This window comes from Streptomyces sp. NPDC006476, from assembly GCF_040612015.1.
GTDB lineage: Bacteria > Actinomycetota > Actinomycetes > Streptomycetales > Streptomycetaceae > Streptomyces > Streptomyces griseorubiginosus_B.
This window is the reverse complement of the sequence record NZ_JBEXPK010000056.1, coordinates 1-49,399: the sequence shown is the minus strand read 5'-3', so window position 1 is coordinate 49,399 and position 49,399 is coordinate 1. Positions and strand designations below refer to the sequence as shown.

Genomic DNA, 49,399 nt, shown 5'->3' with positions numbered 1-49,399 from the left:
GGGCCGGTCAGTCAGACGCTGCGCTTCCTCTACTACATCCCCGGGGCCCTGGCCGGTGCCGCGAGCGTCCTGGTGTGGCTGTTCATGCTCGACCCGACGGTCAGCCCCGTCAGCTCCCTGCTGGAGACGCTGGGCTTCCACACCTTCGGCGAGGTCATCGCCCCCGGCAACCTCGCGCTGCTGTTCACGATCATCGCGTTCTGGACCGGTGCGGGCGGCTGGATCGTCGTCATGTACGGCGCGCTGAACAACATCCCCAAGGACGTCATGGAGGCCGCGCGCATCGACGGCGCGAACGGCTGGCAGACCGCCTGGCGCGTGCAGATCCCCATGCTCCGCAAGTGGATCGTGTACATGGTGATCCTGGCCTTCGCGGGCGGCGCGCAGCTCTTCGTCGAGCCGCAGCTGCTCTCCCTCGCCAGCAACGGCGTGGCCGGCCGCGACTACTCGCTCAACCAGCTCACCTACGACTTCGCCTTCCAGATGAACAACATCAACGGCGCCGCCGCGGTCTCGGTGGAGCTCCTGGTCGTCAGCGTGTCGGTCGCCGGTGTCTTCGTCGCACGATCGGGGTTCTTCGATGCCGACTGACACACGACCCACTCCCCTTGCCAACGCACCACGCACGGAACGGGATCGGAGTGTCATGATCCGCACCCGACACGGAGAACGACGGCAGCGCCGACGAGCACCGCAGCACATGACCTCCCGGCTGCTGGCGGGCACCGTGCTCACCGTGTTCGTGGTGTTCTTCGTGCTGCCGGTGCTGTGGCTGCTGCTCGCGGCGACCAAGACCGACCAGCAACTGGTCCACGACAACCCGCTGTCCTTCGGATCCTGGCACGCGCTGTCGGCCAACTGGCACGCGCTCACCGCCTTCCAGGACGACGCCATCCTGCTGTGGCTGCGCAACTCCGCCGTCTACGCCGCCATCTCGCTGGTCATCACGCTCTGCCTGGCCATTCCGGCCGGGTACGCCCTGGCGATGACCGAGTTCCGCGGCCGGCACGCGCTGCTGATCGCGACCCTCGTCGTGATGCTGATGCCGAACGCCACGCTGGTGGTACCGCTGTTCCTGGAGATCAACGCGGTGCACCTGATCGGCACCATGTGGTCGATCATCCTGCCGTACTCGTTCTACCCGTTCGGGGTGTACCTGACGTACATCTACTTCACCACTGCCGTGCCCAGGGACCTCCTGGCAGCGGCCCGGATCGACGGCTGCTCCGAGTTCGGCGTCTTCCGCCATGTGGCCCTGCCACTGGCGACGCCCGTCATCGCGCTGGTCGGGTTCTTCAGCTTCGTCGCCAACTGGACGAACTTCTTCCTGCCGTACGTGATGCTGCCCGAGAGCGACCAGATGCCGATCCAGGTGGGCGTCGGCAGTCTCCTCAGCAATGTGCCCTCGTTCAACCCGACCGTCGGCAACCTCGCGATCCAACGCCCGCAACTGGCACTGGCGACGCTGGTTGCCATCACCCCCGTCCTCGTCGTGTTCCTGTTCGCCCAGCGCTTCCTGGTCAGCGGAATGCTCGCCGGCGCCACCAAGGAGTAACCGCTCTCATGCCCTTCAGCCCGCACCCCGACGCCTCCGGCGACTCGATACCCGATGTCCAGGCCACGGTCCCCTTGCTCGAAGCCCCCGGCTGGGCCGTGGCACAGCGCGCCCTGTTCGATCTGCTCGACCACGCCTGGCGCCGCTTCGAGGACGCCTTCACCGGCCCCGACGGCCGATTGAACTACAACAACCAGCTGACCACCCGCGACGGCGTGGACGACTTCTACGAGGTCTTCTTCAACTGGCCCCAGCTCTACCTCCTCGGCGGCGCCGACGACCTCCTGCCCGCCAGCGAGAAGCACTGGGAGGGCGTCACCAAGCAGCTGACCGAACTGAACATGCTGCGCGACGAGTACGAGCGCGGCTACGACTGGTTCCACCAGGGCGAGAGCCTGCTGCTGCTCTACTTCCTGTGCATGGCCGCCCCCGACCGCTGGCGTGAGCGCGCCCTGCGCTTCGCCGAGTTGTACGTCGACCCCGCCAAGGGCAACTACGACCCCGAACACCGCATCATCACCCGTCCCCACAACGGCAGCGACCCCGACCGCACCGGCCTGTTCGACGGCGACGTCTACCCCTGGCTGCTCAAGGAAGCGGAGACCTACGGCTACCCGCTCGAATGGCTCCCCGAGGCCCAGGACGGCCCGTACCCGCTCTCGGCGGACCCCCGGCTGGGCGACCAGATGCGGGACCGTATGGGCGTCGGCGACACCGCGCTCAACCTCGCCGCGGCCGGACTGGTCCTCAACGCCTGGATCCTGTCCGGCGAGGAGCGCTACCGGGACTGGATCGTCGAGTACGTGGGCGCCTGGCGCGAGCGCACCCGGCAGCACGACGGCCTGATCCCGGACAACGTCGGCCCGGACGGAGTCGTCGGCAGCCTCCTGGAAGGCCGCTGGTACGGCGGCCACTACGGCTGGTCCTGGCCGCACGGCTGGCACAGCCTCGGTCACGCGGCCTGTGTGGCCGCGCTCGCGGCGGCGACCGTCAGCGGGGACGACGACTACCTCTCCATGGTCGCGACCTCGCTCGACACCCTCATCGACCACGCCAAGGTCATGCCCCACACGGAGGCCGACTCCAGCCTGCCCTCCAAGTGGGCAGTCGAACTCGGTCCGGACCGTGACACGCCCACCCTCCATCTGCCGTTCCGGCACAACGACTCAGGCTGGTTCGACTACAACCCCGCCACACCCCCCGTGCCGGTGGCCCTGTGGCACCACACCTTCTCCGAGTCCGACCGCGCCCGGCTGGAGCGGCTGCGCGAGGCCGACGGCATCGACTGGCGTACCGTGCGGCCCTTCCGCGCCAAGGAGGAGTCCGGCCATGAGAAGGCGTGGTTCGCCTTCCTGGCCGGCGACGACCCCGACTACCCGGAGCGAATCCTCGCCGCCGCCCAGGCCCAGATCAGGCACCGGCTACGGCGTATCGACCGCTACCGCGACCTGGACGTGCCCGAGGCCGACATCCACGTCTGGCAGCAGTGCAACCCGGTGGCCACCGAGGCCCTGGTGCAGCTGACCTGGGGCGGCCCGCAGGTGGTGTACCAGGGCGGTCTGCAGCAGGCGCGGCTGCGCTACCACGACGCCGACGCCCGCCGCGCGGGTCTGCCCGCCGATGTCGCCGCCCTCGTCACCTCCATCGACCCCGAGGCGACCACGGTCGAACTGGTCAACCTCTCCCCCGGCACCGACCGCACGGTCATCGTCCAGGCGGGCGCGTTCGCCGAGCACACCATCACCGGCGTCCGGTACACGACCTGCACGGACGACGCCTGGATCGGGAACATGTACGACTACGGCCACACCGAGCCGGACGTCACCGAGACCGAAATCCCCTGCGACAGCGAGTTTCTGACGGTCCGTCTGCCCGCGTCCACGCGCATCCGGCTCACCCTGCGGCTGGGGCTGCGTACCCGGGTTCCCAGCTACCGCACGCCGTTCGACACCACGGCCGACGGGACCAACACCATCGACGCAACAGGGGAATCGGCTTGACTTCCTCCCCCGTCTAAAGGCGGGGGATTCCAGCGGTCGCCCGCTGGGTTTCCTGCTTCACCGACGACCGCCCCGTCCGGGAGGACTCCCGTTGAGGTCTTACACCGTCTCCACAGGCTGCTGCCGCCAGCCCGGCGGCCAGGATGTTGCGTGCCGCATTCACGTCGCGGTCATGCACCGCGCCGCACTCGCACGTCCACTTACGGACGTTCAGCGGCAGCTTCGCCGCGACCATGCCACAGGCCCCGCACAGCTTCGAGCTGGGGAAGAAGCGGTCGATCACGACGAGGTCGCGCCCGTACCAGGCGCACTTGTACTCCAGCATCATGCGCAGGTCCGTCCAGGCCGCATCCGAAATGGCGCGCGCCAGGCGCCCGTTCTTCAGCAGGTTGCGGACGGTCAGGTCCTCGATCACGACCACTTGGTTCTCGCGGACGAGTCGAGTCGACAGCTTGTGCAGGAAGTCCCGGCGCCGGTCAGCGATCCGCGCATGGACCTTGGCGACACGACGCCGTGCCTTCTCCCGGTTCGCCGAGCCCCTCGCCTTGCGCGACAACTCGCGCTGCGCGCGGGCCAGACGGGCGCGATCCCGCCGCTCGTGCCGCGGGTTGGCGATCTTCTCCCCCGTGGACAGGGTCACCAGCGAGGTGATCCCGGCGTCGACGTCGACCGCCGCATGCGTGGCGGGGGCCGGGGCGACAGCGTCCTCGCACAGCAGGGACACAAACCAGCGGCCCGCCGCGTCGCGGGACACGGTCACCGTGGTCGGTTCCGCGCCCTCAAGCAGGGGGCGAGACCAGCGGATGTCCAGGGGCTGCGCCATCTTCGCCAGCGTCAGCTGCCCGTCGCGCCACGTGAAGGCGCTGCGGGTGTACTCGGCCGACGCCCGGGACTTCTTCCGGCTCTTGTACCGCGGGTACTTCGCCCGCTTGGCGAAGAAGTTGGCGAACGCCGTCTGCAGATGACGCAGTGCCTGCTGCAGCGGGACCGAGGACACCTCGGTCAGGAAGGCCAGCTCCTCGCTCTTCTTCCACTGCGTCAGCGCGGCGGAGGACTGCACGTAGGAGATCCGGCGCTGCTCGCCGTACCAGGCCCGGGTCCGCTCCTCCAGCGCCCTGTTGTACACCAGGCGGACACAGCCGAACGTGCGCGACAGCTCCGCCGCCTGCTCGCCCGTGGGGTAGAAGCGGTACTTGAACGCCCGCTTAACCTGCGCCGCCATATCTCACACGCTATCAGCTCCCGTGTGAGCGCTGGGTGTCGGCCGGTGTGCGGTGGCCGTCGGCCCGGGCGACGAACCAACTTCTCCTGCCCTGCTCCACAGGAGCTTCGTTTCCTCCCCGGCCTGAAGGCCGGGGTATCCACGAAGGAAGGCCCCGATGAAGCGCATCGCCCAGACCATCAGACTCCGCCCCGAACACCGAGAGGAGTACCTCCGGCTGCACTCCGCCGTCTGGCCGGGCGTCGAAGCCGCCCTGCACCGGGCGAACATCCGCAACTACAGCATCTTCCTCCACGGTGACGTGCTGTTCGCCTACATGGAGTACCACGGCGAGGACTTCGAGGCGGACATGGCGTCCATCGAGGCCGACCCCGAGACCCAGCGCTGGTGGAAGCTCACCGACCCGTGCCAGGAACCCTTCCCCGACCGGGGCGAGGGCCGCCAGTGGAGCGAGCTCCCCGAGATCTGGCACCTGAGTCCGCCCGGCGAAGACACCACCGCCTGACCCGGCCCGCACCAACCCGACCCGACTTGGATCACCCCGTGAACACATCCGTGCTCGTCGACGCCCACCACCACCTGTGGGACCTCGCCCAGCGCCCGCAACCCTGGCTCGACGACCCCGACGTGGCATCGATCCGCCGCACCTTCACCCCGGACGACCTGCACTCCACCGCCACCCACCCCATCGCGGGCCGGTGGCTGCGCGGCTCGGTGGTCGTACAGTGCGTCGCGGAGGTCGCCGAGACCGAGGACCTGCTCGCGCTCGCCGAACGGGAGCCGCTGATCCAGGCCGTGGTCGGCTGGGCGGACCTCACCACCCCGGCGATCGGTGACGTGCTCGACCAGCTGCTCGCCCGGCCGGGCGGCGGGTACCTGCGCTCCCTGCGCCACCTCGTCCAGGGCGAGACGGACCCGAACTGGCTCCAACGCCCCGACGTGGAACGCGGGTTGCGCGCCGTCCGGGACCGCGGACTGCGCTACGACGTACTCGTGCGCGCCCACCAGCTCGACCAGGCGATCCGGCTCGCGGAACGCTTCCCCGACCTGCCCCAGGTCCTCAACCACGCGGGCAAGCCGGACATCGCCCGGCAGGACATCGCGGACTGGGAACACCGGACGCGGCAGCTGGCAGCGCACCCTCAGGTGGTGTGCAAGGTCTCGGGGCTGATCACCGAGGCCGACCACACCCACTGGACCACCGCCGACATCCGCCCCGTCTGGGACGTGCTGCTTTCCGCCTTCGGCCCCGAGCGGCTGATGTTCGGCTCGGACTGGCCGGTCGCCAACCTGGCCGGAGGCTGGAACCGGTGGGCCGCCACCGTGGACGAGCTGCTCACCGGCTGGAGCGAGAGCGACATCGACGCGCTCCTCGCCGGAACCGCCACCGCGTTCTACGGCCTTGCGCCCGTCGCCGGAGAGGGAGACACGACGGCCCGAACGAGCTGAACACCCCCCACCGAACATCGCGCCGAACCCGCGCAGAACACATCACCACGGATGCCGAGCCTCGGCATCCGCCGCCGGTCTGCGCCGAAGGGACTCTGCCCCGTGACACTCGCAACCCGCTATCTGGCCGCCCGCACCCTCGACACCGCACCGGTCCTCAGCACACCCCCCGGCCCCGGCGAGGTGGAGCTGGCCCCCGCCTACGTCGGTATCTGCGGCACCGACCTGCACATCTTCCACGGCGACATGGACGCCCGGGTCACCGTGCCCGCCGTACTCGGCCACGAGACGGCCGGCCGTGTCGTCCGAGTGGGCCCCGACGTCGAGGACTGGGCACCCGGTGACGCGGTCACCGTGATGCCGCTGCGCTGGGACGACACCTGCCCGGCCTGCCGCGCGGGTCACCAGCACATCTGCCAGCACCTCGACTTCATCGGCATCGACTCCCCCGGCGCCATGCAGCAGCGCTGGACCGTGCCCGCCTCCACTCTCATACGGCTGCCCGACTCCCTCCCACTGGACCGGGCCGCCCTCGTCGAACCCACCGCGGTCGCGGTGCACGACGTCGGCCGGGCCGGGGTGCGCGCCGGCGAGCGGGTCGTCGTGGTCGGCGGCGGTCCGGTCGGCGTCCTGATCGCGCTGGTGGCCCGGGCCGCCGGGGCGGACGTCCGCGTGGTGGAGCTGAGCGCCCACCGGCGGCTGCTCGCCGAGGAGTTGGGGCTGACCGTGTGGGACCCGGCCGCCGAGGACCTGGCCGAGCTGGTCCGGCAGTGGACCGGCGACGCGGGAGCGGACGTCGCCTTCGAGGTGTCCGGCGCCGCGGGAGGCGTGGACACCGCGGTCGACGTGCTCGGCGTGCGCGGCCGGCTGTGCCTGGTCGCGATCCACTCCCGGCCCCGCGAGGTGAACCTGCACCGCTTCTTCTGGCGCGAACTCACCCTCGTCGGAGCCCGGTTGTACGACCGCTCCGACTTCGAGAAGGCGGTGGCGCTGGTGGCCGACGGCACCATTCCCGCCGACCGGCTGATCAGCAAGGTCGTGCCGCTCACGCAGGCACCGGCCGCGTTCGAGGCGCTGGAGGGCGGCGGTGACGTGATGAAGATCCTGGTGGACTGCACCGACGAGGCCCAGGAGACCGCCGTATGAACGCCTTCGACCTCACCGGAAGACTCGCCGTCGTCACCGGAGCCCGGCGCGGTATCGGCCGGGCCATGGCCCGCGCGCTGGCCGAGGCCGGCGCGGACGTCATCGGGGTGAGCGCCTCGCTGGAGGAGTCCGGCAGCGCGGTGGAGAAGGACGTGACTGCCGCCGGGCGCAGCTTCGCGGCGATCCGCGCCGACTTCGCCGACCCCGAGGCCGTCCGGGCGCTGGGCGCTGATCTCGCGGGCCGGGAGCGTCCGGTGGACATCCTCGTGAACAACGCAGGTACGATCCGTCGGGCCCCCGCGGCTGAACATACGGACGAGGACTGGGACTTGGTCCTCCAGGTCAATCTGAGCGCCCAGTTCGCGCTGGCCCGGGCGGTCGGTGCGTCGATGGTCGCACGGGGCCGGGGGAAGGTCATCTTCACCGCCTCCCTGCTGAGTTTCCAGGGCGGGATCACCGTCCCCGGCTACACCGCCGCCAAGCACGGTGTCGCCGGTCTCACCAAGGCGCTGGCGAACGAGTGGGCGCCCCACGGCGTCAACGTCAACGCCATCGCGCCGGGCTACATCGCCACCGACAACACCCAGGCCCTCCAGGACGACCCGCTTCGCAGCAAGGCGATCCTGGACCGCATCCCGGCCGCCCGCTGGGGCAGCGCCGACGACCTCGCGGGCGCCACCGTATTCCTGGCCTCGGACGCCGCCGCCTACGTCCACGGCACCGTCCTTCCGGTCGACGGCGGCTGGCTGGGCCGATGAGCGCCGACCTCTCCGCCAAAGTCGCCGACGCGCGGATCGTGCCGGTCCTGACCGTGCCCGATCCCGCTTCGGCCGCCCCGGCGGCCGCGCCCTGTCCGTGGGCGGCGCCCGCTGCGCCGCCACGGCGTCACCGTCTCCGACGACCCCAACTACCGCCCCAGCCTGTGGGCCGGCCGCGGCAGACCGGAGCGGGCCCGCGAGACCGAACTGCGCCTGGCCCGCCACGCCGACGTGATCGTGGGCGCACTCGGTCTGGCGGGCAGGCATCCGGGGCCGTGCGGTTCACGGCCGACGAGGTGCCGGACGCCCTCGCCGCCCTGGCCGATCTGCTGCCCGCTGCCCAGGTATTCGCGACGACCCTGCGCGAGGTGCCCTCGGCGGGCGTCAACGACTGTACCTCGGCGGCCTGGTCCGCCGGCACCGGCTACGTCGCCGGCCCTGTCATGCCCGGCCTGCACGTCCTGGACCGCATCGGCTCCGGCGACGGCTTCGCCGCCGGGCTGATCCACGGCCTGCTCGCCGGCCACTCCCTGGAACGCGCCCTCGCCTACGGCACGGCCCACGGCGCCCTGGTGATGACGACTCCCGGCGATGTCTCCATGGCCACCCTCACCGAGGTCGAAGCGCTCATCGCAGGCGCGACGGCCCACGTCCGACGCTGAACGACCCTCTCAGGAGCACCTCTTGCGCCGCCGGAAGATCCCTCACACCCCCGTCGAGGTCACCGAACTGGGCTTCGGCGCCTCGGTGATCGGCAACCTCTACCGGGTGACCGACGCCCATGGTGCCTCGGCCGCCCTCGACGCCGCCTGGGGCGCGGGCATCCGCTACTTCGACACCGCGCCGCACTACGGCCTCGGCCTCTCCGAACGCCGGCTCGGCGCCGCCCTGCGCGACCGACCCCGCGATCAGTACGTCGTCTCGTCCAAGGTGGGCCGCCTTCTCGTCCCCAACGAACACCCGCGGGGCGTCGACGACCAGGGGTTCGTCGTCCGCGACGACCTGCGCCGGCAGTGGGACTTCAGCCGCGACGGCGTGTTGCGCTCCCTCGAGGAAACGCTGGTGCGCACGGGCCTGGACCGCCTCGACGTCGTCTACCTCCACGACCCCGACGACCACTGGCAACAGGCCGCCGACGAGGCGATGCCCGCCCTCGCGGAACTCCGCGACCAAGGCGTGATCGGGGCGATCGGCGCGGGCATGAACCAGTCCGCCATGCTCGCCCGCTTCCTGCGCGAGACCGCCGCCGACGTGGTGATGCTGGCCGGCCGCTACACGCTCCTCGACCAGTCCGCCCTCGACGACGTCCTGCCCGCCGCGCAGGCCCACGGCAAAAGTGTCGTCGCGGTCGGCGTCTTCAACTCCGGCCTGCTCTCCAAGGACCGGCCCGCCGAGGGCATGAAGTACGACTACCAGGACGCCCCGACCGACCTGGTGCGGCGCTCCCTGGCCATCGCCGAGATCTGCGAGCGGTACGGCACCACTCTGCCGGCCGCCGCCATCGCCTTCCCCCATACGCACCCCGCGGTCGTCAACGTCACCCTGGGCATGCGCACGGCCGACCAGGTCCGGCGCAACGTCGCACTCCACGCCCGGGCTGTCCCCGACGGCCTCTGGGCCGAACTGCGCGCGCAGGGCCTCATCAGGGCCGACGTGCCCACCGCAGACGAGGAGCGGCACCCCCGCCGTTCCTGATCGGCACGGCGGCACCGCAGCCGTCGTCCGAGCACACCTTCTGGAGCCGCCGATGTTCACGTCCCCGAACACCCGCACCCCGAAGAGGGGCAGACACCCAGCCGCCCGCGGCCCGCGCCTCCTCCCGGCAGCGCTCACGATGGCGCTCTCGGCCACCGTGCTGACCTCCCTCACCACATCGACACCCGCCTCGGCCGCGACCCAGGCCACCTACTACGTCTCCCCCAGCGGTGACGACTCCAACGCGGGCACGATCACAGCGCCGTTCAAGACCCTGCAACACGCACGTGACGTGGTGCGCACGGTCGACAGCGACATGACCGGGGACATCAACGTCTTTCTCCGGGGCGGTACCTACCCGGTGAGCGGCACCATCGACTTCACGTCGGCCGATTCCGGAACGAACGGCCACCATGTCGTGTACGCCGCCTACCAGAACGAGAAGCCGGTGCTGGACGGCGGCGTTCAGGTGACCGGCTGGACCCAGCACAGCGGGAACATCTGGAAGGCCACCCTCAACCGGAACGACAAGCTCCGCGCGCTCTACGTCAACGACAAGCGCGCTCAGATGGCGTCGAAGACGATCAACTCGGCCGGATGCTACGGGACCTACAGCGTCACGGCAGGCCAGGCTCCCTGGGCCTGGGAGTCGGGTTCGCAGTGCGACGGAGCCAAGTACAGCCTCTCCGATCTGCCCGCCATCGCCTCCAACTAGGACGACGTCGAGATCAAGTCGGAGAGCACCTGGAACACGGCCATCGTCGGAGTCCGCCAGATCACCACGAGCTCGGACGGCGCCAATCGCGTGGCCTTGTTCCAGGAACCTGGCGCGGCCATGGCCCAGGGATCGGCGTACGCCGGCTTCGTCGCCGGCAGCGGCAGCGGCAGCGGCAGCGGCAGCGGCAGCGGCAGCGGCAGCGGCAGCGGCAGCGGCAGCGGCAGCGGCAGCGGCAGCGGCAGCGGCAGCCACACGATCATGAACGCGTTCGAGTTCCTGGATCGGCCGGGCGAGTTCTACTTCGACAAGAGCACCCACACGCTGTACTACTACAAGTCCAGCTCCGATGACATGACGACGGCGCAGGTCTTCGCGCCGAACAACCTCTCCACCCTCATCCACGTCGCCGGCACGTCCACGACCGACCACGCGCGGAACATCACGTTCTCCGGGCTCACGATCGAGCACTCCGACTGGAACCTGGTCAACGTCGCGGGCTCCGTCTTCCGCCAGGGCCAGCAGGGCAACGCCAGCACCAACGTGTACGCCAGGAAGAACTTCCACGCGTACACCTACCGCAACGTCGACCTGCCGCCCGCGGCCATCCAGATCGAGAACGCCGACGGGATCGTCCTACAGGGCAACACGGTGCAGCACACCGGCGCCGACGGAATCACCCTGGCCAACGACGTGACGGACACGCAGTTGACCGGCAACGTCACGAATGACCTCGCCGGGTCCGCCATCACAGTGGGACACCCCCAGCACGTGTACATCGGTGACTACACCTCGACGAACAACGAGAAGTACCCGGTGAACGTCGAAGGCCTCTGCAAGAACATCACCGTCACGGACAACTACCTTTACGACAGCGCGGTGCTGTTCGAGGGGTCCAGCCCGGTGTCCGCGTACTTCGTCGATTCCCTTTCCGTGCAGCACAACCGGATCGAGAAGTCCCCGTGGGCGGGCATCACGCTCGGCTGGGGGTGGTGGAACTTCGACGGTTCGACGAACTCCGTCAATCCCGGGAACCCGACCACCACGGCAAAGAACAACACCATCAAATACAACGAGATCTTCGACACGATGCAGGTGCTCGGCGACTCCGCTCCCATCTACACGCTGGGCAGCCAGCCGGGAACGGAGATCAGCAGCAACTACATCAAGGGCGTTCCGGCCGGCCACAAGTACGGCCTGCACCCCGATGAAGGCTCCGCCTTCATCAACGAGCACGACAACGTGCTCGACGTCGATCCGGGCGTGTACTTCGCCATCAACTCCGGCACCTGGGGCCGGCAGCACGACCTGAGCCTCACCAACAACTACGGCACCGTCAACAAGATCGCCGGCAGGAACATCCCGAACAGCACGATCACGGACGTGCGGGGCTACGGGGACAACGTATGGCCGTCGCAGGCGTACAGCATCGCCCTGAACGCAGGTCTGGAGGACGCCTACAAGAACCTCGTCCCCCAGAGCAGAGTGGCTCTCCAGGACTACACCCTGCCCGCGAGCACGTTCGCCGGTACGGGCGTGATGACCGTTCCGGTGCACAGCCCCAAGGACGCGGCGAAGACGTTGTGGCTGGCTCCCGCCGGTACGACGACGTTCGCCGCCGGTCCCACCATGACCAGCGCGAGCGGCACCTCGACGAGCATCAGCGTCCCGCAGACGGCGGGTGACTACCGGCTCTACGTCGTGGACGCCCAGGGGAACGCGTCCCCCGCGTCGAAGGCGATCGTGCGGCAGCGCTGGAACCACGTCGACGACAAGGCCGCGGGCGTGACCTACTCCGGGACCTGGTCGAACTGGAACGACACGAAGGACATGAACGGGTCCGAGAAGTACACGGGCACCGCGGGCAACTACGCCGAGTTCTCGTTCACCGGCACGGGCGTGCGGTACTTGAGCATGACGCAGCCCAACATGGGCAAGGTGGACGTCTACATCGACGGCACCCTGACCCAGGCGGGCATCGACGCCTACGCCCCGACGGTGACGAAGCAGGTGCCGCTGTTCGAGAAGACGAACCTGGCCGCGGGCCCGCACACGATCAGGGTGGTGTGCACCGGGACGAAGAACACCGCCGCCTCCTCCGCCGTCTGCGCGTTGGACGCGTTCGCCTCCATTCAGTTCCCCGCGACGAACGCCAACTACAAGGTGGTCAACAAGGGCAGCAACAAGGCGGTCGATGTGTCAGGCGGATCGCTGACCGCCGGAGCCAACATCATTCAGTGGAGCGACTCCGGAGCCGGGAACCAGAACTGGCGCTTCGTCCCGGTGGGTGACGGCAGTTACAAGGTCGTCAGCCGCAACAGTGCCCTGGTCATGGACGTCAGCGGTGTTTCCACCGCGGATGGCGCGTCCATCGTCCAGTCGTCCGACACCAACGCCGCGGACCAGCGCTGGACACTGGTCGCCACCGGAAACGGCTACTACAAGATCAAGAACGTGAACAGCGACAAGGTGCTCGACGTGTCCTCGGGAGGCACTCAGCTCGTCCAGAACACGGACACGAACGCCGACAGCCAGTTGTGGAAGGTGGTGAACGTGGACTGACGAGCTCCGCGCCAGGGCGAAGGAGCGAGGGACGGTGCCGGCGAAACACGGGCCGGCACCGTCCCTGCGTACCTCAACCACCGCGCATTCGAGTCCACCGGCATCAACACACTCGGCATGGTGTGATCGGTACACGCTTCTGCGGGGGAGGCCGGGCCGCCCCGAAATCAACTTGGCCGCCGGTCCAGACGGTGAAACGATGCCGGTCCAGGTCAGGGGGAGGCGGGGCGGTATGGGGCTGGACTACAGCTACGAGATCTTCATGCGCCCTCGGAACGTCGCAAGGGCACTGACCCGGCTGGCCGAGCTCGCTCCCCCAGGCCGCGCCACGCCAGGGCTCCCGGTGACCTTGCCGGGCGGAGAACACCTCATCCTGCCGTTCACCTCGGCGTTCAAGACCGAACCGGTCGACTGTTCAGCAGGCGGCCCGCTCGAACTGGACACCTCGATCCTCTTCGTCGTCGACGACGCCATGCTCGAGTTCGCCCGCGACGGTATCGATGAGGAGGGGCGCGTGGCCGTCGGGTACATCTATCTGACGGTCAGATTCTCACCCGCATGGCACCCGAACTTCGCATCGCTGCAGTTCACGGCAGCTACGTCGAGCATGAGCCGGATGTTCGTGCAGTCCGCGAGCGTAAGAAAGACGTTCACCGACCTCACCGCCACCACCGGTGGTGTGTGCTGCCTCCTCGACACCGAGACCGACGTTTTCGACGTCTGCTGGCTCAACGGCACAACGCTCACCGGTGAGACCGTACCCGGCCCCCGTTTCTCACGCTTCCATGATCTCGTCGCCGCCTGGCACGACCCGGCGGCGTAGAACGCCTTGATCATCTGCCGGATCAGGCTCCAGCCGCAGCCAGGGCTTGCAAGGGCAGTAACGCGGAGTGGATTCGGCGGCAGCGCCGCGGGCATTGTGAGCGCTGTGGACTACGGCCGTGTCGCCCGCGCGGAGCTCACGCGCTCACCAACGACAGATCTCCCCTCCCGGAGCCGCAGGTCAGCGGGAGGGGCCAGGCAGGCCGCCTGTCCTGACGGTGCCGCCGGTACGGCCGAAAGATCTGAACCCATGCCGGGAATCAGGCGGCGACGAGCTCCCGCTCGCGGTCCGGCGTCTTGACCTCGGGCTCCTTGTGCTGCTTGTTCGGCAGCGAGAGCCGGAAGACCTTGCGCCACGCGGAGAACACCTGTTTGGGCAGGGGCCCGGTGACGTACTCCAGCTCGTACTTCTCGAACAGCGCGCGCACCTTTACCGCGACCTCGGCGTACCGGTTGCTCGGCAGGTCCGGGAACAGGTGGTGCTCGATCTGGTGGGAGAGGTTGCCGGTCATGAAGTGCATGGCCTTGCTGCCGCTGATGTTCGCCGAGCCCATCATCTGGCGCAGGTACCACTGGCCGCGCGTCTCGCCGCTGATCGACCGGCGCTCGAAGACCTGTACGCCCTCGGGGAAGTGCCCGCACATGATCACCGAGTGGGACCAGAGGTTGCGGACCAGGTTCGCGGTGAACGTGGCGGCGAGCGTGGGGAGGAACGACGGGCCCGACAGCAGCGGGTGGATCACATAGTCCTTGAGCACCTGCTTGCGGATCTTGCGGCCCACGGCCTTGGCCCGCGCGCGGAACTCCGGGTTCTTGCGGCGGCGCTTGTGGAGGTTCTTGCCGAGCTCGAGGTCGTAGGCGGCGATGCCGTACTCGAAGAAGCAGGCGTTGATGAAGTTCCACAGCGGCTGGCCGAGGTGGAAGGGGTGCCACTTCTGGTCCTCGTCGACGCGCATGATGCCGTAGCCGAGGTCGTTGTCCTTGCCGATCACGTTGGTGTACGTGTGGTGCAGCTCGTTGTGCGAGTGCTTCCACTGGTCGGCCGGCGAGACGTGGTCCCACTCCCAGGTGGTGGAGTGGATCTTCGGGTCTCGCATCCAGTCCCACTGACCGTGCAGGATGTTGTGGCCGATCTCCATGTTGTCCATGATCTTCGCCACGGACAGGCCGGCGGTGCCGAGCAGCCACGCGGGCGGGAAGATCGAGAACAGCAGTACGCCCCTGCTGACCAGCTCGAGCGTGCGCTGTGCCGAGATGACCTTGCGGATGTAGGCGGCGTCCTTCTCGCCGCGGCCGGCGATCACCTCGTCGCGGATCGCGTCCAGCTCGCGGCCGAGCTCCTCGATCTGCTCCTCGGTCAGGTGGGCGGTGGGGTCGATGGCGGTCAAGGTGCTCCTACCGTTCGATGTCGCAGGGGCCCGCCGCGGCGGACACGCAGGTCTGGATGAGGACGCCCGGCTCGGCCTCGGTGATCTCGCCGGTGCGCAGGTCGCGGACGGCGCCCGCCTTGAGCGGCGTGACGCAGCCGAAGCAGATGCCCATGCGGCAGCCGGACGGCATGAGCACGCCGGCCTCCTCGCCGATGTCCAGCAACGGGGTGGCGCCGTCCGCGTCGACGGTCTTGCCGGTGGTACGGAAGGTGACCTCGCCACCGTCGCCCGTGGCGATGACGCTGGGGCGGAAGCGTTCGGTGTGCAGGCGCTCTGGGACGCCGTGCTCGCTCCAGTGCTTCTCAGCGGCGTCGAGCAGACCCGCGGGCCCGCAGGCCCAGGTCTCGCGCTCGGTCCAGTCGGGCACGAGTTCATCGAGACGGGCGATGTCGAGCATGCCGTGGGTATCGGTGTGCACCTCGGTGAGCTGGAGCTTCTTGTCCGCGACCAGGTCGTGCAGTTCATTGCGGAAGATCACGTCATGCGGCTGCGGCGCGGAGTGGACCATGACGACGTCGTCGAACTCGGTGTCGCGCAGCATGCCCATCACGGGCGTGATCCCGCTGCCGGCCGTCAGGTAGAGCACCTTGGCGGGCTTGGCCTTCGGCAGCACGAAGTCACCGCTCGCCTGGTCGAGCTGGATCAGTGTGCCGGGTTTCGCCCTGCGGACCAGGTGGTTGCTGACCTTGCCGTCCGGGATCGCTTTGACGGTGATCGTGACGCGGCCGTCCTGGCGGTTGGTCGGCGAGGTGATGGAGTAGGCACGCCACAGGCGCACCCCGTCGACGTCCACCCCGATCCGCACGTACTGACCGGCCGTGTGGCCGCGCCAGCCCCGTCCCGGTCTGATCACGACGGTCGCGGCGTCAGGCGTCTCGGGGTGCACGGCCTCGATGCGCCCCCGCAGGTCAGCGCCCGCCCGCAGCGGGCTGAACAGGTCGAGGTAGTCCGACGGCAGCAGCGGCGTCGTGACCATCTCCAGCATTTTCCACGCCCTGCTGCGGAGGGCTGCACTCGTCATGACTCCAGCTTGCTGCGCCTTGAGGCGTAAAGTCCTGACCGCAGGATGTGAATCTGGTTGGTTGAATTGTTCGCAGGGAACAAAGACATGAGTCATGCAATCGAGAGGGCCAGCGAACTGGTCCTGGATGAGACGACGGTCACCGCCCTTCGGGCCGCGCTGAAGACCACCGCCGACGAGGTCGTCCAGGCGATCATCGACGAGGTCCCTCCCTACGCCAACGCCCTTACGGGCCACATGGGCGCCACCATCCGCCGAGCCGTCCGCACCGCCCTGGGACACTACCTGGACCTCGCGAGCGGGAAGGCCACGGGCGGTGACGCCGGTGACGCGGCATACGAGCTGGGCCGCGGCGAGGTCCGCGACGGCCGTTCGATGGACGCCCTGCTCAGCGCCTACCGCGTCGGCGCCCGCGTGGCCTGGCGATGCCTGGCAGCGGGTGCCGTACCCGCCGGTCTGCCCGCCGCCGAGGTCGCCAAGTTCGCCGAGCTGACCTTCGCCTACATCGACGAGCTCTCCGCCGCGAGCGCCGCGGGCCACGCCGACGAACTGGCCGCCCGGGGCAGGGCCCACGAGCGCCACCTGGAGCACCTGGCTCGCGACCTCCTCGCCGGCGCCGCCCCGGACGTGCTGCTGGCCTCTGCGCAACGGGCCGGGTGGCAGCCTCCCGTTTCGCTGACCGCGGTCCTGCTGCCCTCCGCCCAGGCCCGGCCTGCTTACCGCACACTCGACCCGAGCACACTGGTCCTCGACGATCTGCCGGACGCCACCGGTGTGCTGCTCGTCCCCGATGCCGACCGATCACATCTCCTGCGGCAGCTGACCGACCGCACCGCCGTGGTCGGTCCGGCCCGGCCATGGACTCGTGCGTCCGCCTCGTACGCACGAGCCGTACGCGCGCGCTCCCTCTCCCCCGACATTCGCGACACCGAGGACCACCTGCCCGAGCTGGTGCTGAGCGCCGACACGGACGCGTTCGCGGACCTGCGTGCCCGAGCCCTCGCCCCGTTGCAGACCTTGCCTGCCGCGACCGCACTGCGGCTGGAGGAAACGCTGCGGGCGTGGCTGCTGCACCAAGGCAGGCGCGACGAGGCAGCGGCGGCGTTGTTCGTCCATCCCCAGACGGTCCGGTACCGGATGTCACAGCTGCGAGAGCTGTTTCCAGACCTCGCATCGCCCCACCGGGTCCTTGAACTGACGCTGGCGGTGGGTCTGCGGACCAGCTGACGCGTACGACGACCGTTCACGACCGCGTCCGCAAGGGTCCAGGAATCACGCCTGGCCCTTGGAACCGCCACCGGCCCACGCACGTTGGCACGGTCAAGACCCACGTCAGCCACCTACTGACGAAGCTGGGAGCCAGAGACCGGGCCCAACTCGTCATCGCCGCCTACGAAAGCGGACTGGCCGGACCCGCCCGTCGTCGACGCTGGACGAGCAGCACTGAGTCGCCGGGGGGAACTCGTATCGCTCCCGTTTCCCGGAGGTACTGAACTTGAACTCGTGATGTCGGTCGGCTCGTGGTGACGGCGTCAGGGTCCGAGACCGCCGGCTGTTACCGGCTCGGGTTCAGGACGATGGCTGTAGCCAGCGCCGCGCCGCGGCGAGACTCACCTCGACGTCATCGCTCCAAGAACAGACCTCCAGCCATGAGAGGTAGCCGCCTTGCGCGAAGACCAGGACCTCGCCAGGGCACTCGCCGGTTTCGGTGAACAACTGCACGTCGGCAGCCACGACGGTGCCGGGACCCGTTGGCGCGGGCTCCACCGCGTCGGCGTCAAGGTCGAAGTAGGCAGTGCCGCAACCGCACTCACAGCGGGATTGCACCCTGAGTTGGGGCACCTGCCGTCGGAGGACGACGTGAATAGGCTCGTCCGGGTTCAGGACGAGGTCAAGCACGCCGGCTACGTCCTCGGGCAGGCTGTCAGTCATGCCGCCACCGTAGCTGACCAGCAGCTTTGGGCTTCGCCCAATTTCGGGTCCGTCGACCCGACGCTCACAGGTCCAGGGCCAGGTCGGTTCCGGCGAGGCAGCCGTCGATGGCCTCCGGTCGGTACTGCAGCATCTTCCCCCTCTACCGCCGACTGCGCAATCGTGGACACCGCCCGGGACCTCACGTCGATCGGCAGCGTCGCAACAGGCCGGGACGCCGTCGCAGCAGCCGCCGAACACCGGCCCGACGTCGTCCTGATGGACATTCGGATGCCCGAGATGGACGGCATCGAGGCCACCCGCCGTATCATCGCCGCCAGCCACGCCCGTGTCCTGATGCTCACCACCTTGGACCTGGACGAGTACGTCTTCGGCGCCCTGCAGGCCGGGGCCAGCGGCTTCCTCTTGAAGGACGCACCGCCCCACCACCTGCTGTCCGCCGTCCGCACCGTCGCCCAGGGCGAGGCACTGCTCGCGCCACGCGTCACCAAACGGCTCATCGCGGCATACCTCGACAGGCCGGCTCAGCCACGACACGGTCAACAAAGGCCACAGTTGCCCGAGTTCATCACCCCCCGTGAACATGAAGTGCTCCTGCTCGTCGCCGAAGGACTCACCAACGCCGAAATCGCCGAACGGCTCTACATCGGCACCGGCACGGTGAAGACCCACGTCGCCCGGCTCCTGACCAAACTCGACGCCCGCGACCGCGTCCAACTCGTCATCCACGCCTACCGCAGCGGCCTCACCAGCTGATCCCCTCAGCCTCCGACCGGCCTCGAAGGCCAAGCCCGTTGGACACGACGCCCTGGCCCACGCATGAGACCAACAAGCGACCCTGCCTCCAGACCGGCTGATCTCCGTCACCGAACGTGTTGGGGTACCGAGATGCGAGCATCTCACTACGGGCCGACCTGGTGCAGCAGTGAATGCAGGAGCCCCTTCATCCCTTCGTGGGAGACGAACCGCAAGGTCGGGTCCTGGCCGTCCGGTTCCTGCGTCCACCACCGGGGCAACTCGACGTCGAGCAGGTTGTCGGCGTACCAACGACCGAAATCGTCACCGTCGAGCAGAAGAGTGGCCCAGGGCAGCAGACGATAACCGAGCGAGGTTTCCGCCGCCGGATGTGCGGGCCGACTCGGATGCCGGAGACTGTCTTGCAGCGCGAGGAGACGTCGTTGCTCGGCGGCACCAGCCTTGCTGATATGAACCTTCCGGAGCGACCACGCGCCCAGCAATGCCGCTGCCACGCACAGCAGGAGAGCCGTGGAAATGTTCCCCCTCCACATCAGGAACCCCCCGGACAGTACGGCAATCGCCATGCTGAACAGCACGTAATACGGTCGGGCCAAGTAGCCGCGCTCACGGGCAGACTTGGTAACGCTCTCCTGAATCTGCGCGAGGCTGATCCTGGTACCGCGGGGGGAGGCCGGCGGACGGGGTTCGCGCCGGAGCCGCAGCTCACCGTCCCTGCCTAGGATCGCGTCCAGCAGGGCGGCCCGGTCCGGGGGAAGCCCGGCCGCGGACCGGGGGCCGGGAAGTAGCACGTAGCCGTCTTCGTAGGCTGTCGCCCGCAGATAGCCGTCCTCGGCCAGTGCCAGAGTTTCGCCCATCACGGCCTGCATCGGATTCCGGCCGCCGACCAGCCAGCTGCCGACCAGACAACTCGACTCAGGTATCCCCGTCTCCGTGCCTGCATCCTTCATACGCCCCCCCCAAAGATCACACCGCCGCTGGGACGATATCGAATCCCACGGAGCTCCAACTCGGAACGTTGAGAGACAGGCCGGCCAGGCCAGGCAGCGGCACCCTTCGGCGGGGCTGGAACGGATGCGGCGGCGCCACGGCGCCGGATGCCCTGATGACCCGCCGCATGACCCACACCAGCAACGTCGGCCCGCCTCCCACGCATCACGGCCGGCCTGCTCAACTTCGCCATCGCCGTCCACTGTCAGGACGGACGGCGCCGCGTAGCGTCGCGATGCCGCTGATCAGGGCGGCCCCTATCGTGGCGTCCACGGCCGGACACTCGGCCACGCGGGCCGGGCATCATCGAGGACATGCCGTCACGGGCCGACAACAACCCGCCGCGCGTCCCCCTGCCGCTGTCACGCTGACGGCAGCGACCTGGCACAACCAAGAGGGGGAACCTTGTGCGCCGATACGTTCCGCCCATCGCCAGTACCCTCGCCGCGCCCAGTTCAGGCGTCGGCGGCGAATTCACGCGGTGCTGACACAGCTCCCCGGACCCGCCGACGTCACTGAGATCGCGGTCCGGGCCGACCATGCCAGTTCCATGCCAATCGTGGCGAGTCTCGTCGACGTTCAGCTTTCTTCTGCCAGTTCCCAGCGTCCGTCGACCTGGCGGGCCAGTCCGCGGCGGCGTAGATCCTCCAAGTAGCGGGCCATGCCGCGCTCGCCCCGCTTGCGGAACAGCGGGAAGAGCTTCGGCAGCATGTTCGGCGCCAGCATCGCGAGGCGGACCAGCCGGGACTCACCGGTCCGCGGGTACGCCTCCAGTCGGGGCTTGTCGAGCAGGCTCATCACGGCAGCCACCACGTCGGCGGGCTGCTGCGGCGGGTCCTGGAACTGCAGGGAGTTCCCGCCCTCCACGGCCTCCTGGCGCAGCATCCGGGTGTCGGTCGCCGACGGCAGCACCGCTCCGGCCAGGATGCCCTTGTTCTTGAGGTCGAGCCCGATGGCGAGCATCGCCCCGCGCAGCCCGAACTTCGAGGCCGTGTAGATCGGGGTTTCGCCCAGCGGGAAGATCCCTCCGAGGGAGCCGGTGGTGATGACGCGGGGGTCCTGAGAGGCTCGCAGCAGTGGGATCGCGATACTGGTGGCGATGAGCGGTGACGTCAGGTTGAGGGTGATCTCCTGCTCGATGCTCTCGATGCTGCGCACGTCGAAGCGCTCGGAACTGGTCATGCCGACGTTGTTGACGAGCACGTCGAGGCGACCGTAGATGTCTGCGACCTGTTCGAAGAGGTGCTCCACCTGGGAGCGGTCCGTCAGGTCGCATGCGATGGCGATGTGGCCGGTGCCGGGGAGCTCGGCGGCAAGCTTCGTGGCACCGGCCTCGTTGCGGCCGACGACGATGCAGCGGGCGCCGTGGGCGGCGAAGCGGCGGCAGAGCGCACTGCCGATGCCACCGGTGCCGCCGGTCACCAGGATGATCTTGTCTTGGAAGTCGAAGCGGCTCATGACACCTCGCCCATACGTCCTGTTACGAAAGGTGTGGGCGGCCGTTCCGCGTCCTGCAGTTGGCGCCGCGCGTCGTGGATGTGTCCGGCGAGTAGGTGGGCCTGGGCGTACCGGACTGTTCCCTTGAACTTGATCCATCTTCGCGTCATTCGCCATCCCGATTCCTGAGGGGTTGCGAGGAACCTATTCATCTGTCGTTCAGTGAGAACCGGATCCGGCGGTCAAAGAGGAGGCTTGGGCGGCCAGACGGTTGCCGCCCCGCGCCTTCCCTCTGCCCCGGCGCGCGCCTGGCCGCTGAAGCCCCGCCCCTGACCGTTCGGACCGGTTCGCTCCGACGGGTAGGTGCATAGGTTCGCTTCGGTCCCCGGGAGACGGGGCCACATCGGAGCTGGACGGTGCGTGGCTGCATCTGCCGGTCCGGCTGATCGACTTGAGCTCTTGTGCGGCGAATGCCCGGCACGCGATGCCGGGCGCTGCCCGCCGTCGCGGCGCTGTTGCGCAGCATGGCCGTACTCAGCAGGGGCGCTGGACACATCTTGGAGTGAGCATGACCGTTTCACCGGACAGTGCGCCCACGAGCGGCCGCCGAAGGAACGAAGCCGACGTCGTTGTGATCGGCGCGGGCCTGGCAGGACTCACCGCGGCACGCGCTCTCGTCGCGGCGGGGCGGTCCGTTGCGGTGTTGGAGGCCCGTGACCGGGTCGGCGGCCGGCTCCTCAACCACGATCTCGGCGACGGACAAGTGACCGAGATCGGCGGACAGTTCGTCGGACCCACCCAGGACCGCATCCTGGCGCTGGCCGGAGAAGTCGGCGTGGCCACCTACCAGGCGACGGTCCCCGGCGAGAGCGTCTACGTGCACGACGGGAGGGCCAAGCGGTTCTCCGGACAGGCACTCCCGGACCTGCTGGCGCTTCCAGACATGGGGATCGCCCTGGCGCGTATCAGCCAGGCTGTGCGGAAGCTGTCCCCGCAGGCCCCATGGCAGGCGCCGAAGGCTCGTGACCTGGACGGCATGACGTACGAGACCTGGCTGCGCAAGGCCGAGGTCACCGGTGCCGCCGTCGATCTGGTCAACATCTTCCTCAACTCCGCGTACGGCGGCGAAGCACGCGACGCGTCCGCGCTGTTCAGCCTCTGGTACGTCTCGACATTCGGTGACGAGACGCATCCGGGCACGATGGAGCGCGGCACGGGCACCGAGGGCGGCGCCCAGGACAGCCGGTTCGTCGGAGGCTCCCAGCTGGTCGCCCAGCGGCTGGCCCTCGAACTCGACGGACGGGTCCGGCTCGCGGCGCCGGTGCGCCGTATCAGCCAGGACTCCACCGGCGTCACCGTCGTCTCGGACGCCGGCGACTGGCGGGCCAAGCGGGTGATCGTGGCCGTACCGCCACTGCTGGCCTCGCGGATCGTCTGGGACCCGCTGCTGCCGCCGCAGCAGGACCAGCTCTACCAGCGGCTCCCCTTCGGCACCCTCATGAAGTGCGTGGCCGTCTACGACAAACCGTTCTGGCGGGCAGAGGACCTCTCCGGCATGGGCCTGCTGCGCGACGGCTCACCCATCCGCGAAATGTTCGACAACACCCCGCCCGACGGCGGGCCAGGCGTGCTCATGGGCTTCCTCGGCGGCAAGGAATGGCGCAAGTGGGCACACCGCCCGGCCCGTGAGCGGCGCGGCGCGGTGCTGCGCTGTTTCGCCCGGGTCGTCGGGGAGCGGGCGTTCGACACCGTCGACTACGTCGAGCAGGACTGGACCGCCGAACAGTGGACCCAAGGCGGACCCACCTCCGTCGCCGCTCCGGGCGTGCTCACCGGCTACGGCGAGTGGATGGGGCGACGTTTCGGCCGCGTGCACTGGGCGGGCGCCGAGTTCTCCCCGTACTGGACCGGATTCATGGACGGCGCCGTCCGCTCCGGCCGGCACGCCGCCACTGAACTGCTCGACCACAGCTGAGCACCACCCACGCATGCAGAAGGAGAGCCCTGCCGTGAACAAGTACGTCGTCACCGAGAAGGCCGTCGTCGATGCTCCCGTCGAGCAAGTCTGGAAGGTCGTCTCCCGCACCGACCGGTACGCCGAGTGGGTCGCCGGTGCCATCGAGGTCACCGACCACCACGGAGTCGCCACGGTCGGCAGGACGTACGCCGAGCACAACCGCACCCTCGGTCCGCTGCGGACCCGCTCGGTGTGGACCGTGCGGGAGATCGAGCCGATGAGGCGCCGTGTCGACACCGGCACCGGTTTCACCCCTCTGAGGGATCTGACCAACGTCTTCGAGTTCCGGCCCGTGCAGGGCCCGCAGGGCCGGGACGCCACGGAGATGACGTACCAGGTGGAGTACACCATGGGCCTGGGCCCCCTCGGGCTCCTCCTGGACTGCATCCAGCAACCCGCGCTGCGCGCCGGTATGCGCACCTCCATGGCCAACCTCGACACGCTGCTGCGTTCTGAGAACTCGACGACGGCACGCTGACATGCCCAAGTCCCCTCAGGGCTTCGCAGAGCAGCAGCGTTCCGTGGCAGCCGCATGCCATCGTCTCGCCGAAGCCGGGCTGCTGATCGGCACGGCGGGCAACGTGAGCGTGCGCGCCGGCGAGCACATCGCCGTCACCGCAACCGGCGCCGTCCTCGGCCGCATCACCCCCGAACAGGTCACCGTCATCGGCCCGGACGGCGACGTGGTCGCCGGGCACCTTCGGCCCACGTCCGAAGTGGAGCTGCATTCCGGGATCTACCAGCGCTACGACGCCGGCGCCGTGGTGCACACCCACTCGCCACACGCGACCGCGTTGTCCCTGGTGCTCGACGAGCTTCCGTGCGTCCACTACCAGCAGCTCGTGCTCGGCGGCACCGTACGAGTCGCACCGTTCGCGACTTTCGGCAGCCCGGAACTCGCCGACCAGGTCTTGTCGGCCCTCGACGGCCGATCGGCGGCACTGATGGCCAACCACGGCGCGGTCGTACACGGGCCGACGCTCGAACAGGCCGTCGACAACGCGCTGTTGCTGGAGTGGGTGTGCGGCCTCTACCTGCGCGCCGCCAACCTCGGCGTACCGCGGGTCCTGGACGAGGACCAGCAGGCCGCCGTCATCCGCGCCGCATTGCGACGTGGCTACGGCACCACCCATCCCATCGATGACACCACCCACTCCATCGAGGAGAGCCGCTGATGAACCAGACAGTCATAGCCCTCGGGGCCCACGTGTTCGACGTGCAGGTCCGGCCCGTCGAGGCCATCCCGGAGGGGCAGGGGGCGGCCCTGGTGGACCAGATCCGGTTCAGCCCGGCGGGCTCGGCGGCCGGTACCGCGCTGACGCTGGCCAAGCTGGGTGCGGTCGCGCGGACCGCCGGGGCGGTGGGTACCGACCCCATCGGTGACCTGCTGCTGAGCATGCTGACCGCCCATGGCGTGGACACCTCTCTCGTCCTGCGCCGCGACGACACCCAGACCTCGGCCTCGGTGCTGCCCATCCGCCCCGACGGCAGCCGCCCCGCCTTCCACGTCCTGGGCGCGAACCTCGCCTACGGCCCGGACGACGCCCCGCACACCGAGATCGCCGGGGCCAGCCATCTGCACATGGGAGCACCGGAGTTGATGGGCGGGGACGCTGCCGCGAAGATCCTCGCTCCCGCACGGGCCGCAGGCGTGGTCACCTCCGCCGACCTGCTCGCCTCCGGCGACAGCGGTCTGTTCGACTGGATCGCGCCCGCACTCCCCTACCTGGACCACCTGCTGCCCAATGAGGAACAGGTGCTCGGCCTCACCGGCGCGGCCACCCTGGAGGACGGCGCGCGCAGGTTCCTCGCGGAAGGGGTCGGTTGCGTCGCCACGACCCGGGGTGCCGGCGGAGCGCTGGTGGTCACCGCGGACGAGGTGATCGAGGTTCCGGCTTTCGCGGTCGACGTGGTCGACACCACCGGCTGCGGCGACGCCTTCTCCGCCGGCTTCCTGCGTGGTCTGGGCCTGGGCCGCACGCTGCGAGAGTGCGCGGTGCTCGGCTGCGCGGCGGCGGCGCTGGTGGCCCAAGGGCTCGGCAGCGACCACGGGGAGTTCGACCTCGCCGCCGCGGACACCCTCGCCGCCACGGCACCGGTACTGGAGCTGCGTTAACGGCGGCGGCCGGCCCTCGAACAAGCGTTGAACGAAAGGTATGCCCGATGCCGCATGTCACCGAGATCTCCGCGACGGCTGTCGCGACCACCGTCCACCGCCTGCGCGCCACCTTCGCAACTGGGCGGACGAAACCCGTGGCCTGGCGTCGCGGCCAGCTGAGGGCTCTGCGGGCTCTGCTGACCGACCACGCGGACGAACTCCACAACGCGCTGCAGGCCGATCTCGGGAAGAGCGCCTTGGAAGCGTTCACGACGGAGATCGGCTTCACGGTCAATGAGATCGACCACGCGCTCGCCCACCTGACCTCGTGGCTGCGTCCGCGCCGCACCCGCGGCCCCGTGGCGCTCATGCCCGCCCGTGCCCGGATCGTTCGAGAGCCGCTGGGCACGGTGCTGATCATCAGTCCGTGGAACTACCCGGTGCAGTTGGCCCTGGCACCACTGGTCGGCGCCCTGGCGGCGGGCAACTGCGCTGTCGTCAAGCCCAGCGAACTCGCTCCCGCCACCTCTGCCGTGCTCGCCCGGCTGCTGCCGCTCCATCTCGACCAGGAGGCCGTGACTGTCGTCGAGGGCGGCATCCCCGAGACGACCCTCCTGCTGGAGCAGCGCTTCGACCACATCTTCTACACCGGCAACGGCCCTGTCGGGCGGATCGTCATGAACGCCGCCGCACGCCACCTCACACCGCTGACCCTGGAGTTGGGCGGCAAGAGCCCCGTCGTAGTGGAACCGGGCACCGACCTGGCCACGGCCGCCCGCCGCATCATCTGGGGCAAGTTCATGAACGCCGGCCAGACCTGTGTCGCGCCGGACTACGTCCTGGCCATCGGCGAGACCGCGACCATACTGGAAACCCACCTCGCCGCGGCCGTCCGTGCCATGTACGGCGACAACCCGGCCGACAGCCCCGACTACGGCCGTATCGTCAACACCCGCCACTTCGACCGGCTCATCGGCTACCTGACGGACGGACGTACCGTCATCGGCGGCGACCATGATCGCAGCAGCCGCTACATAGCCCCCACTGTCCTGGCAGATGTGGACCCCGGCTCTCCGGTGATGAACGAGGAGATCTTCGGCCCCGTCCTGCCCATCGTCGCCGTGCCCGACCTGGACACCGCCATCTCCTTCATCACCGAACGCGACAAGCCCCTGGCCCTCTACGCCTTCACCGCCTCCGCCGCAAGCAAGCGCCGACTGATGACGAAGACGTCCTCCGGTGCCCTGTCCTTCGGTATCCCCAACGCACATCTGACCGTCCCTGGCCTGCCGTTCGGCGGCGTAGGGGCCAGCGGTTTCGGCCGCTACCACGGCGAGTACTCCATCGACACCTTCAGCCACACCAAAGCGGTGCTGGACAAGCCGCTGTTCCCGGACACGCTTCGGCCCGCGTACGCGCCCTTCACCGCTGTGAAGGAGCGGCTGCTGCGCCGTCTGCTGTGAACGACGCGACATCCCGCTGTCCACATGTACGGCCCGACACTCGGCCGTCGGCGATGTGGCCCCTCAACGACTATGAGGGGCCACAGCGCCGACGGCGTTCGTGCGTATCAGCAGGGCGGTTACGCGCGGCCTGCGGCTCGTGCCGGATGGTTGAAGAATCGTGCGGTCGCCAGAAGCGTCAGAACCAAGCCGGCAGGTATCGCGTAGGCGAGTCTGAAGTGGCCGGTGGATCCGAGCGTGCCACTGGCCGCTCCGCCGGCGAGCACACCTATGTAGTTGAAGACGTTCATACGCGCCAGGACCGTTTCCGTCGCCCCCGGCCGCAGGCGTCCGGCGGAGGCCAGACAGAGGGGAACGAGCGCGGAGACGCCCAGTCCGGTGCACGCAGCCGCCAGGATCGCGTACGGCCAGGCGGGGGCGGCGGCCAGGCCGACCAGGGCGGCGGCGGTGAGAAGCGTGGCGGCACGGATGACGGCCGCCGGTCCGATCCTGCGTACGAGCCGGTCGGCGCCCGCGCGCCCGGTGACGGTACCCACCTGGTAGGCGGCATAGGCCAGGGGTGCGACGGACAAGGCCGTGTCCAGGGTCTGGTGGAGATACAGCGTCGACCACGACGAGACCGTGGAGTCGATGACATAGGCGACCAGAAGGACCAAGCCGAAGGGGGCGAGTCGCGCCCAGAGCCCACGACCGAGTTCGGACGCGCCGGCGGCCTGGTCGGAGACGGGAGAAGGCGGATCGACGGGGAGCACGTGAGAGCGGATGGTCAGGGCGAGGACCAGAACCAGAGCGGCCTGGGCGGTCAGGGTGTACTCGACGCCCCAGCCGAGATGTGCGGCACTCGCGGTGAGCAGGGCGGCCGCGACACCGGCGGTGCTCCAGGCGGCATAGAAGGAGGCGAAAACGCTCCGGCCGTAGTGGCGCTCGACCGCTGCGGCCCGAGTGTTCGCGGATACATCGATGCAGCCCAGCGCCAGACCGAACAGGCAGTAGGACACCGCGACCGCGGCTTGGCCGGGGGCCCAGCCGATCAGCAGCAGAGCCACAGCGCTCGCCACCACGGCGGCCCGCATGGCGGCCATCAGGCCTAGACGCCGGATCACGCCCAGTCCCACGAAGCTGCCGACTCCCGCGCTCAAGGCCACGGCCACGACAAGCACGGTCATCAGCTGTGGCGACAAGCCGAACCGCTCCTTGACGGCGGGCACCGTGGTGGAGACAGCGGCCACCGCAGTTCCCTGGGCGGCGAACACCGTCGCCGCGACCCGCCGGGCAGGTGCAAGCGGGCTGCGGCGCACAGTCCGTCGCGAAGCCGTCTGAAGAGGTGCAGTCATGGCAATCCTTCGTTCTCGCGCTCTCGCGCCGGGGATCCGTGAGGTGGGTCATGGACGGCAGGGCGTGCGGGTTTCCGCAAAGGTAGAAAAGCGGGGAAACCACGTGCAGTGCGCCGGAGGCCGGATGGAAGGCCCTGGCGGCCACTCCCGCGACAGGTGAGGCCCTCCTGGCTACGGTGGGAGACAAACACCACGGTGAGAGGGAACGCGATGCCTGGTGCCTCCACCCCGCCCACTTCTCCGGTGCCCGCCCGGTCCGGGTCCGGGGCGGGAACGAGTCGCAGTACCTCCGCCACCATCGCGCCGAACATCCTGCGCTACCTCGCCCGGGTCGCCCACGACTACGGCGTCGATCTGCAGCCGCTGCTGACGAAAGTGGGGCTGGATCCGACGGTGATGGCATCCACCGCCCTGCGCGTCTCCTACCGACAGGGCAGCGACGTCATCCGCCAGGCCGTGGAGCTGACCGGGGACGAGCATCTGGGACTGCGGGTGGGCACGGCGCAGCACCTGACGGCTTGGGGACTGCTCGGCTTCGCCATGATGGCCGCCGACACCCAGCAGGAAGCCATCGAGACGGGGGTGCGCTACCAGAACCTCTCCGGGGCGATGACCGTGTGGTCGGCTCGTTGGGAGGACGTCGGCTACGTGCTGCGCGCGGATCTACCGGACCCCGCGCTCGATCCGACCGTTGCGACCTTCTTGATCGAGGAGGCGTACTCCAGCGTCGTCACGCTCATCCGTCTCAACCTCGACGCCTCGTTCGCCCCGCAGGCGATCGACTTCGTCTTCCCTGCCCCGCGCGACAGACGCCCGTACGAGGAACTGTTCCGCTGCCCGGTGCGCTTCGGCGCCACCGGCAACCGCATGCTGTTCTCCACCCGGTGGGCCCATGCACCCATGCCGGGACGGGACCCCATCACCTACGCGTCAGTGCTCGAGGTGCTGGACCTGCAGATGGCTTCGCGGCGCGACCAGCAGGACCTCCTCGAGGTCCTGGAGATCTCCATCGCGCAGAGCCTTCCAGCCGTCCCCTCCTTCCTCGATCAGGCGCGTCGGCACGCCTCCAGCGAACGCACCCTGCGCCGGCGCCTGGCCGACTGCGGCACCACCTACGAGGCGATCGTCGACGGCGTACGCCGCGAGAGAGCGGAGCAACTGCTGCGCCGACCGGAGCTCACCCTCCGGGACATCGCCCGGCAGGCCGGCTTCGCCGACGTGAGCGCACTCCGTCGAGCGGTGCGCCGGTGGTACGAAGCGACCCCGCTTGAGGTGCGCGCCGAGCTACTGGCGCGGGAAACGGCCGCGGACCGGCCGCCGCGTGGGTGACACCACGACTGATGGCGAGGGTGCGTGCACCTTGGAACACCTCCCCGACCACGGGACGGAGGGTGCCGTCGGGGAGGCCGGCGCTGATGTAGTCGTCGACCCGGCGGCGGGGCGCGTCGAAGAGGACGAAGAGCCATTGAGCAGCCGTGGAGGTCAGCGGACAGGTGAACGGCACCATGGCCGGGCCGGCGACGGCGCCGAAGAGGAACGGGCGGGCCAGTTCGTCGTCGGCTCCTTCTTCTCCAGCGACGGCACCTGCGCGAACTGTCCCAACGGCTATCCCAGCAACTGCCTCAACCGTGAGTTCGTCGGCGGCAGCCAGGCCGAGTACGTCCGCGTCCCGCTCGCAGACGGCACCCTGGTCACCACCCCCGAACTGCCCACCGATGCCCAGGTGCCCGGCCTGCTGGCCTGCTCCGACGTCATGGGCGCCGGCTGGGGGCCGTCGCCGCCGGCGGCGTGCAGCCGGGTGGCACCGTCGCCGTCGTCGGCGACGGAGCCGTCGGCCTCTCCGCCGTGCCGGTCGCCCACGAACTCGGCGCCGAGCGGGCGCGGCTTTGGTCCGGCGACCACGGCGATCGCCGGTGGGTCCAGGCGGCGCGCGTCCCGATGACGGCATCCCACGGGGTGACGACAGGGGGCAGCGGAGGGCACACCATCAGCCATGACCGCGACATGGAAGCCGGACGCACCGGGTGAGGGTGGCGATCGGCGGGCCGGGGCACCGGCGCCGATCGGAGCGACGGTCAGCCACCACGTGTTGTTGCCGGTGATTCTACGGCCGGCCGTACGCACCGCCACGGCGGACATCACGAAGAGGAACGCCACCAGTCCCAGCACGGACTTGACGGCCCAGGCGATGACCACCGAGACCACGGCGAGCTGAACGGCGGCGCGCAACCCGGCGACGAGGATCTCCCGGGCCCGGCTCTTGTACGGGTGAGGGTCGAGATGGAACCAGGCCGCGACCGCCACCGCCACCAGGAGCAGCACGGCGAGCAAAACTCCCAAGGATATGTTGACCGGTATCAAAGACGCCGCGCTCGACGTCACGTCCTCACCATAAGGAGCCGCTACCCGGCTCGGTGGTCGGGCTCAACGCCGAGACTCGCAGCGCCTGCCGATCCGTGCGGCCGAGCGCCCCAGGTCACCCGGCAACAGCGGTCCCGGCCACATCATCCCGACGCTGCGGAACTCGGCAGCGACAGACGGCGGACCGGACCTTTCTCCGTCGCGACGGTGCCCAGGCATTCGACGGACGGTGAGCCCCGTCAGCAAGGCCGCCACCGCGGTCGGACCCGTCCCACCCGAGCAGCCCACCCGGTACTGCTCCCCGCGGTGGACAAGACTAGGGTGAACGGGCGTCACCCACAGGAGGTACACATGGCAACGGCAGCAGGGCCAGCCACCCCCGAGTCCGACGTGCTCATCAGCGTTGTGCTCCCGGTCTACGGCGTCGAGGAATTCCTCCGCCCATGCCTGGACGCCATCCTCGCCCAGCCCTTCACCCGCTTCGAGGTCATCGCTGTTGACGACGCCTCCCCCGACGGCTGCCCGGAGATCCTCGACGAGTACGCCCGCCGGGATCCCCGCGTCCGGGTCCTGCACCTTGCGGACAACGGCGGCCTCGGCCAGGCCCGCAACACCGGGTTCGAGCAGGCCCGCGGCGACTACGTGTGGTTCGTCGACAGCGACGACTGGATCGCCGACGGCAGCCTCGCCGCCATTGCCCCCCGACTTGAGGCGAGTCGCCCCGACGTCCTGTTCCTGGACTACGCCCGCGCGTTGCCCGACGGCACGATCGAACCCAACCCGCGTGCGCACCTCCTGCGCGAGCCGACGCCCCCGGACACCTTCGACCTCGCCGCCCGCCCCAGTGTCCTCGAACTCATGATGACCGCCTGGAACAAGGTCATCCGCCGCGACTTCCTCGCCGCCCTCGACGTACGGTTCGGCCCCGGCCTCTACGAGGACCTCCCGGTCACCTATCCCATCCTGCTCGCAGCAGAGCGCATCGCCCTCCTCGACCAAGTCTGCTACTTCTACCGCGAGCGCCGGGCCGGAGCCATAACCACCACGGTCAGCGACCGGCACTTCGACGTCTTCGGCCAGTACGAGAAGATCTTCGCCTTCATCGACGCACACGGCGACGCCTTCAACGCCTTCCGCATACCGATCTTCGACCGCGCCCTCTGGCACTACACGACCATCATCGACGACCCGTCCCGTGTCCCCTCGCGCCGCCGCCGAGAGTTCTTCCACCGTATGGCCGCGCACTTCATCCGCTACCGGCCCGCCGGATACACCTTCCCGGCCGGCGCCCGCGGCGCCAAGTTCCGCCTCGTCGCCCGCGACGACTACCGCCTTTACACCGCCCTCCGGCCGGTCAACCGCCTGCGCCTGCAGGCCCGTCGGAGCGCCGGCACGACCAAGCGCGCCGCCCGCACCACCGCGCGCCGGGCACGCGCAGTGCCCTCATTCCTCTACTACGAACTGCAGCGCCGCCTCCCCCTCGACGACCACCTCGCGGTCTACGCCGCGTACTGGTACCGCGGATACTCCTGCAATCCGCGCGCCATCTACGAGCGCGCCCGCGAACTCGCCCCGGACATCCACGGGGTGTGGATCGTCCGCGAGGACGCCGTCGCCTCCCTCCCCCCGGGGGTGGACTTTGCCGTCGAGGGCTCACGCAGCGCCCTGCGCCACCTCGCCCGCGCCAAGTATCTGGTCAACAACGTCAACTTTCCGCACACCATCGCCAAGCGTCCCGGCTCCGTGCACCTGCAGACCCTGCATGGCACCCCTCTCAAGGTCATGGGCCTGGATCAGGAGCGGTACCCGATCGGTGCCAAGGGCATGAACTTCACCCGGCTGCGCGAGCACTCCGCCCGCTGGGACTACCTCCTCTCCGCCAACCCGCACTCCTCGGACACCTGGCAGCGCGTCTACCCCGGCTCGTACGAGCTACTGGAGTACGGCTACCCCCGCAACGACCGCTACTTCGCCACCGGTCCCGAAGAGATCGCCGCGATCCGCAAAGAGCTCGGCATCACCCCCGAGCAGACCGCGATCCTGTACGCCCCGACCCACCGCGAGTACGCGGACGTCGGCCCGCTCCTGGACCCGGACCGGCTGGCAGCCGCACTGGGGCCCGACCATGTTCTGATGCTGCGTTCCCACTACTACGACGCCGACGGCAAGCAGCCGCAGTCCGGCGGCGGTCGAGTGCTGGACGTGTCGACGCACCCCGTCGTCGAGGACCTGTGCCTCGCGGCCGACGTGCTGGTGACGGACTATTCGTCGATCATGTTCGACTACGCCGACCTGGACAGGCCGATCGTCGTCTACGCCCCCGACTGGCAGACGTATCGCAGCACCCGGGGCGTCACGTTCGACTTGATGGAGCAGCCGCCCGGGGCCGTCTCGACGACCGAGGAGGAACTGACCCGAGTCCTGCGTTCAGGCGAGGCAAACGATGAAGCGGCCCAGCGGGCACGGGCCGCGTTCCGCCGCCGTTTTTGCACGTTCGACGACGGGCACGCCGCTGAGCGGGTGGTTCGGCGGGTATTCCTCGGCCAGGACCCGGCGGACCGAAAGGGAGACCCTCACGTGGATGATCTCGGTTCGTGAGGTGGGGATCTGAGCTGCTCGACTGTGGCCATCAGCTCGCGGCCGAGCAGCTCATCAGGACACCGCGTGACAGCCACTCGACAGGCGCCCTAGCCAGCGGCGCGGCGTAGAAGGGCGTCGAGGGCGCGCTCGAAGGGGGCCATCGGGTCGCCCTCCGCCGAGCCGAGCAGGCGCGCGCGCAGTTGCGCGCGTTCAGCGGCGAGCGGGTCGGGCGCGCTGCCCGCACGGTCGAGGAACTCCTCGAGCCCGACGAGATCCGGGCCCAAGAGGTGACCGGCCGCCGCTGCCGGGTAGCGCCCCCGGAACACGTCCGGGTCGAGGCCGGCCGGATTGGTCACCGCGTACGGTTTGTCCGCCGCCAGGAAGTCCGTGACCACGCCCGATACGTCGGCGATGAGTACGTCCGCATGGTTGAAGCAGTCGTAGAGGCCAGGGCGAGAACCGGCCGTGACCCGGTGGCGAGTGCCATCGGCCCAGTACGCGTCCTGCCACGCGGCGAACACCGTGTCCCAGTCGGCGGCGGGCCCGGCAGAGTCCCGTGCGGCCTGCGCCTCGTCGCCGCCGGGCTGCCGCAGCGCCTCGAGCTGGGCAGCGAGCCGCTCAAGCCGTGCGTCGTCCTCGCCGACGCCGCCGTTCGCCGCCTTGATCAGCGCGAGGATCTCGTCATGCGCTGCCTTCGCCCGCCGGTCGAGGGTGCCGGTGAGCGGGTGCGGCCGGTACAGCAGCCGAATCCGCGGCTGCCGGGCCAATAGGGTGCGGACCAGCGCCGGACCCATCGTAATCAGCGACGTTGCCGCGCCCTCGTCGCCGTGAAAGCCCTCCCAGGTGGGTGCGTACAGGACAGTCGGCTGCGGTGCCGCGGCGGTCGTCATGGTGACGGGCCACAGCGCGGGCCGCCCCACCTCGACGATGTCCCCGTCCGCCACTCCGACGCCCGAGCGGGCATACCGTTCGCGGCCTGCCGGGCCCGCGACCCACACCTCGTCGTAGACCTTGGTGAAGGGATTGAAGCTGGTGGGCTTGTCGCTGTCCCCGTGGCCGATGTAGACGGAACGGAACTGCGGCATCCGCAGAAGGTGGGTGTTGGTGGCCGCGTTGGCGGCGAACAGCGCCACCCGGGCGCTGGGCAGCTCGAAGGCGGTCAGGTCCTTGCCGAGGGGGAGGCAGACCACGGGCCGGGTCGTCACGTCGAGCCGGGGCAGCATCTCGCGCTCGCGCAGCACGATCACCACCCGGCGGCGCGTCCGCTCCAGGACGGGCAGCCAGCCGTTGAGCTGGTACGCGGACTGGAGGTTGCCGGAGAAGTAGACGACCACCTCGGGCTCGTACGCCTGTACCTGCGCTCGGACGGCTGCCAGCACGCGCCCCTTGGCGGCGAGATGCCTCGACCGCCACGCGGGGACGGCGAGCAGCACGAGGGCGACAAGCCCCGCCAGGACGGCAGCTCCGGCGCCACCGGCGGCCCAGGGCGCGCTGACCTCCGCGGCGACGGCGGCACCCGCGACCAGCGGCAGGTCGACGAAGGTGAGCGGCCCACGCTGCAGGTCCATCAGCCAGCGTGGCGGAGCGTCCGGGATCCGCAACGAGGAAAGATCCACGTTGCGGGTCACGGCGGGCAGCCGCCGGCACCACCACACATACAGCAGCAGCCCCGCGTATCCCAGCCGCAGCGCCTGCACCGCCAGGAAGCCCAGGACGGCGAGGACGAACGCGCCGGACTCGCCCTCCCCGGCCCGCGCCAGCAGCACCAGCGCCGAGGCACCGCGCAACGCGGATGCCGCCGCAACGCTCAGGCCCACGCGGGGCAGCGGCTGCATGCGGCCGGTGACCCGTTTCATCGCGCCGGGCTCCGCGACGTAGGCGGCAGCGGCGCACACGGCGTAGGCCCATCCACTCGGCACGACCGCCGTCACGAACATCCCGAGCAGCGCGAGCGGCAGCACGGCAACCGCGAGGGGCAGCTTCTTCAAGATCTTAGCGCGCAGGGACATTCGACGGTTCTACCAGTACCGGTCCAGCGACGTTCGCGCGGGTGGGGGTGGTCTCCTGCGATGACCGCCGAACGTCACGGCATGAGCCGAGCTGTTCGCGCAGGCCGAGGTCATCGGAGCGACATCGGCCGGATGGGCGAGCGAGCCGTCGGACCGCGTCCGTTCCGGGGCGTGCCCGTCCGCCGTCCACCGCTGTCCACGAGGGGTCACTCGGAACGTACATCGGCGGATGCACCTCGCTCAGACCCTGGACGCACACGGCGCCGCAACGTCGCTCCATGGGCTGTCGATTCGGATCGGGCACGGTTCTAGCGTGATGCGGGTCCGGTCGCGAACGGACCGCCCCCCACCTGACGACTCCCCTCTACTCCCGACGAGGACCCCTCATGATCGAGGCCCACTCCCTCACCAAACGCTACGGTGAGCGCACAGCCGTGGAAGATCTCAGCTTCACCGTGCGGCCCGGCACCGTCACCGGCTTCCTCGGACCCAACGGAGCCGGCAAGTCCACCACCATGCGGATGCTCCTGGGCCTGGACGCGCCCACCTCGGGCCGCGCGGTGGTCAACGGCAAGGATTACGCCGACCACCGGGCGCCGCTGCACGAGGTGGGGGCGATGCTCGAGGCCCGCGCCATCCACACCGGACGCAGTGCGCGCAACCATCTGCTGGCGCTCGCCGCCACCCACGGGATCTCGGTGCGGCGCGTGGACGAGGTGATCGACCTCGTCGGGCTGCCCGCGGTGGCGAAGAAGCGCGTCGGCGGCTTCTCGCTGGGCATGGGCCAGCGGCTCGGGATCGCCAGCGCGCTCCTCGGTGACCCGGCCACGGTGATCCTCGACGAGCCGGTCAACGGTCTGGACCTGATCTGCCGGCCCGCAGGCGGTTTCGATGGTGTTCGAAAGGATGGCTGGTGTCCACGGGCGGCGCCTACGGTGTGCCGCAAAGAGGTTGACCTCAGCGAGTTGTGTCGGTCAATCAAGTGGCAGGTCCTCACGGGCGCCTGCTCGAACTGGCGTTGAAGTGAGGCCCTAGGCAGGGAGACTTCTGGATGCAGTTGCTCAAAAAGCACGTGACCCGTACAGCTGTGGCTCTCGCCCTTGGAACTGGCGCGCTCATCGGCGGCTCCAGCACTGCTTCAGCCGCCGACGTCCATCCCCAGTACGTGACCTACAAGTGCGATGCCGGGCGGGCCTGCGTATACGACACGTCCGGAGGTGTCTGGAACATGGACGGCTGCGGAGACAACTGGATTTACGGCCGTTTCAACTATGCCAGGGCCCACGGCAACAGCTTCACGGTGTACTACGTGAACGGCACCTGGGATGACGTCTGGGCAGGAGGACAGCGGACCCTGGACGGCAACAATTACGTCGAGCGAGTGCAAGTGCATTGCTGAACGCTGACCACAAAAGCAACCCCTCTCCAGCTTTAAGGAAATGGGCTGCCGGTTGCGTCCAATGGCTCCTGTAGACCACGTCCCGCGTGACGGCGATCCGGTACATGGCCGCGTTGAGTTGGCGCTTGCCCTTCCGGCAGAGTCGATGGCGTGTGCGGTTTCCCGACCATCCGGGAAGCTGTCCGGTGCCGTTATGGCGGGCGGAGGCCGGCGGGTCCAGGCTGGGGTCGATCTCGTGCAGGTGCCGTCGAGTCGGCGACGTACAGGTTCGTGCCGTCGGCGCTGAAGGCCGGTCTGTTGGCGATGGTCCGCCCGTCCAGGATGCGTACGACGGTGCCGTCGTGGTCGGTTCGGTAGAGCGAGCCGGCGCCCTGGATGCCGTCGTAGGCCATGCTGCCCGCCCAGAAGCGGCCGGCCGGGTCGGCGACGCCGTCGTTCATCCGGCTGGCGACGGGGGTGCGGTCCTCAATGCGGTCGCGCCACTTCAGCGCGCCCTCGGCGGTGAGCAATGCGATGCCGGTGCCCGCGGCGGCGATCCACACGTCCGGCTCGTCGTGGACCGGGGCGACGGCGCCCAACGGAACGTCGAGTCGGGCCAGTTGGCGCGGAGCCGTGGGTCCTGCGTCCTCGCGCAGTTCGTAGAGCCGGCCGGTGAGGATGTCGACGTACACGTACCGCCCGTCGATCCAGCGGCCGCCTTCGGCGGGTTCGTACTTTCCGTCATGAGTCGTCTCTCTGCGCTCAGCGGACGGTCGTGCCGTCGGGTTCGTCGAACAGGCCCAGTTCCTCGCGCGTGGGGAGCCCTTCCCAGTCGCCCCGGGTGGCGACCGCGAAGGCCGCGGTGGTGACGGCCCTGTGCAGGCGTTCCAGCACATTCGCGCCGTCCAGGAGTCCGGACAGGTACCCGGCCACGAAGGCGTCGCCCGCGCCGACGAGGTCGACGGCGTCGACCTGCCGTGCGGCGCGGTGGGTCGCCCCGTCGGCGCTGAAGACCGTCGCTCCCCGTGCTCCGCGTTTGACGACCACTTCCGTGATGCCCGCGGCCACGAGATCGCGCGCGGCCTCGGACTCCTCCGCGTCCGGGCGTTCCTGCACGAGCGGCAGTTCGTCCTCGGAGGCGATCAGCAGGTCGGTGTGGGCGAGCAGTGGTCGGAGTGCCGTGCGGGCGTTGTCCGCGGTCCACAGCCGGGAGCGGTGGTTGACGTCGAGGCACACGGTGACGCCGGTTTCGCGGGCGGTCGTGGCGGCGGCCAGGACGGTCTTGGCCGCCGACGAGCCGAGCGCCGGCGTGATGCCGGTGATGTGCAGGACGCGGGTTCCCGGGGCCAGCGCGGGCAGCACATCGGCCGGCGTGAGTGCCGATCCGGCCGAACCGGCGCGGTAGTAGCTGACGCGGGTCAGTGTGCCCAGGCGGGGTTCGGTCAGCAGCAGTCCTGTGGGCCGGCCGGTGTCGTCGGTGGCCGCGTGGCTGATGTCGACGCCCTCGGCGCGCAGGGTGCGCAGCACCAGGGCACCGAGTTCGTCCGCGCCGACCCGGCCGGCCCAGCGCACCCGGTGCCCGAGCCGGGCGAGGCCGATGGCGACATTGGACTCGGCTCCCGCCACGGACAGGCCGAGACTGCCGCCCATCCGCAGCGCGCCCTGGGCCCGCAGCGCCGCCATCGTCTCGCCGAAGGTCACCACCTCGGGCGGCCCCTCCAGGTTCGCGCTCACGGCGTGTCTCCGGCGGCCACCGCACGGAACTCGGCTGCCCGGGCGCGCAGTTGGTCCAGGTCGCCGCCGTCGGCCGCGTCGCCGACGAGCGGTGAGCCGACGCCGACGGCGACGGCGCCCCTGGCCAGGTAGTCGTGGGCGGCCGTCGCATCCACTCCCCCGACGGGCACGAAGGGCACCTCGGGGAACGGGTCGCGCAGGGCCCGCAGATAGCCGGGGCCGCCGAGGGAGCCGGGGAAGAGTTTGACCGCGTCGGCGCCGCGGGCGAGGGCGGCTTCGATCTCGGTCGGTGTCAGTGCGCCCATGAGGACGGGCACGCCGTACGGCGCCAGTCCGTCGACCACTGCCGGGGTGACGAGGTAAGAAGCCCCGGCGTCGAGCGCGCGGCCCGCGTCCGCCGCGGAGCGCACGGTGCCGGCGCCAAGGAGGGCGTCGGGGCCGAGCGCGGCACGGGCCTGCCGGATCACGGTCAGGGCGTCGGTGGTGGTCAGCGATATCTCGACGGCGGCAATGCCCTCTTCCACGAGGGTGCGCACCGTGCGCAGGGCGGCGACGGGGTCCTTGCCCCGCACGATCGCGAGCAGGCGGTGGCGGCGGAGGGAGTCCACCAGGTCCATGGGAGCGGGCCTTTCTTGCGGGTTCGGTTCGCAGGCGGCGGTCGAGGAGCGGTCTAACATTCGGTGATCGCCCTGTCGGGGCCGCGCCATACGGGGTTGCGCCAGCGGTGTCCGGTCTCGGCGGCCCGGCGTACGGCCTTCTCGTCGATGTCGACACCGAGACCCGGGCGGGCGCCGACCGCGGCGTATCCGTCCTGGAAGCGGAAGGGTTGGGGGTCCATCACTTACTCCAGCAGGTCGCACTGTTGGTTGTAGTGGGTGCCCATGCTCCACAACATCGCCGAGCGACTCCAGATGCTGGATGTTGACGGTCGAGACGACGGCGATCCCGGCTGCGAGCAGCTCCGCCGCAGGACCGCGTCCACGTCCGTCTCGGTGAAGGTACCGCCCCGGTACTCGATCTCCTTGCGCGAGATCAGGATTCGAAGCGGTAGCCCATGCCGGGCTCGGTGATCAGATAGCGGGGGTGGGCGGGGTCCGTCTCCAGTTTGCGGCGCAGCTGGGCCATGTAGATGCGCAGGTAGTTGGTCTTGTTGCTCTGGGAGACGCCCCAGACCTCCTGTAGGAGGTGCTTCTGCGTGATCAGCCGGCCGGGGTTGGTGACCAGGATCTCCAGCAGGCGCCATTCGGTCGGGGTCAGCCGTACGTCCCGTCCGTCGCGTACGACCTTCTTGGCGAACAGGTCGATGCTGAAGTCCCCGGTCTCGACGAGTGTCGTCTCCGGTGCGAGCGGGGTGTCCTCGGTGCGGCGGACGGCGGCCCGCAGTCGGGCGAGGAGTTCGTTCATGTTGAAGGGCTTGGTGATGTAGTCGTCCGCGCCGGCGTCGAGTGCGGCGACCTTCTCCTCGGATCCCTGCCGCGCGGAGAGGACCAGGACCGGCACCCGGGTCCAGCCGCGCAGGGCCTTGAGGACGTCGATGCCGTCCATGTCGGGCAGGCCGAGGTCGAGCATCACCACGTCGGGCTGATGGGCGGCGGCCAGCCGCAGGGCGGTGGCCCCGTCGGGTGCGGCGTCGACGCCGTACTTGCGCGCCTGCAGGTTGATCACGAGGGCCCGTACGAGCTGCGGGTCGTCCTCCACCACCAACACCCTGGTCATGGGTGGGCCTTTCCTGTCGTGCGCCGGGCCGGGCGGCACCGGACGCGAGGCAACCGACGCCACGGCAACGGGAGTTGACGGCTCACGAATGGCTCCCGGCCGCCAACTCCCGCGCATGTCGCCCCATCCCATCAATGCTGTGCCAGAAGATCCTTGAGCGCGATGTTGAGTTCGAGGACGTTCACGCGGGGCTCCCCGATGAAGCCGAGCGTGCGTCCCTCGGTGTGGTCCTTGACCAGCTTCTCGACCTGGGTGACCGGCAGGCCGTTCTTCTCAGCGACCCGGCGGACCTGGATCTGGGCGTACTGCGGGGAGATGTCCGGGTCGAGGCCGGAGCCGGAGGAGGTGACCGCGTCGGCGGGCACCTCGGATGCCTTGACCGTGTAGCCGGGCACCGAGTTGTCCTTGACGACGGCCGCCTTTGCCGTCCTCACCTGCTGGATCAGGACCTTGCTGTCGGCGGAGAGGTTGGTCGCGCCGGACAGCAGCAGCTTGTACCGGGTGTTCACGCTGTTGCTGCCGAGCCCGTTGACCGGGCGGCCCTGGAACCACTTCAGGTCGGGGTCCGGGGTCTGCCGGCCCTTCTTCAGCGGGAGGTTGTACGACTGCCCGATCAGCGAGGAGCCGACGACCTTGCCGTCCGCCTTGACCTCGGAGCCGTTCGCCTTGTCGTGGAACAGCGCCTGGGCCACACCCGTGACGACGAGTGGGTAGATGACGCCCGTTACGAGGGTCAGCACGAGGAGGGCCCGCAGGGCCGCCCCCAGCAACCGAGCGGTGTTCGATACGGAGTTGTTCATGGCCGTCAGCCGATCCCGGGGATGAGGGAGATGAGCAGGTCGATGATCTTGATGCCGATGAAGGGCGCGATCAGCCCGCCGATGCCGTAGATCGTCAGGTTGCGCCGCAGCATCTTGTCGGCGCTCACCGGCCGGTACTGCACGCCCTTCAGGGACAGCGGCACCAGCGCGATGATGATCAGCGCGTTGAAGATGACCGCGGACAGGATCGCGGAGTCGGGCGAGGACAGGCCCATGATGTTGAGCTTGTCGAGGCCCGGGTAGACGGCCGCGAACAGCGCCGGGATGATCGCGAAGTACTTCGCGACGTCGTTGGCGATGGAGAACGTCGTCAACGCTCCTCGGGTGATGAGGAGTTGCTTTCCGATCTCGACGATCTCGATGAGCTTGGTCGGGTTGGAGTCGAGGTCGACCATGTTGCCGGCCTCCTTGGCGGCCGACGTGCCGGTGTTCATCGCCACGCCGACGTCCGCCTGGGCGAGCGCGGGCGCGTCGTTCGTACCGTCACCGGTCATCGCGACCAGCTTGCCGCCCGCCTGCTCCCGCTTGATCAGGGCCATCTTGTCCTCGGGCGTGGCCTCGGCGAGGAAGTCGTCGACGCCCGCCTCCTCGGCGATCGCCTTGGCGGTCAGCGGGTTGTCGCCGGTGATCATGACGGTCTTGATGCCCATGCGGCGCAGTTCGTCGAACCGCTCGCGCATGCCGTCCTTGACGACGTCCTTCAGATGGATGACGCCCAACACCCGGGCGCCCTCACCGTCCTTGACAGCGACCAGCAGCGGAGTGCCGCCCGCCTGCGAGATGGCGTTGGAGAGAGTGTCCGCGTCGTCCGCGACGGTGCCGCCCTCCTCCTGGACCCAGGCGATGACCGAACCGGTCGCGCCCTTGCGGATCTTGCGCCCGTCGACGTCCACGCCCGACATGCGGGTCTGGGCGGTGAAGGCGATCCACTCGGCCCCGGCGAGCTCCCCCTGGTGTCGCTCGCGCAGCCCGTACCGCTCCTTGGCCAGTACGACGATGGAGCGGCCCTCGGGCGTCTCGTCGGCCAGCGACGACAACTGGGCCGCGTCGGCGAGCTCGGCCTCGGTGGTGCCCTGGACCGGCACGAACTCGGACGCCTGACGGTTGCCCAGGGTGATGGTGCCGGTCTTGTCGAGCAGCAGGGTGGAGACGTCACCGGCGGCCTCGACCGCACGGCCCGACATGGCGAGGACGTTGCGCTGGACGAGCCGGTCCATGCCCGCGATGCCGATGGCGGAGAGCAGGGCGCCGATCGTCGTCGGGATCAGGCAGACCAGCAGGGCGACCAGCACGACCATCGTCAGATGCGTGCCCGCGTAGTCCGCGAAGGGCGGCAGGGTGGCCACGGCGAGCAGGAAGACGATCGTCAGCGAGGCCAGCAGGATGTTCAGGGCGATCTCGTTGGGCGTCTTCTGCCGGGCCGCGCCCTCGACCAGGTTGATCATCCGGTCGATGAAGGTCTCGCCCGGCTTTGTCGTGATCTTGATGACGATGCGGTCGGACAGCACCTTCGTACCGCCGGTGACCGCACTGCGGTCGCCGCCGGACTCACGGATGACGGGCGCCGACTCACCGGTGATCGCCGACTCGTCGACCGAGGCGACACCCTCGACGACGTCACCGTCGCCGGGGATGATGTCGCCCGCCTCGCACACGACCAGGTCGCCGATCTTCAGGTCGGTGCCAGGCACCTGCTCCTCGGACGTGCCGTCCGCGAGCAGCCGCCGCGCCACGGTGTCGGTCTTGGCCTTGCGCAGGGTGTCGGCCTGCGCCTTGCCGCGGCCTTCGGCGACCGCCTCCGCCAGGTTGGCGAAGATCACGGTCAGCCACAGCCAGGCGCTGATCGCCCAGCCGAACCAGTCACCGGGGTCCTTGAAGGAGAAGACCGTGGTCAGCACCGAGCCGATCCACACCACGAACATGACGGGCGACTTGACCATCACCCGCGGGTCGAGCTTGCGGCAGGCGTCCGGCAGCGACTTCAGCAGTTGCTTGGGGTCGAAGAGGCCCGCGCCGACGCGTCCTTCGGCGGGCTTGTGCCCGGTGGGTACGTCGCTGTGCGGCGCCCGGGTCGGGGTGGCTGTGGACATGGAGTCCTCTGACTTCTCGGTACGGGTGGTCATGACGCCAGCCCCTCGGCCAGCGGGCCCAGCGCCAGCGCCGGGAAGTAGGTCAGACCGGTGATGATCAGGATCGCGCCGACCAGCAGGCCGGTGAACAGCGGCTTCTCGGTACGCAGCGTGCCGGCGGTCACGGGGATCGGCTTCTGCTCGGCGAGCGAGCCGGCCAGCGCCAGCACGAACACCATCGGCAGGAAGCGGCCCAGCAGCATCGCCAGACCGGTCATGGTGTTGTACCAGTCGGTGTTCGCGTTCAGCCCGGCGAAGGCCGAGCCGTTGTTGTTGGAGGCCGAGGTGAAGGCGTACAGCACCTCGGAGAAGCCGTGCGCCCCGGAGTTGAGCATCGAGTGCGGCGGCGTCGACAGGGCCATGGAGGCCGCGGTGAAGACGAGCGCGAGCGCCGGGGTGATCAGGATGTAGCAGGCGGCCAGTTTGATCTCGCGCGCGCCGATCTTCTTGCCCAGGTATTCCGGCGTACGGCCGACCATCAGGCCGGCGATGAACACCGCGATCACGGCCATGATCAGGATGCCGTAGAGGCCGGAGCCGGTGCCGCCGGGCGCGATCTCGCCCAGCATCATGCTGAGCAGCGTGATCCCGCCGCCGAGGCCGGTGAAGGAGGAGTGGAAGGAGTCCACGGCACCGGTGGACGTCAAGGTCGTGGACACCGCGAAGATGGACGAGGAGCCGACGCCGAAGCGGACCTCCTTGCCCTCGTACGCCCCGCCGGCCAGCTCGAGCGCCGGGCCGTGGTGGGCGAACTCGGTCCACATCATCAGCGCAACGAAGCCCAGCCAGATGGTGAACATCGTGGCGAGGATCGCGTAGCCCTGCTTGACGCTGCCGACCATCACACCGAAGGTGCGGGTCAGCGCGAACGGGATCACCAGCAGCAGGAAGATCTCGAAGAGGTTGGTGAAGGGCGTGGGGTTCTCGAAGGGATGGGCGGAGTTGGCGTTGAAGTAGCCACCGCCGTTGGTGCCGAACTCCTTGATGGCCTCCTGCGAGGCCACCGCTCCACCATTCCACTGCTGGTGTCCGCCCAAGAACTGGCCGACCTCGTGGATGCCGGAGAAGTTCTGGATCGCACCGCACGCCACCAGGACGATCGCGGCGATCGCGGCGCCGGGCAGCAGGATGCGGATGGTGCCGCGCACCAGGTCGCCCCAGAAGTTGCCCAGCTCACCCGTGCGGGAGCGGGCGAACCCGCGCACCAGCGCCACGGCGACGGCGACGCCGACGGCCGCGGAGACGAAGTTCTGCACGGCCAGACCGGCGGTCTGCACGACGTGCCCCATGGTCTGTTCGCCGTAGTACGACTGCCAGTTGGTGTTGGTCACGAAGGAGACGGCCGTGTTGAACGACTGCGCCGGGTTGACCGAGGAGAAGTTCAGCGAGCCGGGCAGAATCCCCTGCAGCCGCTGGAGCAGGTAGAGGAAGAGGACACCGACCGCGGAGAACGCGAGAACACCGCGCAGGTACGCGGGCCAGCGCATCTCCGTGTCCGGGTTGGCACCGATGCCCTTGTAGATCCACCTCTCCACTCGCCAGTGCTTGTCAGAGGAGTAGACCTTGGCCATGTAGGTGCCGAGGGGGATGAAGGCGAGCGCCAGCGCGCCTATGAGGGCAAGCAGCTGGAGGATGCCTGCGAGGACGGGACCCATGTCGTGGCTCAGAACCTCTCCGGGAAGATCAGGGCGAGGACGAGATAGCCCAGCAGGGCGACGGCCACGACCAGGCCGACAATGTTCTCGGCGGTCACAGCTTCGTCACCCCCTTGGCGACGAGGGCCACCAGTGCGAAGGACGCGATCACGGTGACGACGAAGGCCAGATCGGCCATCGCGAGCTCCTGGAGTGAGGTTCGATGAAAGGCGGACGGTTAGAGGAAACCGCCTGTGTGGCCGCATCCGACCGCCCGTTGACGGCTCTCTTACGCCGACCCTTACGGCTTTGACGGGACTCTTACGACCCGGCCCCGTACTGGTGAGCAGGCAGTCGTGACCAGCGGTGACCCCGCCCACAGCAGCCGGAACCGCAGTCGGCAGATCGCCGCGTCGGTGTCCCGGCGTACGGCGTGCGCGACGACAGCGCCGCGCTGCTTCTGCAGCAGCCCCTGCCACAGCCGCTCCGGCTCCGGGATGAGCACGGTGACCCGGGTGGCCGACTCGGTTGCGGCCACCTCGTGGACGTACGCGGCGATAGGCCGTCCGAATTCCGTCAGAGCCGGGTCAAGGCACGTGGACAGCGGTGTTAAGGGACGCCATGACGACGCATGCGGAGGACCGCTGTCGAGGAGCGCCTCTATGTCCTGCCAGCGTTTGGCGTTGCGGCCGTCGCCGGGCACGTTGGTGAGCGCGGAACGCGTCGACGATCGCCGCCGACGTGCTCCGCTCACTGGATCAACTCCCCTGTCCCCCGGGGTCCCTCCTGCCAAGGAAGCGCCTTTGCGGGCCGACCGGCGCGGCCGTTGGCGCTTCTTTGGCGCCGGGCCCGAAGACCTTGACACTGTCTTGACGTGACCTGGCCCGATAGGGTGAAGGCAGGTGTGCCGGGAAGTCTGGTCGGCCGGGAGCCACGGCGGTCTCCCGAAGAGCCCCAGGGGGACGGCATGCGCAGCGTCGGTACGGTTCTCGCCCTCGTGGTCCTGGCCACGGTGGTCGCCACCTTCGCCCGCCGATGGCGCATCCCCGCGCCCTCCCTGCTGGTCGTCGCCGGTCTCGCGGTGGCACTGTTGCCGGGCAGCCCGCAGATCGAGATCAGCCCCCAAGTCATTGCCCTGGTCGTGCTGCCGCCCCTGCTGTACGCCTCCGCCGAGGAGATGCCCTGGCGCGAGCTGCGGGCGGTGTGGAAGCCGGTCGGAATCCTCGCCATCGGGCTGGTGCTTGCCTCGGCCGCCGCCGTGAGCGCGGTCGCGGTGTGGGTGACGCCGCTGTCCTGGCAGATGGCGTTCGTACTGGGCGCGGTTCTGGCCAGCACCGATCCGGTGGCGGTCACCGCGCTCGGGCGGCGCCTGTCGCTGCCGCCGAAGGTGCAGGTGCTCGTCCAGGCGGAGAGCCTCTTCAACGACGCGACCTCCCTGGTGCTGGTGCGGGTGGCGGCCGGCATCGCCGTGGCCTCCGCGGCCGCCGACTGGGGCGCGGCAGGCGGCCAGTTCCTCCTGCTCGCGGGCGGCGGCACGCTGATCGGCGGCGCGGTGGCCGGGGTGATCACCCTGATCCGGCGGCGCACCGAGGACCCGGTCCTGGAGACAGTGATCGCCCTGGTCACCCCGTACGCCGCCTATCTGCTGGCGGAGGTCGCGCACACCTCGGGCGTGACGTCGTGCGTGGTCGCCGGGGTCGTGCTCGGCGGCCGGGGCGACCGGCTCACCACCGCCCGTATCCGGCTCCAACTGCACGCGGTGTACGGCACGGTGGTCTTCCTGCTGGAGAGCGTGGTGTTCTCTCTCATCGGCCTGGCGTTGCCGGCGGAGGTGCGGGCCCTGGCCGACGGCGACCATGCCTGGCCCCTGTACGCCCTCGCCGTCGCCGGCACGCTCATCGCCGTACGGCTGCTGTGGATCGCGCCGCTGTCTGCGGTCGTCCAACGCAAAGGCGCCGTCGGCCCGATGAACTGGCGGATCCCGGTGGTGCTGACCTGGGCAGGCACCCGGGGCGTGATGCCACTGGCCGCCGCCCTGTCCATCCCGGAGATCGCAAAAGACGGCACCCCGCTCGCCGACCGGCCGCTCGTCCTCGTCCTGACCACGTCGGTCGTGGTCGTCACCCTCGTCGTGCAGGGCTTCACCCTCGCCCCGGTCGTCCGCCGCTCCGGCATCGCCCTGGAGCCCGCCCACACCGAACGCGAGGAGGTCGAGGCCCGCTCCCACCTCGCCCAGGCCGGCCTGGCCCGGCTGGAGGAGCTCGCGGAGCTGGAAGCCGTACCGGACATCGTCCTCGACCGGCTGCGGCGGGGTCTGAACGCCCGTCTCGACGACGCGCGCGAGCGCCTGAGGGAGCAGAACGGCACCGTGGCGGCGACCGAGTCCGCCGATCTGGTCTACCGCCAGCTGCGCCGTGACCTGATCGCCGTCGAGACGGTGGAGCTGCAACGGCTGTACGACACCCACCGCATCAGCGACACCACCCGCCGTCGGCTGCAGCGCTCCCTCGACCTGGAGGAGGCCCGGCTGGCGGACGCCTAGCGGAACTCGGCCAGCCTGGGCCGCGGTCCAAGGGCGGTGAGGGCGATGGTGATAGACGGCGTACGTCCGAACCGCCCGCTCGGCTGCTGCCCGCTCGCCGGGGAAGGTGATGTTGTCCAGTTCCCTCCGGAACTCGCTGGTGAACCGCAGGTCGTGGTGATCGGACTGGTATGCCTGCCAGGTATTGGCGAGGTCGGCGTCATACGACGAGAGAGTCGCACCCTTCAGGCCGTACAGCTGCTGCGACTTGGCGAGGAACGGCCCCGGGCCCGGGAAAGGGCCACGACAGAGTCGAAGGCGTCCCGTCGGGGCCTGCTCCGCAGCAGGTCGGTGGCCCTGCGGTAGTCCACGAGGGCCGACGGCGTGCCGCCGGGACGTCCGTCGTTCTCCAAGGCGCGTCCGATGAGCTCCTGGTACTCGGCGAAGTCGTCGGTCAGGTTCTCGACCGTCTTCTCGTCGGGCCTGTCCCCTTGCGCGGCGACGGCCAGGTCCCGCAGATCGTGCCCGATCTCGCGCCGCGCGCCGCCGTATACGCCGAGCGCCTTCTCGTACGGCGTCCGCAGGCGGCCCTTCCCCGCATCGCCGTTGGACAGCAGGATGTTGGCGGCCTGGGCGTCCATGTCGTTCAGGGCGAGGTCGGCGGCGCTGATCGTGCGCGGCGCGTCGCGACCGGCCACGCCGTCCCACATACAGTTCGCGGCCAGGCCGGCGACGGTCAGCAGCACCGCCAGGGCGGTCGCGGGCAGGACCGTGGCCGCGCGCAGCAAGCGCAGCCGCGCGGGCACGGTCGCCCAAAAGCGGCGGCGCAGAGCGGCCCGCGCGGCCAGGGCCTGGCGGGCCGCGCGCGGCCTCGGACCGGGATCGCCCCAACCCTCCGGTCCGCGGGGCCCGGAGCTGCCGACGACCGGGGCGATCGCATGTTGCCGTGGCGGTGTCTCCCCCTCGGTCCGAGGCCCCTGACCCTGCGCGGTGGCAGCCGCGAGAGTCACGGTCCCCCCAACGTCGCACCAAGGACGGCCGCCCGTCCCCCCGTCGCCGACGAGTGTGCGACTGGATTCGGCCACGGGCGGCTGTCATTGACGGGGTCCTGACGGCTGCTCAGCCGGGTTTGACGGGACCTTGACGACGCTCGCGGACCCGCAGGGCTGCCGGTGTACTGCCGGGGAGGTCGCTCCGGTCACCCGGGAGGTCCTGCGCGAAGCGGAGCTGGTCCGTGCCAGCAGGCAGAGGGTGCGCACCGGCTGACGTCCGGTGTCAGATTCCCGTCAAGATTCGACCGTACGGCGCTAGGACCCCGTTAGCGACGGTCGCCGGACCTCATACGGGCGCCTAGCGTCAGCGCCATGCGACGGAGCGGACCGGCGGGCTCCGCCGGCGACCGCCACTGGCGTGGCAGCGCCCGGCTCGCGGTGAGCTGCGCCCTGATCTTCTGCGCCATGAGCCTCCTGGTCGACTGGGACGCGGCAAGCCTGACCCCCCTCCGCGCCCTGCTCTGGGTCACCCTGTCGGCCGCCGTATGCGCGGTACTGCTGCCGCCACGGATGAGCGCAGGCCGCGGCTGGCTGGCGGTACGCACCCCCTGGCGTAGGCGAGTGATCCATACAGACGCCCTGACAGCCGTACGACAGTACGGCGGTGTCTCCTCCCACCTTGTCCTGCGGGACACCCACGGACACACCCTGGAACTCGACCCCCGAGTCCTCACCGCCAACCCGATGCTCTGGCACGAGCTCGACACGGGCGTCCGCCGCTCCCTCGAACAAGGAACACTGCGCCACGGAGCGGACGTCATGCAGCGCCTGGGACATCACATCGACGACGAGACGGTCGAGGCAGTGCTCCGGGCGTCGGGGCTCTCCTGACAGCGAAGAACACCCTCTCCGTCCCCGGACACAGGCTCCACTCCGACCGCTTCGGGGGCCCGCCATTACCGCTTGCCGCCCCTTGGCCGGACGCCTCCTGGCACGACAGGTCAGGGTGCCGCCCGGGCGGCACCCTGACCTGTCGGTGTCTGAGATGGGCAGAGCACACAACTGAAAACAAAACACCACACCACATAAAACGTATTAACTCAAGTGAAATTAAAATGTGTG

41 protein-coding genes and 7 pseudogenes are annotated in these 49,399 nt (G+C 69.5%); 27 read left to right on the top strand and 21 right to left on the bottom strand.

What is annotated here, in order from left to right; all coding sequences use genetic code 11:
* The 3 genes from ABZZ74_RS39955 to ABZZ74_RS39945 form a co-directional block, all read left to right on the top strand.
* On the top strand, positions 1 to 591 hold a 591-nt coding region (locus ABZZ74_RS39955), incomplete at its 5' end, for a sugar ABC transporter permease (protein ID WP_356949063.1).
* Between the two features lie 109 nt (positions 592 to 700).
* The gene (locus tag ABZZ74_RS39950; protein WP_356949066.1) at positions 701 to 1,555 is read left to right on the top strand and encodes a carbohydrate ABC transporter permease; all 855 of its coding nucleotides are present in this window, start codon (positions 701 to 703) and stop codon (positions 1,553 to 1,555) included.
* An 8-nt stretch (positions 1,556 to 1,563) separates the two neighbouring features.
* Positions 1,564 to 3,555 carry a hypothetical protein gene (locus tag ABZZ74_RS39945; RefSeq protein ID WP_356949062.1) on the top strand — a complete coding sequence of 664 codons (1,992 nt, stop codon included), beginning with the start codon at positions 1,564 to 1,566 and terminating at the stop codon, positions 3,553 to 3,555.
* A gap of 13 nt (positions 3,556 to 3,568) precedes the next feature.
* On the opposite strand, the gene ABZZ74_RS39940 is transcribed toward ABZZ74_RS39945, so the two are convergent.
* Positions 3,569 to 4,777, bottom strand: coding sequence for an RNA-guided endonuclease TnpB family protein (locus tag ABZZ74_RS39940; RefSeq protein ID WP_356949061.1), 1,209 nt, complete (start codon positions 4,775 to 4,777; stop codon positions 3,569 to 3,571).
* Between the two features lie 157 nt (positions 4,778 to 4,934).
* Between ABZZ74_RS39940 and ABZZ74_RS39935 the strand changes: the two genes are divergently transcribed.
* From ABZZ74_RS39935 to ABZZ74_RS39905, 7 genes and pseudogenes are all read left to right on the top strand, one after another.
* Positions 4,935 to 5,282, top strand: a complete 348-nt coding sequence (locus ABZZ74_RS39935) for an L-rhamnose mutarotase (RefSeq protein ID WP_356949060.1) — start codon at positions 4,935 to 4,937, stop codon at positions 5,280 to 5,282.
* Positions 5,283 to 5,320: 38 nt separating this feature from the next.
* A complete protein-coding gene (locus ABZZ74_RS39930) occupies positions 5,321 to 6,226 on the top strand; it encodes an amidohydrolase family protein (RefSeq protein WP_356949059.1) in 906 nt (301 codons plus the stop codon).
* 102 nt (positions 6,227 to 6,328) lie between these two features.
* On the top strand, positions 6,329 to 7,372 hold the full coding sequence (locus tag ABZZ74_RS39925; RefSeq protein WP_356949058.1) for an alcohol dehydrogenase catalytic domain-containing protein: 1,044 nt from the start codon (positions 6,329 to 6,331) through the stop codon (positions 7,370 to 7,372).
* Positions 7,369 to 8,130 carry an SDR family oxidoreductase gene (locus tag ABZZ74_RS39920; RefSeq protein WP_356949057.1) on the top strand — a complete coding sequence of 254 codons (762 nt, stop codon included), beginning with the start codon at positions 7,369 to 7,371 and terminating at the stop codon, positions 8,128 to 8,130. Before ABZZ74_RS39925 ends, ABZZ74_RS39920 begins: the two co-directional genes overlap by 4 nt.
* A gap of 114 nt (positions 8,131 to 8,244) precedes the next feature.
* Positions 8,245 to 8,792, top strand: a pseudogene (locus ABZZ74_RS39915) (PfkB family carbohydrate kinase); the annotation flags it as partial.
* 22 nt (positions 8,793 to 8,814) lie between these two features.
* Complete coding sequence (locus ABZZ74_RS39910) at positions 8,815 to 9,825, top strand: aldo/keto reductase (RefSeq protein ID WP_356949056.1); 1,011 nt, start codon at positions 8,815 to 8,817, stop codon at positions 9,823 to 9,825.
* Between the two features lie 52 nt (positions 9,826 to 9,877).
* Positions 9,878 to 10,540: a hypothetical protein gene (locus tag ABZZ74_RS39905; protein WP_356949055.1), complete on the top strand. Its 663-nt coding sequence runs from the start codon at positions 9,878 to 9,880 to the stop codon at positions 10,538 to 10,540.
* Here ABZZ74_RS39905 and ABZZ74_RS39900 read toward each other — a convergent pair.
* Positions 10,537 to 10,803: a hypothetical protein gene (locus ABZZ74_RS39900; protein WP_356949054.1), complete on the bottom strand. Its 267-nt coding sequence runs from the start codon at positions 10,801 to 10,803 to the stop codon at positions 10,537 to 10,539. The genes ABZZ74_RS39905 and ABZZ74_RS39900 overlap by 4 nt on opposite strands.
* Between ABZZ74_RS39900 and ABZZ74_RS39895 the strand changes: the two genes are divergently transcribed.
* The gene (locus ABZZ74_RS39895) at positions 10,802 to 13,102 is read left to right on the top strand and encodes an RICIN domain-containing protein (protein ID WP_356949053.1); all 2,301 of its coding nucleotides are present in this window, start codon (positions 10,802 to 10,804) and stop codon (positions 13,100 to 13,102) included. The genes ABZZ74_RS39900 and ABZZ74_RS39895 overlap by 2 nt on opposite strands.
* A gap of 232 nt (positions 13,103 to 13,334) precedes the next feature.
* Entirely contained in the window at positions 13,335 to 13,925 is a 591-nt protein-coding gene (locus ABZZ74_RS39890) for a hypothetical protein (RefSeq protein WP_356949052.1), read from the top strand.
* 259 nt (positions 13,926 to 14,184) lie between these two features.
* On the opposite strand, the gene ABZZ74_RS39885 is transcribed toward ABZZ74_RS39890, so the two are convergent.
* Positions 14,185 to 15,312 (bottom strand): acyl-CoA desaturase, encoded by a 1,128-nt coding sequence (locus tag ABZZ74_RS39885; RefSeq protein WP_356949051.1) that lies wholly within the window; start codon positions 15,310 to 15,312, stop codon positions 14,185 to 14,187.
* 7 nt (positions 15,313 to 15,319) lie between these two features.
* On the bottom strand, positions 15,320 to 16,375 hold the full coding sequence (locus tag ABZZ74_RS39880; protein WP_356949050.1) for a ferredoxin reductase: 1,056 nt from the start codon (positions 16,373 to 16,375) through the stop codon (positions 15,320 to 15,322).
* Positions 16,376 to 16,462: 87 nt separating this feature from the next.
* Between ABZZ74_RS39880 and ABZZ74_RS39875 the strand changes: the two genes are divergently transcribed.
* A complete protein-coding gene (locus tag ABZZ74_RS39875) occupies positions 16,463 to 17,602 on the top strand; it encodes a helix-turn-helix domain-containing protein (protein WP_356949049.1) in 1,140 nt (379 codons plus the stop codon).
* A gap of 83 nt (positions 17,603 to 17,685) precedes the next feature.
* A pseudogene (locus tag ABZZ74_RS39870) lies at positions 17,686 to 17,868 on the top strand (LuxR C-terminal-related transcriptional regulator); the annotation flags it as partial.
* A 76-nt stretch (positions 17,869 to 17,944) separates the two neighbouring features.
* On the opposite strand, the gene ABZZ74_RS39865 reads toward ABZZ74_RS39870, so the two are convergent.
* Positions 17,945 to 18,307, bottom strand: coding sequence for a hypothetical protein (locus ABZZ74_RS39865; protein WP_356949048.1), 363 nt, complete (start codon positions 18,305 to 18,307; stop codon positions 17,945 to 17,947).
* Positions 18,308 to 18,466: 159 nt separating this feature from the next.
* Between ABZZ74_RS39865 and ABZZ74_RS39860 the strand changes: the two genes are divergently transcribed.
* Positions 18,467 to 19,063 carry a response regulator transcription factor gene (locus ABZZ74_RS39860; protein WP_356949065.1) on the top strand — a complete coding sequence of 199 codons (597 nt, stop codon included), beginning with the start codon at positions 18,467 to 18,469 and terminating at the stop codon, positions 19,061 to 19,063.
* Positions 19,064 to 19,209: 146 nt separating this feature from the next.
* Here ABZZ74_RS39860 and ABZZ74_RS39855 read toward each other — a convergent pair whose 3' ends face one another.
* The gene (locus ABZZ74_RS39855) at positions 19,210 to 20,013 is read right to left on the bottom strand and encodes a hypothetical protein (protein WP_356949047.1); all 804 of its coding nucleotides are present in this window, start codon (positions 20,011 to 20,013) and stop codon (positions 19,210 to 19,212) included.
* A gap of 619 nt (positions 20,014 to 20,632) precedes the next feature.
* Entirely contained in the window at positions 20,633 to 21,511 is an 879-nt protein-coding gene (locus tag ABZZ74_RS39850) for an SDR family oxidoreductase (RefSeq protein ID WP_356949046.1), read from the bottom strand.
* 547 nt (positions 21,512 to 22,058) lie between these two features.
* On the opposite strand from ABZZ74_RS39850, the gene ABZZ74_RS39845 reads away from it, so the two are divergent.
* The 5 genes from ABZZ74_RS39845 to ABZZ74_RS39825 are packed head-to-tail and all read left to right on the top strand — an operon-like array spanning position 22,059 to position 27,068.
* On the top strand, positions 22,059 to 23,465 hold the full coding sequence (locus ABZZ74_RS39845; RefSeq protein WP_356949045.1) for an FAD-dependent oxidoreductase: 1,407 nt from the start codon (positions 22,059 to 22,061) through the stop codon (positions 23,463 to 23,465).
* A gap of 34 nt (positions 23,466 to 23,499) precedes the next feature.
* A complete protein-coding gene (locus tag ABZZ74_RS39840) occupies positions 23,500 to 23,985 on the top strand; it encodes an SRPBCC family protein (protein WP_356949044.1) in 486 nt (161 codons plus the stop codon).
* Between the two features lies 1 nt (position 23,986).
* Positions 23,987 to 24,682 carry a class II aldolase/adducin family protein gene (locus ABZZ74_RS39835; protein ID WP_356949043.1) on the top strand — a complete coding sequence of 232 codons (696 nt, stop codon included), beginning with the start codon at positions 23,987 to 23,989 and terminating at the stop codon, positions 24,680 to 24,682.
* Positions 24,682 to 25,623 (top strand): sugar kinase, encoded by a 942-nt coding sequence (locus ABZZ74_RS39830; protein ID WP_356949042.1) that lies wholly within the window; start codon positions 24,682 to 24,684, stop codon positions 25,621 to 25,623. Before ABZZ74_RS39835 ends, ABZZ74_RS39830 begins: the two co-directional genes overlap by 1 nt.
* A 47-nt stretch (positions 25,624 to 25,670) precedes the next feature.
* Positions 25,671 to 27,068 (top strand): aldehyde dehydrogenase family protein, encoded by a 1,398-nt coding sequence (locus ABZZ74_RS39825; RefSeq protein WP_356949041.1) that lies wholly within the window; start codon positions 25,671 to 25,673, stop codon positions 27,066 to 27,068.
* A 119-nt stretch (positions 27,069 to 27,187) separates the two neighbouring features.
* On the opposite strand, the gene ABZZ74_RS39820 is transcribed toward ABZZ74_RS39825, so the two are convergent.
* Positions 27,188 to 28,402, bottom strand: coding sequence for an MFS transporter (locus ABZZ74_RS39820; RefSeq protein WP_356949040.1), 1,215 nt, complete (start codon positions 28,400 to 28,402; stop codon positions 27,188 to 27,190).
* 210 nt (positions 28,403 to 28,612) lie between these two features.
* Between ABZZ74_RS39820 and ABZZ74_RS39815 the strand changes: the two genes are divergently transcribed.
* Positions 28,613 to 29,731, top strand: a complete 1,119-nt coding sequence (locus tag ABZZ74_RS39815) for an AraC family transcriptional regulator (protein ID WP_356949039.1) — start codon at positions 28,613 to 28,615, stop codon at positions 29,729 to 29,731.
* Positions 29,724 to 30,014 (top strand): annotated as a pseudogene (locus ABZZ74_RS39810) (hypothetical protein); the annotation flags it as partial. The gene ABZZ74_RS39815 and the pseudogene ABZZ74_RS39810, both read left to right, overlap by 8 nt.
* On the opposite strand, the gene ABZZ74_RS39805 reads toward ABZZ74_RS39810, so the two are convergent.
* Positions 30,008 to 30,784 carry an ABC transporter permease gene (locus tag ABZZ74_RS39805; protein WP_356949038.1) on the bottom strand — a complete coding sequence of 259 codons (777 nt, stop codon included), beginning with the start codon at positions 30,782 to 30,784 and terminating at the stop codon, positions 30,008 to 30,010. The pseudogene ABZZ74_RS39810 and the gene ABZZ74_RS39805 overlap by 7 nt on opposite strands.
* Before the next feature lie 330 nt (positions 30,785 to 31,114).
* Between ABZZ74_RS39805 and ABZZ74_RS39800 the strand changes: the two genes are divergently transcribed.
* Complete coding sequence (locus ABZZ74_RS39800; RefSeq protein WP_356949037.1) at positions 31,115 to 33,361, top strand: bifunctional glycosyltransferase family 2 protein/CDP-glycerol:glycerophosphate glycerophosphotransferase; 2,247 nt, start codon at positions 31,115 to 31,117, stop codon at positions 33,359 to 33,361.
* Between the two features lie 89 nt (positions 33,362 to 33,450).
* Here ABZZ74_RS39800 and ABZZ74_RS39795 read toward each other — a convergent pair whose 3' ends face one another.
* Positions 33,451 to 35,352, bottom strand: a complete 1,902-nt coding sequence (locus tag ABZZ74_RS39795; protein WP_356949036.1) for a hypothetical protein — start codon at positions 35,350 to 35,352, stop codon at positions 33,451 to 33,453.
* 386 nt (positions 35,353 to 35,738) lie between these two features.
* Between ABZZ74_RS39795 and ABZZ74_RS39790 the strand changes: the two are divergent.
* Together ABZZ74_RS39790 and ABZZ74_RS39785 are read left to right on the top strand one after the other, a co-directional pair.
* Positions 35,739 to 36,215, top strand: a pseudogene (locus ABZZ74_RS39790) (ATP-binding cassette domain-containing protein); the annotation flags it as partial.
* A gap of 188 nt (positions 36,216 to 36,403) precedes the next feature.
* Positions 36,404 to 36,751 carry a hypothetical protein gene (locus tag ABZZ74_RS39785; protein ID WP_356949035.1) on the top strand — a complete coding sequence of 116 codons (348 nt, stop codon included), beginning with the start codon at positions 36,404 to 36,406 and terminating at the stop codon, positions 36,749 to 36,751.
* A gap of 248 nt (positions 36,752 to 36,999) precedes the next feature.
* On the opposite strand, the pseudogene ABZZ74_RS39780 reads toward ABZZ74_RS39785, so the two are convergent.
* The 10 genes and pseudogenes from ABZZ74_RS39780 to ABZZ74_RS39735 form a co-directional block, all read right to left on the bottom strand.
* Positions 37,000 to 37,452 (bottom strand): annotated as a pseudogene (locus ABZZ74_RS39780) (SMP-30/gluconolactonase/LRE family protein); the annotation flags it as partial.
* A 40-nt stretch (positions 37,453 to 37,492) separates the two neighbouring features.
* On the bottom strand, positions 37,493 to 38,413 hold the full coding sequence (locus ABZZ74_RS39775; protein WP_356949064.1) for a sugar kinase: 921 nt from the start codon (positions 38,411 to 38,413) through the stop codon (positions 37,493 to 37,495).
* 47 nt (positions 38,414 to 38,460) lie between these two features.
* Complete coding sequence (locus ABZZ74_RS39770; protein WP_356949034.1) at positions 38,461 to 39,081, bottom strand: bifunctional 4-hydroxy-2-oxoglutarate aldolase/2-dehydro-3-deoxy-phosphogluconate aldolase; 621 nt, start codon at positions 39,079 to 39,081, stop codon at positions 38,461 to 38,463.
* Positions 39,082 to 39,134: 53 nt separating this feature from the next.
* A pseudogene (locus ABZZ74_RS39765) lies at positions 39,135 to 39,350 on the bottom strand (D-galactonate dehydratase); the annotation flags it as partial.
* A gap of 146 nt (positions 39,351 to 39,496) precedes the next feature.
* Positions 39,497 to 40,180, bottom strand: coding sequence for a response regulator (locus ABZZ74_RS39760; RefSeq protein ID WP_356773599.1), 684 nt, complete (start codon positions 40,178 to 40,180; stop codon positions 39,497 to 39,499).
* 131 nt (positions 40,181 to 40,311) lie between these two features.
* Positions 40,312 to 40,980 (bottom strand): potassium-transporting ATPase subunit C, encoded by a 669-nt coding sequence (locus ABZZ74_RS39755; protein WP_356773597.1) that lies wholly within the window; start codon positions 40,978 to 40,980, stop codon positions 40,312 to 40,314.
* A 5-nt stretch (positions 40,981 to 40,985) separates the two neighbouring features.
* Positions 40,986 to 43,124 (bottom strand): potassium-transporting ATPase subunit KdpB, encoded by a 2,139-nt coding sequence (gene kdpB / locus ABZZ74_RS39750; RefSeq protein ID WP_356773595.1) that lies wholly within the window; start codon positions 43,122 to 43,124, stop codon positions 40,986 to 40,988.
* Entirely contained in the window at positions 43,121 to 44,785 is a 1,665-nt protein-coding gene (kdpA, locus tag ABZZ74_RS39745) for a potassium-transporting ATPase subunit KdpA (protein WP_356773593.1), read from the bottom strand. Before kdpA ends, kdpB begins: the two co-directional genes overlap by 4 nt.
* 8 nt (positions 44,786 to 44,793) lie before the next feature.
* Positions 44,794 to 44,883 (bottom strand): K(+)-transporting ATPase subunit F, encoded by a 90-nt coding sequence (kdpF, locus tag ABZZ74_RS39740; RefSeq protein ID WP_016434100.1) that lies wholly within the window; start codon positions 44,881 to 44,883, stop codon positions 44,794 to 44,796.
* A gap of 182 nt (positions 44,884 to 45,065) precedes the next feature.
* Positions 45,066 to 45,332, bottom strand: a pseudogene (locus ABZZ74_RS39735) (hypothetical protein); the annotation flags it as partial.
* A gap of 399 nt (positions 45,333 to 45,731) precedes the next feature.
* On the opposite strand from ABZZ74_RS39735, the gene ABZZ74_RS39730 reads away from it, so the two are divergent.
* A complete protein-coding gene (locus ABZZ74_RS39730) occupies positions 45,732 to 47,306 on the top strand; it encodes a Na+/H+ antiporter (RefSeq protein ID WP_356773591.1) in 1,575 nt (524 codons plus the stop codon).
* A gap of 224 nt (positions 47,307 to 47,530) precedes the next feature.
* On the opposite strand, the gene ABZZ74_RS39725 is transcribed toward ABZZ74_RS39730, so the two are convergent.
* Positions 47,531 to 48,295, bottom strand: a complete 765-nt coding sequence (locus ABZZ74_RS39725) for a hypothetical protein (RefSeq protein WP_356773589.1) — start codon at positions 48,293 to 48,295, stop codon at positions 47,531 to 47,533.
* Between the two features lie 354 nt (positions 48,296 to 48,649).
* On the opposite strand from ABZZ74_RS39725, the gene ABZZ74_RS39720 reads away from it, so the two are divergent.
* The gene (locus ABZZ74_RS39720) at positions 48,650 to 49,168 is read left to right on the top strand and encodes a hypothetical protein (protein ID WP_356773587.1); all 519 of its coding nucleotides are present in this window, start codon (positions 48,650 to 48,652) and stop codon (positions 49,166 to 49,168) included.
* The last annotated feature ends 231 nt before the right edge of the window (positions 49,169 to 49,399 follow it).

What these genes read in the sequence shown, in the direction of transcription:
- ABZZ74_RS39950 (WP_356949066.1), top strand. Translation starts at nt 701, where the DNA reads ATGACCTCCCGGCTGCTGGCGGGCACCGTGCTCACCGTGTTCGTGGTG.
- ABZZ74_RS39945 (WP_356949062.1), top strand. Translation starts at nt 1,564, where the DNA reads ATGCCCTTCAGCCCGCACCCCGACGCCTCCGGCGACTCGATACCCGAT.
- ABZZ74_RS39940 (WP_356949061.1), bottom strand. Translation starts at nt 4,777, where the DNA reads ATGGCGGCGCAGGTTAAGCGGGCGTTCAAGTACCGCTTCTACCCCACG.
- ABZZ74_RS39935 (WP_356949060.1), top strand. Translation starts at nt 4,935, where the DNA reads ATGAAGCGCATCGCCCAGACCATCAGACTCCGCCCCGAACACCGAGAG.
- ABZZ74_RS39920 (WP_356949057.1), top strand. Translation starts at nt 7,369, where the DNA reads ATGAACGCCTTCGACCTCACCGGAAGACTCGCCGTCGTCACCGGAGCC.
- ABZZ74_RS39905 (WP_356949055.1), top strand. Translation starts at nt 9,878, where the DNA reads ATGTTCACGTCCCCGAACACCCGCACCCCGAAGAGGGGCAGACACCCA.
- ABZZ74_RS39895 (WP_356949053.1), top strand. Translation starts at nt 10,802, where the DNA reads ATGAACGCGTTCGAGTTCCTGGATCGGCCGGGCGAGTTCTACTTCGAC.
- ABZZ74_RS39900 (WP_356949054.1), bottom strand. Translation starts at nt 10,803, where the DNA reads ATGATCGTGTGGCTGCCGCTGCCGCTGCCGCTGCCGCTGCCGCTGCCG.
- ABZZ74_RS39890 (WP_356949052.1), top strand. Translation starts at nt 13,335, where the DNA reads ATGGGGCTGGACTACAGCTACGAGATCTTCATGCGCCCTCGGAACGTC.
- ABZZ74_RS39880 (WP_356949050.1), bottom strand. Translation starts at nt 16,375, where the DNA reads ATGACGAGTGCAGCCCTCCGCAGCAGGGCGTGGAAAATGCTGGAGATG.
- ABZZ74_RS39875 (WP_356949049.1), top strand. Translation starts at nt 16,463, where the DNA reads ATGAGTCATGCAATCGAGAGGGCCAGCGAACTGGTCCTGGATGAGACG.
- ABZZ74_RS39865 (WP_356949048.1), bottom strand. Translation starts at nt 18,307, where the DNA reads ATGACTGACAGCCTGCCCGAGGACGTAGCCGGCGTGCTTGACCTCGTC.
- ABZZ74_RS39855 (WP_356949047.1), bottom strand. Translation starts at nt 20,013, where the DNA reads ATGAAGGATGCAGGCACGGAGACGGGGATACCTGAGTCGAGTTGTCTG.
- ABZZ74_RS39850 (WP_356949046.1), bottom strand. Translation starts at nt 21,511, where the DNA reads ATGAGCCGCTTCGACTTCCAAGACAAGATCATCCTGGTGACCGGCGGC.
- ABZZ74_RS39845 (WP_356949045.1), top strand. Translation starts at nt 22,059, where the DNA reads ATGACCGTTTCACCGGACAGTGCGCCCACGAGCGGCCGCCGAAGGAAC.
- ABZZ74_RS39835 (WP_356949043.1), top strand. Translation starts at nt 23,987, where the DNA reads ATGCCCAAGTCCCCTCAGGGCTTCGCAGAGCAGCAGCGTTCCGTGGCA.
- ABZZ74_RS39830 (WP_356949042.1), top strand. Translation starts at nt 24,682, where the DNA reads ATGAACCAGACAGTCATAGCCCTCGGGGCCCACGTGTTCGACGTGCAG.
- ABZZ74_RS39825 (WP_356949041.1), top strand. Translation starts at nt 25,671, where the DNA reads ATGCCGCATGTCACCGAGATCTCCGCGACGGCTGTCGCGACCACCGTC.
- ABZZ74_RS39820 (WP_356949040.1), bottom strand. Translation starts at nt 28,402, where the DNA reads ATGACTGCACCTCTTCAGACGGCTTCGCGACGGACTGTGCGCCGCAGC.
- ABZZ74_RS39815 (WP_356949039.1), top strand. Translation starts at nt 28,613, where the DNA reads ATGCCTGGTGCCTCCACCCCGCCCACTTCTCCGGTGCCCGCCCGGTCC.
- ABZZ74_RS39800 (WP_356949037.1), top strand. Translation starts at nt 31,115, where the DNA reads ATGGCAACGGCAGCAGGGCCAGCCACCCCCGAGTCCGACGTGCTCATC.
- ABZZ74_RS39795 (WP_356949036.1), bottom strand. Translation starts at nt 35,352, where the DNA reads ATGTCCCTGCGCGCTAAGATCTTGAAGAAGCTGCCCCTCGCGGTTGCC.
- ABZZ74_RS39785 (WP_356949035.1), top strand. Translation starts at nt 36,404, where the DNA reads ATGCAGTTGCTCAAAAAGCACGTGACCCGTACAGCTGTGGCTCTCGCC.
- ABZZ74_RS39775 (WP_356949064.1), bottom strand. Translation starts at nt 38,413, where the DNA reads ATGGCGGCGCTGCGGGCCCAGGGCGCGCTGCGGATGGGCGGCAGTCTC.
- ABZZ74_RS39770 (WP_356949034.1), bottom strand. Translation starts at nt 39,081, where the DNA reads ATGGACCTGGTGGACTCCCTCCGCCGCCACCGCCTGCTCGCGATCGTG.
- ABZZ74_RS39760 (WP_356773599.1), bottom strand. Translation starts at nt 40,180, where the DNA reads ATGACCAGGGTGTTGGTGGTGGAGGACGACCCGCAGCTCGTACGGGCC.
- ABZZ74_RS39755 (WP_356773597.1), bottom strand. Translation starts at nt 40,980, where the DNA reads ATGAACAACTCCGTATCGAACACCGCTCGGTTGCTGGGGGCGGCCCTG.
- kdpB (WP_356773595.1), bottom strand. Translation starts at nt 43,124, where the DNA reads ATGACCACCCGTACCGAGAAGTCAGAGGACTCCATGTCCACAGCCACC.
- kdpA (WP_356773593.1), bottom strand. Translation starts at nt 44,785, where the DNA reads ATGGGTCCCGTCCTCGCAGGCATCCTCCAGCTGCTTGCCCTCATAGGC.
- ABZZ74_RS39730 (WP_356773591.1), top strand. Translation starts at nt 45,732, where the DNA reads ATGCGCAGCGTCGGTACGGTTCTCGCCCTCGTGGTCCTGGCCACGGTG.
- ABZZ74_RS39720 (WP_356773587.1), top strand. Translation starts at nt 48,650, where the DNA reads ATGCGACGGAGCGGACCGGCGGGCTCCGCCGGCGACCGCCACTGGCGT.